This window comes from Streptomyces sp. NPDC048734 (assembly GCF_043198675.1).
GTDB lineage: Bacteria > Actinomycetota > Actinomycetes > Streptomycetales > Streptomycetaceae > Streptomyces.
Genome location: NZ_JBICUZ010000009.1, coordinates 1 through 56,501, shown reverse-complemented (window position 1 = coordinate 56,501; position 56,501 = coordinate 1). Strand labels below are relative to the sequence as shown.

At 71.5% G+C, this 56,501-nt stretch carries 50 protein-coding genes and 4 pseudogenes; 31 read left to right on the top strand and 23 right to left on the bottom strand.

Annotated features, from left to right (window positions below; all coding sequences use genetic code 11):
- Positions 1-64: 64 nt before the first annotated feature.
- Complete coding sequence (locus ACGFQC_RS23370) at positions 65-463, top strand: nuclear transport factor 2 family protein (RefSeq protein ID WP_363092660.1); 399 nt, start codon at positions 65-67, stop codon at positions 461-463.
- Between the two features lie 61 nt (positions 464-524).
- Here the strand turns inward: ACGFQC_RS23370 and ACGFQC_RS23365 are convergent, their stop codons facing one another.
- Positions 525-1,448, bottom strand: coding sequence for a hypothetical protein (locus ACGFQC_RS23365; protein WP_363092661.1), 924 nt, complete (start codon positions 1,446-1,448; stop codon positions 525-527).
- Positions 1,449-1,900: 452 nt separating this feature from the next.
- Here ACGFQC_RS23365 and rho point away from each other — a divergent pair, with 452 nt between their 5' ends.
- Both rho and ACGFQC_RS23355 read left to right on the top strand, forming a co-directional pair.
- The gene (gene rho, locus ACGFQC_RS23360) at positions 1,901-3,043 is read left to right on the top strand and encodes a transcription termination factor Rho (RefSeq protein ID WP_363092662.1); all 1,143 of its coding nucleotides are present in this window, start codon (positions 1,901-1,903) and stop codon (positions 3,041-3,043) included.
- 209 nt (positions 3,044-3,252) lie between these two features.
- Complete coding sequence (locus ACGFQC_RS23355) at positions 3,253-4,500, top strand: serine hydrolase (protein WP_363092663.1); 1,248 nt, start codon at positions 3,253-3,255, stop codon at positions 4,498-4,500.
- 10 nt (positions 4,501-4,510) lie between these two features.
- On the opposite strand, the gene ACGFQC_RS23350 is transcribed toward ACGFQC_RS23355, so the two are convergent.
- Positions 4,511-5,440 (bottom strand): glutaminase, encoded by a 930-nt coding sequence (locus ACGFQC_RS23350; RefSeq protein ID WP_363092664.1) that lies wholly within the window; start codon positions 5,438-5,440, stop codon positions 4,511-4,513.
- 294 nt (positions 5,441-5,734) lie between these two features.
- Between ACGFQC_RS23350 and ACGFQC_RS23345 the strand changes: the two genes are divergently transcribed.
- Together ACGFQC_RS23345 and ACGFQC_RS23340 are read left to right on the top strand one after the other, a co-directional pair.
- Entirely contained in the window at positions 5,735-6,565 is an 831-nt protein-coding gene (locus ACGFQC_RS23345; RefSeq protein ID WP_363092665.1) for a hypothetical protein, read from the top strand.
- A 12-nt stretch (positions 6,566-6,577) separates the two neighbouring features.
- Positions 6,578-6,925 (top strand): hypothetical protein, encoded by a 348-nt coding sequence (locus tag ACGFQC_RS23340; protein WP_363092666.1) that lies wholly within the window; start codon positions 6,578-6,580, stop codon positions 6,923-6,925.
- A 178-nt stretch (positions 6,926-7,103) separates the two neighbouring features.
- On the opposite strand, the gene aspA is transcribed toward ACGFQC_RS23340, so the two are convergent.
- From aspA to ACGFQC_RS23290, 10 genes are all read right to left on the bottom strand, one after another.
- Positions 7,104-8,519 (bottom strand): aspartate ammonia-lyase, encoded by a 1,416-nt coding sequence (gene aspA, locus ACGFQC_RS23335; protein ID WP_363092667.1) that lies wholly within the window; start codon positions 8,517-8,519, stop codon positions 7,104-7,106.
- A gap of 134 nt (positions 8,520-8,653) precedes the next feature.
- Positions 8,654-9,670 carry an asparaginase gene (locus ACGFQC_RS23330; protein WP_363092668.1) on the bottom strand — a complete coding sequence of 339 codons (1,017 nt, stop codon included), beginning with the start codon at positions 9,668-9,670 and terminating at the stop codon, positions 8,654-8,656.
- 43 nt (positions 9,671-9,713) lie between these two features.
- Complete coding sequence (locus ACGFQC_RS23325) at positions 9,714-11,156, bottom strand: amino acid permease (RefSeq protein WP_363092669.1); 1,443 nt, start codon at positions 11,154-11,156, stop codon at positions 9,714-9,716.
- The gene (locus ACGFQC_RS23320; RefSeq protein ID WP_363092670.1) at positions 11,153-11,884 is read right to left on the bottom strand and encodes a FadR/GntR family transcriptional regulator; all 732 of its coding nucleotides are present in this window, start codon (positions 11,882-11,884) and stop codon (positions 11,153-11,155) included. Before ACGFQC_RS23320 ends, ACGFQC_RS23325 begins: the two co-directional genes overlap by 4 nt.
- 214 nt (positions 11,885-12,098) lie before the next feature.
- The gene (crcB, locus tag ACGFQC_RS23315) at positions 12,099-12,470 is read right to left on the bottom strand and encodes a fluoride efflux transporter CrcB (protein WP_363092671.1); all 372 of its coding nucleotides are present in this window, start codon (positions 12,468-12,470) and stop codon (positions 12,099-12,101) included.
- Entirely contained in the window at positions 12,467-12,847 is a 381-nt protein-coding gene (locus ACGFQC_RS23310) for a DUF190 domain-containing protein (protein ID WP_363092672.1), read from the bottom strand. Before ACGFQC_RS23310 ends, crcB begins: the two co-directional genes overlap by 4 nt.
- Positions 12,844-13,299: a CrcB family protein gene (locus tag ACGFQC_RS23305; protein WP_363092673.1), complete on the bottom strand. Its 456-nt coding sequence runs from the start codon at positions 13,297-13,299 to the stop codon at positions 12,844-12,846. The genes ACGFQC_RS23310 and ACGFQC_RS23305 overlap by 4 nt, the downstream gene beginning before the upstream one ends.
- Positions 13,300-13,430: 131 nt before the next feature.
- Entirely contained in the window at positions 13,431-13,709 is a 279-nt protein-coding gene (locus ACGFQC_RS23300) for an ArsR family transcriptional regulator (protein WP_363092674.1), read from the bottom strand.
- Positions 13,710-13,921: 212 nt separating this feature from the next.
- The gene (locus ACGFQC_RS23295; RefSeq protein WP_363092675.1) at positions 13,922-15,481 is read right to left on the bottom strand and encodes an arabinogalactan endo-1,4-beta-galactosidase; all 1,560 of its coding nucleotides are present in this window, start codon (positions 15,479-15,481) and stop codon (positions 13,922-13,924) included.
- A gap of 105 nt (positions 15,482-15,586) precedes the next feature.
- On the bottom strand, positions 15,587-17,608 hold the full coding sequence (locus ACGFQC_RS23290) for a beta-galactosidase (protein WP_363092676.1): 2,022 nt from the start codon (positions 17,606-17,608) through the stop codon (positions 15,587-15,589).
- Between the two features lie 227 nt (positions 17,609-17,835).
- On the opposite strand from ACGFQC_RS23290, the gene ACGFQC_RS23285 reads away from it, so the two are divergent.
- The 6 genes and pseudogenes from ACGFQC_RS23285 to ACGFQC_RS23260 all read left to right on the top strand — a co-directional run bounded on the left by ACGFQC_RS23285 (position 17,836) and on the right by ACGFQC_RS23260 (position 23,160).
- Entirely contained in the window at positions 17,836-19,161 is a 1,326-nt protein-coding gene (locus ACGFQC_RS23285) for an extracellular solute-binding protein (RefSeq protein ID WP_363092677.1), read from the top strand.
- Positions 19,158-20,132: a sugar ABC transporter permease gene (locus tag ACGFQC_RS23280; protein WP_363092678.1), complete on the top strand. Its 975-nt coding sequence runs from the start codon at positions 19,158-19,160 to the stop codon at positions 20,130-20,132. The genes ACGFQC_RS23285 and ACGFQC_RS23280 overlap by 4 nt, the downstream gene beginning before the upstream one ends.
- A complete protein-coding gene (locus tag ACGFQC_RS23275) occupies positions 20,129-21,034 on the top strand; it encodes a carbohydrate ABC transporter permease (RefSeq protein ID WP_363092679.1) in 906 nt (301 codons plus the stop codon). The genes ACGFQC_RS23280 and ACGFQC_RS23275 overlap by 4 nt, the downstream gene beginning before the upstream one ends.
- Positions 21,031-22,062 (top strand): LacI family DNA-binding transcriptional regulator, encoded by a 1,032-nt coding sequence (locus tag ACGFQC_RS23270; RefSeq protein ID WP_363092680.1) that lies wholly within the window; start codon positions 21,031-21,033, stop codon positions 22,060-22,062. Before ACGFQC_RS23275 ends, ACGFQC_RS23270 begins: the two co-directional genes overlap by 4 nt.
- A 271-nt stretch (positions 22,063-22,333) precedes the next feature.
- Positions 22,334-22,676, top strand: a pseudogene (locus ACGFQC_RS23265) (VOC family protein).
- 94 nt (positions 22,677-22,770) lie between these two features.
- Positions 22,771-23,160, top strand: coding sequence for a MarR family transcriptional regulator (locus tag ACGFQC_RS23260; RefSeq protein ID WP_363092681.1), 390 nt, complete (start codon positions 22,771-22,773; stop codon positions 23,158-23,160).
- Positions 23,161-23,218: 58 nt separating this feature from the next.
- Here the strand turns inward: ACGFQC_RS23260 and ACGFQC_RS23255 are convergent, their stop codons facing one another.
- Together ACGFQC_RS23255 and ACGFQC_RS23250 are read right to left on the bottom strand one after the other, a co-directional pair.
- On the bottom strand, positions 23,219-23,608 hold the full coding sequence (locus ACGFQC_RS23255; protein ID WP_363092682.1) for an SseB family protein: 390 nt from the start codon (positions 23,606-23,608) through the stop codon (positions 23,219-23,221).
- 212 nt (positions 23,609-23,820) lie between these two features.
- The gene (locus ACGFQC_RS23250; protein WP_363092683.1) at positions 23,821-24,438 is read right to left on the bottom strand and encodes a MerR family transcriptional regulator; all 618 of its coding nucleotides are present in this window, start codon (positions 24,436-24,438) and stop codon (positions 23,821-23,823) included.
- Between the two features lie 121 nt (positions 24,439-24,559).
- Here ACGFQC_RS23250 and ACGFQC_RS23245 point away from each other — a divergent pair, with 121 nt between their 5' ends.
- Positions 24,560-24,961: a DUF3291 domain-containing protein gene (locus ACGFQC_RS23245; protein WP_363092684.1), complete on the top strand. Its 402-nt coding sequence runs from the start codon at positions 24,560-24,562 to the stop codon at positions 24,959-24,961.
- 257 nt (positions 24,962-25,218) lie between these two features.
- Positions 25,219-26,664, top strand: a complete 1,446-nt coding sequence (locus tag ACGFQC_RS23240) for a glyceraldehyde-3-phosphate dehydrogenase (RefSeq protein ID WP_363092685.1) — start codon at positions 25,219-25,221, stop codon at positions 26,662-26,664.
- Between the two features lie 45 nt (positions 26,665-26,709).
- On the opposite strand, the gene gndA is transcribed toward ACGFQC_RS23240, so the two are convergent.
- A complete protein-coding gene (gene gndA, locus ACGFQC_RS23235) occupies positions 26,710-28,152 on the bottom strand; it encodes an NADP-dependent phosphogluconate dehydrogenase (protein ID WP_363092686.1) in 1,443 nt (480 codons plus the stop codon).
- Between the two features lie 331 nt (positions 28,153-28,483).
- Here gndA and ACGFQC_RS23230 point away from each other — a divergent pair, with 331 nt between their 5' ends.
- Positions 28,484-29,062 (top strand): hypothetical protein, encoded by a 579-nt coding sequence (locus ACGFQC_RS23230; RefSeq protein ID WP_363092687.1) that lies wholly within the window; start codon positions 28,484-28,486, stop codon positions 29,060-29,062.
- Between the two features lie 582 nt (positions 29,063-29,644).
- Here ACGFQC_RS23230 and ACGFQC_RS23225 read toward each other — a convergent pair.
- Both ACGFQC_RS23225 and ACGFQC_RS23220 read right to left on the bottom strand, forming a co-directional pair.
- Positions 29,645-30,235: a TetR/AcrR family transcriptional regulator gene (locus ACGFQC_RS23225; RefSeq protein ID WP_363092688.1), complete on the bottom strand. Its 591-nt coding sequence runs from the start codon at positions 30,233-30,235 to the stop codon at positions 29,645-29,647.
- 63 nt (positions 30,236-30,298) lie between these two features.
- The gene (locus ACGFQC_RS23220; RefSeq protein ID WP_363092689.1) at positions 30,299-32,359 is read right to left on the bottom strand and encodes a discoidin domain-containing protein; all 2,061 of its coding nucleotides are present in this window, start codon (positions 32,357-32,359) and stop codon (positions 30,299-30,301) included.
- A gap of 384 nt (positions 32,360-32,743) precedes the next feature.
- On the opposite strand from ACGFQC_RS23220, the gene ACGFQC_RS23215 reads away from it, so the two are divergent.
- From ACGFQC_RS23215 to ACGFQC_RS23200, 4 genes are all read left to right on the top strand, one after another.
- Entirely contained in the window at positions 32,744-33,559 is an 816-nt protein-coding gene (locus tag ACGFQC_RS23215) for an SAM-dependent methyltransferase (RefSeq protein WP_363092690.1), read from the top strand.
- 153 nt (positions 33,560-33,712) lie between these two features.
- Positions 33,713-33,967, top strand: a complete 255-nt coding sequence (locus tag ACGFQC_RS23210) for an EF-hand domain-containing protein (RefSeq protein ID WP_363092691.1) — start codon at positions 33,713-33,715, stop codon at positions 33,965-33,967.
- Between the two features lie 101 nt (positions 33,968-34,068).
- Positions 34,069-35,547, top strand: a complete 1,479-nt coding sequence (locus ACGFQC_RS23205; RefSeq protein WP_363092692.1) for a glutamate--cysteine ligase — start codon at positions 34,069-34,071, stop codon at positions 35,545-35,547.
- Positions 35,548-36,527: 980 nt separating this feature from the next.
- The gene (locus ACGFQC_RS23200) at positions 36,528-37,262 is read left to right on the top strand and encodes a hypothetical protein (RefSeq protein WP_363092693.1); all 735 of its coding nucleotides are present in this window, start codon (positions 36,528-36,530) and stop codon (positions 37,260-37,262) included.
- 147 nt (positions 37,263-37,409) lie between these two features.
- On the opposite strand, the gene ACGFQC_RS23195 is transcribed toward ACGFQC_RS23200, so the two are convergent.
- The 3 genes and pseudogenes from ACGFQC_RS23195 to ACGFQC_RS23185 all read right to left on the bottom strand — a co-directional run.
- Complete coding sequence (locus ACGFQC_RS23195) at positions 37,410-37,829, bottom strand: DUF2809 domain-containing protein (RefSeq protein ID WP_363092694.1); 420 nt, start codon at positions 37,827-37,829, stop codon at positions 37,410-37,412.
- Positions 37,830-38,093: 264 nt separating this feature from the next.
- A complete protein-coding gene (locus ACGFQC_RS23190; RefSeq protein WP_363092695.1) occupies positions 38,094-39,320 on the bottom strand; it encodes an MFS transporter in 1,227 nt (408 codons plus the stop codon).
- 237 nt (positions 39,321-39,557) lie between these two features.
- Positions 39,558-39,964: pseudogene (locus tag ACGFQC_RS23185) on the bottom strand (FAD-dependent oxidoreductase); the annotation flags it as partial.
- Positions 39,965-40,199: 235 nt separating this feature from the next.
- On the opposite strand from ACGFQC_RS23185, the gene ACGFQC_RS23180 reads away from it, so the two are divergent.
- Positions 40,200-41,123, top strand: a complete 924-nt coding sequence (locus tag ACGFQC_RS23180; RefSeq protein WP_363092696.1) for an SGNH/GDSL hydrolase family protein — start codon at positions 40,200-40,202, stop codon at positions 41,121-41,123.
- 438 nt (positions 41,124-41,561) lie between these two features.
- On the opposite strand, the gene ACGFQC_RS23175 is transcribed toward ACGFQC_RS23180, so the two are convergent.
- On the bottom strand, positions 41,562-41,846 hold the full coding sequence (locus ACGFQC_RS23175; RefSeq protein WP_393288588.1) for a hypothetical protein: 285 nt from the start codon (positions 41,844-41,846) through the stop codon (positions 41,562-41,564).
- 197 nt (positions 41,847-42,043) lie between these two features.
- On the bottom strand, positions 42,044-42,706 hold the full coding sequence (locus ACGFQC_RS23170) for a hypothetical protein (protein WP_363092709.1): 663 nt from the start codon (positions 42,704-42,706) through the stop codon (positions 42,044-42,046).
- Here ACGFQC_RS23170 and ACGFQC_RS23165 point away from each other — a divergent pair.
- On the top strand, positions 42,699-43,007 hold the full coding sequence (locus tag ACGFQC_RS23165) for a hypothetical protein (protein ID WP_363092697.1): 309 nt from the start codon (positions 42,699-42,701) through the stop codon (positions 43,005-43,007). The two genes, ACGFQC_RS23170 and ACGFQC_RS23165, sit on opposite strands and share 8 nt — an antisense overlap.
- 801 nt (positions 43,008-43,808) lie before the next feature.
- Here ACGFQC_RS23165 and ACGFQC_RS23160 read toward each other — a convergent pair.
- The gene (locus tag ACGFQC_RS23160) at positions 43,809-44,804 is read right to left on the bottom strand and encodes a LacI family DNA-binding transcriptional regulator (protein ID WP_363092706.1); all 996 of its coding nucleotides are present in this window, start codon (positions 44,802-44,804) and stop codon (positions 43,809-43,811) included.
- Between the two features lie 224 nt (positions 44,805-45,028).
- Between ACGFQC_RS23160 and iolC the strand changes: the two genes are divergently transcribed.
- The 11 genes and pseudogenes from iolC to ACGFQC_RS23105 form a co-directional block, all read left to right on the top strand.
- On the top strand, positions 45,029-46,051 hold the full coding sequence (gene iolC / locus ACGFQC_RS23155) for a 5-dehydro-2-deoxygluconokinase (protein ID WP_363092707.1): 1,023 nt from the start codon (positions 45,029-45,031) through the stop codon (positions 46,049-46,051).
- A 16-nt stretch (positions 46,052-46,067) separates the two neighbouring features.
- Positions 46,068-46,925, top strand: a complete 858-nt coding sequence (locus ACGFQC_RS23150) for an aldolase (RefSeq protein ID WP_363092708.1) — start codon at positions 46,068-46,070, stop codon at positions 46,923-46,925.
- Positions 46,922-47,800 carry a 5-deoxy-glucuronate isomerase gene (gene iolB / locus ACGFQC_RS23145; RefSeq protein WP_363092698.1) on the top strand — a complete coding sequence of 293 codons (879 nt, stop codon included), beginning with the start codon at positions 46,922-46,924 and terminating at the stop codon, positions 47,798-47,800. The genes ACGFQC_RS23150 and iolB overlap by 4 nt, the downstream gene beginning before the upstream one ends.
- Complete coding sequence (gene iolD, locus ACGFQC_RS23140; protein WP_363092699.1) at positions 47,800-49,683, top strand: 3D-(3,5/4)-trihydroxycyclohexane-1,2-dione acylhydrolase (decyclizing); 1,884 nt, start codon at positions 47,800-47,802, stop codon at positions 49,681-49,683. Before iolB ends, iolD begins: the two co-directional genes overlap by 1 nt.
- Positions 49,684-49,712: 29 nt before the next feature.
- A complete protein-coding gene (locus tag ACGFQC_RS23135; RefSeq protein ID WP_363092700.1) occupies positions 49,713-51,215 on the top strand; it encodes a CoA-acylating methylmalonate-semialdehyde dehydrogenase in 1,503 nt (500 codons plus the stop codon).
- A 48-nt stretch (positions 51,216-51,263) separates the two neighbouring features.
- Positions 51,264-52,271 (top strand): TIM barrel protein, encoded by a 1,008-nt coding sequence (locus ACGFQC_RS23130; RefSeq protein ID WP_363092701.1) that lies wholly within the window; start codon positions 51,264-51,266, stop codon positions 52,269-52,271.
- Between the two features lie 66 nt (positions 52,272-52,337).
- A pseudogene (locus tag ACGFQC_RS23125) lies at positions 52,338-52,661 on the top strand (MFS transporter); the annotation flags it as partial.
- The gene (locus ACGFQC_RS23120) at positions 52,658-53,677 is read left to right on the top strand and encodes a Gfo/Idh/MocA family oxidoreductase (RefSeq protein WP_363092702.1); all 1,020 of its coding nucleotides are present in this window, start codon (positions 52,658-52,660) and stop codon (positions 53,675-53,677) included. The pseudogene ACGFQC_RS23125 and the gene ACGFQC_RS23120, both read left to right, overlap by 4 nt.
- The gene (locus ACGFQC_RS23115) at positions 53,674-54,540 is read left to right on the top strand and encodes a sugar phosphate isomerase/epimerase (protein ID WP_363092703.1); all 867 of its coding nucleotides are present in this window, start codon (positions 53,674-53,676) and stop codon (positions 54,538-54,540) included. Before ACGFQC_RS23120 ends, ACGFQC_RS23115 begins: the two co-directional genes overlap by 4 nt.
- A gap of 720 nt (positions 54,541-55,260) precedes the next feature.
- Positions 55,261-56,265 (top strand): sugar ABC transporter substrate-binding protein, encoded by a 1,005-nt coding sequence (locus ACGFQC_RS23110; protein ID WP_363092704.1) that lies wholly within the window; start codon positions 55,261-55,263, stop codon positions 56,263-56,265.
- A pseudogene (locus ACGFQC_RS23105) lies at positions 56,265-56,501 on the top strand (ABC transporter permease); the annotation flags it as partial. The gene ACGFQC_RS23110 and the pseudogene ACGFQC_RS23105, both read left to right, overlap by 1 nt.

Here is a 56,501-nt window from a genome sequence, read left to right as displayed (position 1 = left end):
ACGGTAACAGCAGGTGATTATCCTCATCCGCACTTAGACAACTATTTGAATATGAGGTGATCGGATGCGCGCGTTCCGAGAGGCGGTCGAGGCCGGCGACCTCGACGCGGTGGAGGCCCTGCTCGCCGAGGACGTCGTGTTCACCAGCCCGGTCGTGTTCAAGCCCTACCCCGGCAAGGCGATCACCGCGGCGATCCTGCGCGCGGTGGCGCAGGTCTTCGAGGACTTCCGGTACGAGGGGGAACTCGCCGGGGCGGACGGCCGCGACCACGCGCTGGTGTTCACCGCGCGCGTCGGTGGGCGGGAGCTGAGCGGCTGCGACTTCATCCACGTGGACGAGGACGGGCTCATCGACCGGCTGACGGTGATGGTGCGGCCCCTGTCGGGCGCGCAGGCGCTGGCCGAGGCGATGGGGGCACGGTTCGAGCAGATCGTGAAGGAGGCCGAGGCGCGCGCCCGATGAACACACCGGTGGCCGGCACGCGGGGCGGTCCCCGCGCGCCGGCCACCACGCGTCGCGCGCGTCAGTCCTTGATCTGGTCCAGCGTGGTCTTCGAGTCCGCCTTCAGCCAGTCGGTCACCTGCTCGAGCGACGGCGGGTCCTTGTCCTCGTCGTAGGAGGACAGGTAGGAGCTGTAGCTCATCGTGTACGTCGTCCAGCCGTCCCGGACGGCGAGTGTGGCGTAGAGCGAGCCGCTGGTGGAGCCGCTGGTGGTGTCCTGGCTGACCAGGTAGGCCTCCTCCCCGATGTCCTCGACGGTCTCCACGTCGTAACCGGGGTACCTCTCCTGGTAGTTCTTCCACATGGCCGTGAACTCCGGCCCCGGGTCCGACTTCTTGTGCAGGTCCACCTGGGTGGAGAGATAGGCGTCGGCGTAGCTCGACCCGGTCTTCTTCAGGTTGATGCTGCAGTAACTCTCGTCGAGAACCGCGTCCTTGAGGGCGTTGTGCGTCGGCGAGCCGTCGCTGTCCGGGTACTCCGTCTCGAAGGAGGAGTAGTCCGTGCTGGAGCAGAGGTTCGCCGGCGCCGTGTAGCCGCGCAGGTCCGCTTCGGCGTCCTTCCCCCCGACCAGGAAGACGCCCGCCGCCCAGGCCGCCGAGGCGACGACCGCGCCCACGACCACCCACAGCACCGCCCGCCCCGCCCCGCCACCGCCGGACGGCGGCGGAACGGCCGGATACGGGCCCTGCTGACCGTACGGGTAGCCGACCGCCGGCTGCCCCGGCCCCCCGGGCGGGCCGGGGGGACCGAGCCGGCCCGGCTGACCGACCAGGGTCGGTGTGGCGTAGAAGTTCTGCTGGCCCGGCACGGGCGCGGCCGGCGGCGGGAAACTCCCCGCCGTTCCCGGGTTCGGCGACTGCGGATTCGGATACGGATACGCACTCGGAGGAGCCGGCGCCCCGGACGGCTGCTCGGGCTCCTGCGGAGGCGTGGGCGGCGTGGACATGATGTGAAGATAGTGCAGCGTGGGAGGCCAAGTCCCCTGTCGTCCAGGATCGTTATGGTCCGGGGACATCTGGTACCGACCGATGACATCGCGGTCCGGACCAGGAGGGGAATGCCCCGGGAACAACGGGGCCGGCCCCGTGTCGAGGCGGGTGGAAAGGCCCGGTTCTCCTCGCCACGACGGCAGGCGGCTGCTAAGCTTCCCGACAGCACCTGTCCACGCCCCCTCCTTTCCGGGGCGCCGGTGCGGTTCCTCTCCCAGATCGCTGTTGCGCCCGCCGGTCCCGGTCGGTGCGCCGGCTCTTCCGCAGAAACCTCGTGAGCCGCGGTTCCGCCGCGTCCGAGGTCCTGCTTCCCACCGCCGAAGGCGCGCGTAGACCGCCTTCCCCCTCGCGGATCCACCCCCTTCCTTCGCATGCCCCATGCCTTCCGTCCCCGAAAGGACAGACCACCATGACCACCACGCTCGAACACCCCCCTGTCCGGCAGCGGCCCACCGCCCAGCTCGTCAGCGGCGTCCTCGACGTCGACGGCGGCGGGAAGGGGTGGTTGCGCGCCCGGACCTGCCTGCCCGCCCCCGACGACGTCCAGGTCCCGGCCGCGCTGATCCGCCGACTGGGCCTGCGCAAGGGCGACTTCGTCGAAGGCACGCGCGACGGCCGGCGCACGCTCACCGAAGTGGCGCGCGTCGGCGGACGCGCGCCCGACGCCCTGCGCGGTCGCCGTCACTTCCATGACCTGACGCCCCTGTACCCGCACGAGCGGCTCCGCCTCGAACACCCGGCGGCCGGACTCGCCGGACGGGTCGTCGACCTGCTCGCGCCCGTCGGCAAGGGCCAGCGCGGGCTGATCGTGGCACCGCCCAAGACCGGCAAGACCGTCCTGATCCAGCAGTTCGCCGCCGCCGTCGCCGGGAACCACCCGGAGGCCCGGCTGATGGTGCTGCTGCTCGACGAACGCCCCGAGGAGGTCACCGACATGCGGCGCTCGGTGCGCGGCGAGGTCTACGCCTCCACGTTCGACCGGACGCCCGGGCAGCACATCGCCCTGGCCGACCTGGTCGTCGAACGGGCCAAAAGGCTCGTCGAGGCGGGCGAGGACGTCGTGATCCTGCTGGACTCCCTGACCCGGCTGTGCCGGGCCCACAACAACGCGGCCGCACCCGGTGGCCGCACCCTCAGCGGTGGCGTCGACGCCACCGCGCTCATCGGCCCCAAGCGGTTCTTCGGGGCCGCGCGGACCGCCGAGGAGGGCGGCTCGCTCACCATCGTCGCCAGCGCGCTGGTGGAAACCGGCTCCCGCGCCGACGACTTCTTCTTCGAGGAGCTCAAGAGCACCGGCAACATGGAGCTGCGCCTCGACCGCGAACCGGCCTCGCGCCGCGTCTTCCCGGCCGTCGACATCACCGCCTCCGGCACCCGCCACGAGGAACTCCTGCTTCCTCCGGTCGAGTTGGCCGCCGCCCGCGGCCTGCGCCGCGCCCTGCGGACCCGGGACGGCCAGGCGAACCTGGAAACCCTCCTGGAGCGGATGCGCGCCACCGCGGACAACGCGGCGTTCGTCCGCCGCGTCCAGCCGACCCTCCCGGCCGCCTGACCGCCTCGCTCCGTGGGGTCGGCGGGAGGTGCCGTGGCGCAGGGGCCGGTACGACGACCGACGACAGTGGCCGCGAGGACCCGGTGCGGCGCGCGGAGCGAGCCACTCGGTGGAACCGGGGTGCCGTCGCGTGCGGCATCCGGGTGCACGCGCCCGATGTGCGGCACGGGCAGCGCGGGGAAACCCCACTTCATTCTTACGTTGCTCGTATGACAATCGGATTCTCCTCTCGGGCTGCCGCCTCGGCCTGCGCACTCTGTGTGACGGGCGCCCTGGTCCTCGGGCCCGCGGCGTCCGCCGCTCCCGGCGCGGACCCCGGCCCGGCGGGCGGAGCGCGCGTGACTCCACCGCGGCCCGCCCTGCTGTACCGCTCCGGTACGCAGGTCCGGCCGCGCCCGGGAGCACCCGGCGTCCCGGACGTCTCCGCACGGTCGTGGCTGGTGGCCGACGCCGACACCGGCGACGTGCTCGCCGCGTCGAACGCGCACCGCAGGCTGCCTCCCGCGAGCACCCTGAAGACCCTGTTCGCCCTCACGGTGCTGCCGGTCCTGCCCGGCGGCATCCGGCACCGGGTCACCGAGGCCGAACTGGCCGGCATCGGAGCCGGCAGCAGCCTGGTGGGAGTCGCCGAAGGGCAGTCGTACCAGGTCTCCGACCTGTGGCGGGGGGTGTTCCTCAACTCCGGCAACGACGCCGTGCGCGTGCTGGCCGCGCTCAACGGCGGCTGGCGCACCACGGCCGCCCGGATGCAGGCCAAGGCCCGCTCGCTGGGCGCCCTGGACACGCGCGTGCTGTCCCCGGACGGGTACGACGCCCCCGGCCAGGTGTCCTCCGCGTACGACCTCGCGGTGTTCGGACGGGCGGGGCTGAGCAACCCGGACTTCGCCCGGTACTGCGCCACCGTCGAGGCCCGCTTCCCGGCGCGCGACGGGGGGACGTACGGCATCGTCAACACCAACCGTCTGCTCAGCGGAACGGACGGGGTCGAGCCGTACCCCGGACTGATCGGCATCAAGAACGGCTACACCAGCAACGCGGGCAACACCCTCGTGGCCGCGGCCCGGCGGGGTGACCGGACGCTCGTCGTGACCGTCCTCAACCCCCGCTCCGGCGGCGGACTCGCCGTCTACGAGGAGGCGCGCGCGCTGCTCGACTGGGGGTTCGGGGCCGCAGGCCGGGTCGATCCCGTGGGCTCGCTGGACGCACTGCGGGCGCGGCCGAGGCCGGGGCCGGGGCCGGGGCCGGGGCCACAGGCGACACCCGTGGCCGCGACGGCTCCCACGGCCCCCGCGGCCCCCGCGGTCGCCGTGGCCGACGACGGGTCCGGCTGGTCGAAGGCGGCGGTCATCGCGGGTGCCGCCGCGCTGGGCGGTACCGCCGTCGCCCTGGTACTGCGGTTCGAGGTCCGCCGCCGCGCGGGGCGCCGGCCGGCCGGCGGGGACGGCCGGGGCCGGTGAGCGCGGCCGCTCAGAACACCGACAGGCCCGTCAGCGTCGTGAAACGGTCCAGGGCGGCCACGCCCGCCACCGAGTTCCCGCGTTCGTCCAGGCCGGGGCTCCACACGCACAGCGTGCAGCGGCCGGGCACGACCGCGATGATGCCGCCGCCGACACCGCTCTTGCCGGGCAGACCCACGCGGTAGGCGAAGTCACCGGCCGCGTCGTAGGTGCCGCAGGTCAGCATGACGGCGTTGACCTGCTTGGCCTGGCTGCGGCTGAGCAGGCGGCTGCCGTCGGCGCGGACGCCGTGCCGGGCGAGGAAGCCGGTGGCCAGGGCGAGGTCGGCGCAGGAGGCGGTGAGGGAACACTGCCGGAAGTACTGGTCGAGGAGGACCGGCACCGGGTTGTCGATGTTGCCGTAGGACGCCATGAAATGGGCGAGGGCGGCGTTGCGGTCGCCGTGCGCGGACTCGGAGGCGGCCACCCCCAGGTCGAAGTCGAGCACCTCGCTGCCGCTCTCGGCCCGCAGGAAGTCCCGCAGTTCGCCCGCCGCGTCCCCGGTGCGGGTCTGGAGGCGGTCGGTGACGACGAGCGCGCCCGCGTTGATGAACGGGTTGCGGGGGATGCCGTTCTCGTACTCCAGCTGGACCAGCGAGTTGAAGGGGTTGCCGGAGGGTTCGCGGCCGACGTGCTCCCAGAGTTCGTCCCCCTCGCGGGCCAGGTCGAGGGCGAGGGTGAAGACCTTGGTGATCGACTGGGTCGAGAACGGCTCACGCCACTCCCCCACCCCGTACACCGTGCCGTCCAGCTCCGCCACGGCCATCCCGAAGCTGCGGGCGTCGCGGGCGGCGAGCGCCGGGATGTAGTCGGCGGGCCGCCCGCTGCCGGGCGTGCGGGCCATCTCCTCGGCGATGCGGTCGAGGACCGGCTGGAACTGCGAGCACATGATCGTCATCATGCCGCACGCCGGTCCGCAGGTGTCCCAGGGCGCCGCGCCACCCTCGCCGTGCCGTCCAATCAGGCATGTCTTGCCGCGGACTCCGCGTGCTGGCCGGTCCCACGCGGGACCGCACGCCAGGGTGAAGGCCCACGGTCTTCGTGTGTCGGGGACCGTTCGGTCATCGAGCAGACAGGAGCGACGTTGCGTCAGCGGAACGAACGCGCCGCGGCCACCGGGTCGGTGCGACGAGATGACCGGGACGACGGGGACAGGGCCGGGGCGGTGGCCGGTCCGGCGCGGAGAGGCGCAGCGGTGGGCGTGTGCGCCGCGGCGGTGCTGCTGGCCGGATGCAGTCTGCCCGCCCCGCACGTACCCGTCCGGGAGAACCCGCAGGGCGGACGGACGTTCCATCTCAGTCCCCGGGGCGACGACGGCCGGACCCCGCGGACCGCCTGGCGCACCCTTCGCCATGCCGACGCCCAGCGGTTCAAGCCGGGTGACCGGCTGCGGCTGAAGGCGGGCGCCCGGTTCCCGGGCACGCTGAGCATCGGGCAGGGGGACGCCGGCGACCCCCGTAAACCCGTCGTGATCGAGTCCTACGGGACGGGCCGCGCGATGATCGTGGCGCACGGCACGCGCGCCGTCGAGGTGCACAGCACGAGCGGGATCGTCATCCGCGACCTGACTGTCGTCGGCGACGCCGCGGCCTACCGGTCGCAGGACGGCATCGCCCTCGTCAACGACCTGCCCGGCGACCGGAAGCTGCCGTACCTGCGGGTGCCGGGTGTCGAGGCGAAGGGCTTCCGCAACGGCGTCCGGCTGCACGGCGGCCCCGGGGCATCCGGCTTCCGGGACGTGGTGATCAGCGACTGCGCGCTGCACGCCGACCAGGACGCGGGCCTGGTCGCGGACGGCCCCGCATTCACCGCCGGAGCACCCGCCTACGCGCACGAGGACCTGACCGTGCGGAAGGTGCGGGCCTACGACAACGTCGGGGACCCCCGGGCGTCCGGCCGCAACACCGGCAGCGGCATCATCCTGGGCAGTGTCCGGCGCGGTGTGGTGGAACGCTCCGTCTCCCACGACAACGGCGCGCTGTCCGCACCGAACGCGATCGAGGGCCCCGAGGGCATCTGGACGTAGGACTCGACGCGCATGACGTTCCAGAGGAACGTCTCCTACGGCAACCACACGGGTTCGCAGGTGGACGGCGGCGGGTTCGGCCTGGACAACAACGTCTCCCACTCGCTGGTGCAGTACAACCTGGCCTACGGAAACGACGGCGCGGGCTTCCTCGTGTACTCGGCCGTCCCGAACTCGGTGCACACGGGCAACACGCTCCGTTACAACATCAGCCACAACGACAGCCGCAAACTCCAGGACTACGGCGGCATCGTCGCGTTCGGCTCACACGTCACCGGCCTCGCGATCTACCAGAACACGGTGCTGATGTCGTGGGACCGCCGGCGCGGCGGTTTCCGTGGGCGTAGCCGTGGGGGTTGAGTTCCTGGAACCGCCAGGCGTCACGGCACATGGCGGCGAGGTCACGGGTGGTGGTCCAGTCCCAGGCCGCGGCCACCGCGCTCGCGGGACGGGCTTCATCCCTGGGTGTGACGACAGCCCGCGTGTCGGCCGGGTGCGGAGCGCCCTGCCCCGGCCGCACCACGCGGGGTGCCGTTCCTCAGAGCGCCTTCGTCGTGCCGCTGCCGGCGAGTATCTCCGGGCGCAGCAGGGCGGCGAGCCGCTCGGCGGGGAGCAGGCCCTTCTCCAGGACGAGTTCGGCGACGCCGCGGCCGGTGGCGAGGGCCTCCTTGGCGATGTCGGTGGCCGCGGTGTACCCGATGTGCGGGTTGAGGGCGGTGACCAGACCGATGGAGTTCTCGACGCTCGCGCGCAGCACCTCGGTGTTGGCGGTGATGCCGGACACGCAGCGCTCGGCCAGGGTCAGGCAGGCCGCGCGCAGGTGGGTGATCGACTCGGACAGGGAGTGCAGGATGATCGGCTCGAAGGCGTTGAGCTGGAGCTGTCCGGCCTCGGCGGCCATGGTGATGGTGACGTCGTTGCCGATCACCTCGAAGGCGACCTGGTTGACGACCTCGGGGATCACCGGGTTGACCTTGCCGGGCATGATGGACGAACCGGCCTGTACGGGCGGCAGGTTGATCTCGCCGAGGCCGGCGCGCGGCCCGGAGGACAGCAGGCGCAGGTCGTTGCAGCTCTTGGAGAGCTTGACCGCGATCCGCTTGAGCACGCCGGACATCTGGACGAACGCGCCGCAGTCCTGGGTCGCCTCGACGAGGTTGGCGGCGGTGACGAGCGGCAGGCCGGTGATCCCGGCGAGGTGGCGGCGGGCCGACTCGGCGTAGCCGGCCGGCGCGTTGAGCCCGGTGCCGATGGCGGTGGCGCCGAGGTTGATCTCGTGGATCAGCTCGACGGCCTCGGCGAGGCGGCTGCGGTCCTCGTCGAGCATGACGGCGAACGTGGAGAACTCCTGTCCGAGGGTCATCGGGACGGCGTCCTGGAGCTGGGTGCGGCCCATCTTCAGGACGTCGCGGAACTCGACGGCCTTGCGTGCGAAGGCGTCCTGGAGGACGGCCATGGCCTTGAGCAGCCCGCGCACCGCGAAGACGGTCGCGACCTTGACGGCGGTCGGGTAGACGTCGTTGGTCGACTGTCCGAGGTTGACGTCCTCGTTGGGGTGCAGGTGCCGGTACTCGCCCTTCGCGTGGCCCAGCAGTTCCAGGGCCCGGTTGGCGACGACCTCGTTGGCGTTCATGTTGGTCGAGGTGCCCGCGCCGCCCTGCACGACGTCCACCACGAACTGGTCGTGCAGCTTGCCGGCGCGGATCTCGCGGCAGGCGGCGACGATCGCGGCGGCCTTCTCCGGGGCCAGCAGTCCCAGTTCCTCGTTGGCGAGGGCGGCGGCCTCCTTGACGGCGGCGAGGGCGTCGATCAGGTGCGGGTAGGCGGAGATCGTGGTGCCGGTGATCGGGAAGTTCTCGATGGCGCGCAGGGTGTGGATGCCCCAGTACGCGTCGACGGGGACGTCCCGGTCTCCGAGCAGGTCGTGTTCGCGGCGGCTGACGACGACAGTCATGAGGGTGCGGTCTCTTTCTGGGGGAAGGTGGGTGACCGGGGGCGGGACGGGAAGCGACCGCCGGTGCGGACTCCCCCGGCCGGGCCTGCGCCCCCCTCCCGCGGCCGGGCCGGCGGCTCACGCACCGCCGGCGGTCACACGCGGGTCGGCTGAGTGACCGGGTCGAGGGCGCGAACCGTGCGGACACCGCCGACGGGTCGGCCGCCGCCGAGGAGCGGTTCGCCGGCGAAGGGCGTGAGCAGCACGGGGTCGACGCCCGCCCGGGCGAGGGCGGCCGCGGTGACCGGGACGCGGGCCCGGTCCGCGCCGTCGGAGATCTTCACGGCGACGGCCCGGCCGTCGGGGAGGGCGGCGACCTCGACGCCCTCGAAGCCGTCCTTGGCGAGCAGACCGGGGACGGCCCGCATCAGGGCGGCGACGTCCCGGCCGGAACCGGAGGCCATCTCGGGGTGCGCGCGCATCGCGTCCGCCACCCGTGCCTCGGGCGTGCCGGGCACGGCGGTGGTGACGCGGGCGACGGCGCGTGCCAGGCCGCTGAGGGAGACGGAGAAGAGCGGCGCGCCGCACCCGTCGACGGTCACCCGGGCGATCCGCTGACCGGTGAGGTCCTCGACGATCTCGGCGATCGCCTGCTGGAGCGGGTGCCCGGGGTCGAGGTGGCCGTCGAGGGACCAGCCGTTGAGCTTGCAGGTGTACAGCATGGCCGCGTGCTTGCCGGAGCAGTTCTGGGCGAGGCGCGAGGGCAGGCGGCCCTGCCGTGTCCAGGTGTCGCGGACGACCGGGTCGTACGGCAGGTCCGTGACGTTGCGCAGGTCGTCCTCGGTGACGCCGGCCAGCTCGAGGATGCGCCGGGTGCCGGCGAGGTGGCGTTCCTCGCCGGAGTGGCTGGCGGCGGCGAGCGAGAGCAGTTCGCCGTCGAGCGGGAGCCCGGCGCGCACCATGGCGACGGCCTGGACGGGCTTGAGCGCGGAGCGCGGGTAGAAGGCGACCTCGACGTCACCGAGCTGGAAGTCGACCTCGCCGTCCGTGCCGAGGACGACGACGGAGCCGTAGTGGACGCCCTCGGTCACCTCGCCGCGGACGAGGTGGGCGACGGGGGCGTGGAGGGGTTCGCGGATCGCGGGCGCGTCGGCGAGAGGGCTGCTGTACATCACTGCCTGGTCACTGGTGGGTGGGCGGGGGCCGGCGGCGGGTTCACGCGTCGGTCCCGGTGGACGGGGTGCGCGTGCGGCGGACGCGGGTGGCGTACCAGCCGGCGACGAGCGCGGCGGCGATCAGCGGCAGGCACAGCACGGTGGTGCGTCCGGCGCCGCCGTCGGCGTACATGAGGACCAGGACGGAGGCGAGGAAGGCCAGCGTCACGAGTTCGGTCCAGGGGGAACCCGGCAGCCGGTAATCGGGGCGGGTCAGGTGGCCGTTCTGGGTCCTCTGCCAGAACAGCAGGTGGCAGATCATGATCATGCCCCAGGTGGCGAGGATGCCGAGCGCGGCGAAGTTCAGGACGATCTCGAACGCGTCGGCGGGGACGACGAAGTTGAGGCCGACGCCGAGGACGCACACGCCGCTGGTGAGCAGGATGCCGCCGTAGGGGACCTGGGTGCGGCTCATCCTCCCGGTGAACCGGGGTGCCGAGCCGCTCACGGCCATGGAGCGCAGGATGCGGCCGGTGGAGTACAGGCCCGAGTTGAGGGAGGACATCGCCGCCGTGAGCACGACGAGGTTCATCACGCCGCCCGCGGCCGGGACGCCGATGTTGGAGAGCACCGTGACGAAGGGGCTCTCGCCGGAGGTGTACTTGTTCCACGGCAGCAGCATCGACAGCAGCAGGACCGAGCCGACGTAGAACAGGCCCACGCGCCACATGATCGAGTTGATCGCCTTCGGCATGATCTGCTCGGGGTTCTCGGTCTCACCGGCGGCGACGCCGACCAGTTCGACGGAGGCGTAGGCGAAGACGACGCCCTGGACGACCAGCAGCATGGGCAGCAGGCCGTTGGGGAAGATGCCGCCGTTGTCGGTGATCAGGGACGGGCCGGGGGTGGTGCCGTCGACCTGGTGCTGGGTGACCAGCAGGAAGATGCCGATGCACATGAAGATCACGAGCGCGCCGACCTTGACGATCGCGAACCAGAACTCCAGTTCGCCGAAGATCTTCACCGAGATCAGGTTCACCGTGAGGACCACGGCCAGGGCGATCAGCGCGATCACCCACTGGGGTATGTCGGAGAACATGCCCCAGTAGTGGGTGTAGGTGGCCACCGCGGTGATGTCGGCGATGCCGGTGGTGGCCCAGTTCAGGAAGTACATCCAGCCCGCGGTGTAGGCGCCCTTCTCCCCCATGAACTCGCGGGCGTACGACACGAAGGCGCCGGAGGAGGGGCGGTACAGGACGAGTTCGCCGAGGGCGCGCACCACGAGGAAGGCGAAGACGCCGCAGACCGCGTAGGCGATGAAGAGGGAGGGGCCGGCGTCGGCGAGGCGGCCGCCGGCGCCGAGGAAGAGGCCGGTGCCGATGGCGCCGCCGATGGCGATCATGTTGACGTGCCGGTGTTTGAGGGACTTGCTGTAGCCCGCGTCCCCGGCGTCGACGTGACGGGTCGCGGTGCGCGTCCCGTCCTTGAGGTGCTGTTCGCTCAACGCTCGGATCCGCCTTCCAGGGGGGAGTCGGTGCGCGGGGGGCGCACGATGTCGGTGAGGGTCGTCTCGACGCGGTCGAGGTGGTGGCTCATGGCCTCCACGGCGTCGGACTCGGAACCGTCGGTCAGCGCCTCGACGATGGCCCGGTGTTCGCGGTTGGACTGCTCGCGCCGTCCGCCCAGTTCGTTGAGGAAGGCCGACTGACGTGCCAGCGCGTCGCGGATCTCCTCGATGACCCGGCGGAAGACCGGGTTCTGTGCGGCCTCGGCGACGGCGAGGTGGAAGAGGGTGTCCATCGCGACCCAGGCGGTGGTGTCGGTCTCCCGTTCCATCCGGTCCAGGAGGTGGGCCAGGTGGTCCAGGTTCTCCGGGGTGCGGCGGACGGCCGCGTACCCGGCGACCGGGATCTCGATGTGGCGGCGCACTTCGAGCAGGTCGCTGGCCGCGTAGTCGCCGAAGGTGGGGTCCTCGACGGTGCTGGCGACGACGAAGGTGCCCTTGCCGGTCCGGGAGACCGTCAGGCCCATGGTCTGGAGGGCGCGCAGGGCCTCCCGCAGGACGGGCCGGGAGACCTCGAGGGTGCGGCACAGTTCCGCCTCGGAGGGGAGCTTGTCCCCGATGGCGTAGTGGCCGCGCTCGATGGCGTCGCGCAGGTGGGCGAGCACCGCTTCCATCGCACTGACGCGACGGGGTACCGGACCACCTGTCTGGCTGTCTGACAGGTTCACGGGAGTGATACTCCGGGTGGCCGGAGGCCGCTGTCAAGGCAGCTGAAAGGAAAGATTCAACGAATGAACCGCGTGAAAGCGGATGTCGTGCCTCCGCTCGGGTCCGGTGGCGGCACCTCGGGCAGGGCGGCCGACGCCGGGCCCGTACCCGCCGCCCCGGACCCGCACCGGCCGCCCCGGCCGGGGGGATGGACCATCGAGGGCTCCCCGGTCGTCACCACACCGTCTGCGCGATCCACACCCCCGCGAAGGCGGCCCCGACGCCCGCCGCCACACTGGCGACGACGTTCGCGGCGGCGTGCAGTGCCGCTCCGGTCTCGGCCAGCCGCAGCGTCTCGTAGGAGAAGGTGGAGTAGGTGGTCAGGGCCCCGCAGAAGCCGGTGCCCAGGAGGAGCCGCAGGTGGGGGTCGGCCACCCCGGCGACACCGGCGCCGGTCACCAGGCCGAGGACGGCACAGCCGACGACGTTGACGACGAAGGTGCCCCAGGGGAACACCGAGTCGTGCCGGGCCTGCACCGCGCGGTCGGTCAGGTACCGCAGGGACGCCCCGGCCATGCCTCCGGCGACGACCAGCAGCCAGTTCACGACGACCTCTCACCCTTGCCGTCCGGTTCGCCCCGGTTCGGGCCGCGGCCGGCGTACCTGATGACCTCGCACGGGTCGAGGACGACGAGCCCTTCGGTGACCAGCTCGTCGAGCTGCGGCAGGAAGGCCCGCACGCGTTCCTCCGTGTCGACGACGACGACGGCGACCGGGAGGTCCTCGCTGAGGGAGAGCAGGCGCGAGGTGTGGATCAGCGAGGAGGCGCCGAAGCCCTCGATGCCGCGGAAGACGCTGGCACCCGCCAGGCCCGCCGCATGGGCCCGGTGCACGATCTCGGTGTAGAGGGGCTTGTGGTGCCAGGTGTCGTTCTCGCCGACGAAGACGGTCACGCGCAGGGCACTGCCGGTGAGCCTCGTCATCGCTGCCTCCGGATCAGCACGCGGCGCGTCGCGGTGGCCGCGAGCCACACCGCCGTGAGCGCCGTGAGGGGGGTCGCCGCCAGGTAGGCCAGCGCCGTACGGGGGTGCCCCGTGTCGAACAGGCGCTGGAGGTCGACGGCGTAGGTGGAGAAGGTGGTGAAACCGCCGAGCACGCCGGTGCCGAAGAAGGGACGTACGAGCCGGTGCACGGTCAGCGCCTCGGTGATCAGCACCAGGAACACGCCGATCACGGCGCAGCCGACGGCATTGACCCAGAAGGTCGTCCACGGGAACCCGCCGGCCGTCGAGGGCCACCACAGCGAGGCCGCGTAGCGGGCGGTGGCGCCCAGCCCGCCGCCGGCCGCGACCACGGCGACCGCCGGCAGCTGCCCCGCCCCGGCGGACCGGCGCGGGGCGCTGCTGCGGAGGCTCTCGGTCTCCGGGGCCGTCATGTCGTACGTCTCCCGCTTCGCTCCCCGGTCACCCCGGCTCGCGGGGTGATCACGGCTGGTCAACAGGGTAACGCCGAATCGTTCGGCGCCGACGGCGTCCGGTAGGCGGCCGAGGGGCCTGCGCGGGCCGCCTACCAGCCCTTGTCGAACATGCGGACCACTTCGGCGATGCGCATCTCGTCGCGCCGGTAGCAGGCGCGGCGCCCGATCCGCCTGGCGCGCAGCAGGCCCAGGTCGGCGAGGTGGCTGTCCGCCGGCCCGCGGTGCACGCCCAGTCTCGCCACCACGGAGTCCGCCGTGACGCCGTCCTCGACGAGGTCGGCGCGTCGTTGCGGCGGGAAGTGCCGTGCCGGTTCCTTCAGCCGTTCCAGGATGCGCAGACGCCGTTCGCTCGCGGGAGTCCTCGGCACCGTCCTCCCCTCCGTCCTACGGGCCGGGGCCCTCGTGGCGCGTCGTTCCACTGTTCCGCGGTCGGGGCCGCCGTGTCCCGCGCTCCACGGCCCTTGGCCGGGATCGAACACCCTGGCCGGGCGAGGGAGTCGCGCGACGGGACGGGAACGCGCGGGGCCCGGCCGCCGGGTCGCGGCCGGGCCCCGCCGTCACGGGGTGGGGTGATCGCGGGTCAGCGGTGGCCGAACCACGCCATCGAGGACAGCGCCCGGTCGTCGTAGCCGAACAGGGCCTGGTTCTCCCAGCCGTTGCCGGAAGCGGCGTCGGCCGGGTCCCAGCCGTTGCCGTCGACGGCGGTCCAGGTCGCCTCCCAGTAGAAGACGCCGAGCCCGCGGCCGTTCGGGACGGCCTCCACGATGTCGGCCACGGAGTTCATCCAGGCCAGCTGTCCGGCCGCGGTCGCCGGGTAGCCGGAGACCAGTTCGCCCGGCAGGTCGATGATGTTCTCGTGCGCGTCCTCGCTGTCGAGGCGGAACGGGTAGGCCGTCTCGGCGACGAAGACCGGCTTGCCGTAGCGGGAGGCCGCGTCGTCCAGCGTGGTCTGGAAGTCGACCAGGGTGCCGTGCCAGTAGCCGTAGTAGGACAGGCCGATGGCGTCGAACTTCACGCCGTGGGAGACCGCGCTGTCGAACCACCAGCGGGTGCCGGCCAGGTCACCGCCCTTGGCGAGGTGCAGGGCGACCGGGGTGGACGAGTTGACCGCCTTGACGGCGTCGTAGCCCGAGTTGAGCAGTCCGGCGAGCTGGCCCCAGTTGTCGGTGGAGCCCTCGCTCCACAGCATGCCGCCGTTGATCTCGTTGCCCACCTGGACCATGTCGGCGGTGGTGCCCTGGGCCTTCAGCGCGTTGAGGACGTCATAGGTGTGGTTGTACACGTCCGTCCTGAGCCGGCTGTACGAATGACCCGCCCAGGCGCTGGGCTTGGTCTGGGCTCCCGGGTCGGCCCAGGTGTCGGAGTAGTGGAAGTCGACCAGGAGCTTCTGGCCGGCCGCCTTGACCCGCTTGGCCGTGGCGAGCACGCGCGCCTTGTTGTTGTAGCCGTCGGCGGGGTTCACCCACACCTTCAGGCGCGCGTAGTTCATGCCGGCGTTCTTCAGGACGGTGACCGGGTCGGCGGTCGTGCCCGAAGCGGTCCTGTACACGCCGCCCTTGGCCTCGCTCTTGGCGAGGGACGATATGTCGGCGCCCTTGATCGCCAGTCCGGTGGTGCCGGACGTGAAGGTCAGGTCGTCGACATTGATCCAGTTGCCGGCGTTCGCGTCACTGTTGACGCTGATCGTGCACTGGTTGTTCGTCACCTTGACCGGGACGACGATGCGGATCCACCCGCTCGCCGAGACCGGCAGGTCGGTGCGCTGCTCGGCGCCGCCGCAGTTCTTCAGGGCTATGTGGGCCGACTTCTGGCCGCCGCCGGAGCGCACCCAGGCGGTGAGCTTGTAGGCGCCGTTGGCCAGCCCCGACAGGTACTGGTAGGTCTCCACCTTGTAGGCGGTGGACGCCCAGTGGCTGAGGCGGTGGCCGCCGCCGTGTCCGCCGGACTCGGTGAACGAGGCGCCGGTGTCGCCGTACTCGGACCAGCCGCCGGGGACGGCCGCCCCGGCGCCGTCGGCCTCGAAGCCGGCGTTGGTGAGCGTGGCGGCCGCCTGCGCGGTCTGCGCCGGCAGGGCGGTGAGCGCGAGCCCCGCGGTGAGCGGGAGCAGCAGGGCTCTGAGCGTGCGTCTGGGATGGAACATCTTCGTCCGTCGTCCCTTCGACGTGGTGGGGGTGGTTCTCCCTCGGGGTGAGGGACCCCCCCTCCGCCCGCGGCTCGCGGCTCCACGGGCGGAGGGGGAGTCGGTTCAGCCGTCGAGTCGCAGGACCCGTACGGCTCCCGCCGGTACCGCGAGGCGGCCGGCGGCGCGTTCGCCCGTGAGCAGCTCGGTGCCGGACGCCTCCAGCGGCACCTTGGCGTCGGTGGCGGTGTGGTTGATCGCGAAGAGGTAGCTGCCCCTCTCGCCGGAGCGGCGCACGACCTCGACGTCACGGGGCAGGTCGGCGCGCGGGGCGACGCGGGCGTCCTCGGCGGCCCGGCCCAGCAGGGCGTCCAGGCCCTCGGCGCCGAGCCGGGTGGAGACGTACCAGGCGGTGCCCTCGCCGAGGCGGTGCCGGGTGACGGCCGGACGGCCGGCGGTGAGGCCGTCGGCGTAGGTCCAGACGGTCTCGGCGCCGCGCGGCTCGACGAACTCGGTCCACACGTCGCCGCTCAGCTCCGCCCCGTCCGGGCCGGTGATCCGGACGCGCTCCCCCTGGAGCAGCGGGGAGAACTCCTCGACGGTGAGGCCGAGGACGTCGCGCAGCGCGCCCGGGTAGGAGCCCTCGTGCACGGCGTCGTGCTGGTCGACGATGCCGGAGAAGTACGACACGACGAGCGTGCCGCCGCCTTCGACGTACTCCCGGAGGTTGTTCCCGGCCGCTTCCGTCATCAGGTACAGGGCGGGCACCACGACCAGCGGGTATCGCGAGAGGTCGGCCTCGGGGTGGGCGAAGTCGACGGTGAGGTGCCGGTCGTAGAGGGCCTCGTAGAAGGCGTCGGCGCGCTCGCGCGCGTCGTGGTCCTCGCTGGGGCGCCAGTCGAGGTTCTGCGCCCACCACGAGTGCCAGTCCCACAGGACGGCGACGTCGGCCTCGGTGCGGGTGCCCCTGATCGGGTTCAGGGAGTCGAGAGCGGCTCCGAGTTCGACGACCTCGCGCCACACGCGGGTGTCGGTGCCGCCGTGCGGGACCATCGAGGAGTGGAACTTCTCGGCGCCGCGCCGGGACTGCCGCCACTGGAAGAACATGGCGCCCTCGGAGCCGCGGGCCACGTGGCCGAGGGAGTTGCGGGCCATCTGGCCGGGGGCCTTGGCCGGGTTGCGGGGCTGCCAGTTGACGCCCGAGGTGGAGTGCTCCAGGAGGATCCAGGGGGCGCCGCCGGCGACGGAGCGGGTGAGGTCGGCGGCCATCGCCAGGTTGACGTGGGTGCGGCGGCCGTCGGTGATGAGGTAGTGGTCGTTGGTGACGATGTCGACCTCGCGGCCCCAGGCCCAGTAGTCGATCGAGTCGCACTGGCTGAGCGCGGTCATGAAGTTGGTGGTGACGGGGACGCCGGGCGCGATGCGGTGCAGGATGTCGCGTTCCCTACAAAAGTTCTCGCGCAGGGTGGCGTCGGCGAAGCGCCGGTAGTCGAGCGCCTGGCCGGGGTTGCCGACGGTGGGGGTGGTGCGCGGCGGGTTGATGTCGCCGAAGGCCGCGTAGCGCTGGCCCCAGAAGGCGGTGCCCCAGGCCTCGTTGACCGCGTCGACGGTGCCGTACGTCGTCTCCAGCCAGCGGCGGAAGTGCGCGGCGCAGGACTCGCAGTAGCAGGCCGAGACGGGGACGCCGTACTCGTTGTGGACGTGCCACATCGCGAGCGCCGGGTGGTCGCCGTAGCGCTCGGCGAGCCGGGTGGCGATGTTCGCCGCGGCCGCGCGGTAGTCGGCGTTGCTGTGGCAGATCGCTCCGCGCGAGCCGAACTCGTGGCGGACGCCGTCGGCGGTGACGGGCAGGGCCTCGGGGTGCGCGCGGTAGAACCAGACGGGCGGGGCCACGGTGGGCGTGCCCAGGTCGACGCGGATGCCGTTGTCGTGCAGCAGGCCGATGATCCGGTCGAGCCAGCCGAAGTCGTACTCCCCCGGCGCGGGTTCCAGGAGCGCCCAGGAGAAGATCCCGACGCTCACCATGGTGACGCCGGCCTCGCGCATGAGCCGGACGTCCTCCTGCCAGACGCTTTCCGGCCACTGCTCGGGGTTGTAGTCCCCACCGAAGGCGAGCCTGGTGAGGCCCTTGGGGGTGGTCTCCGGCATGGATTTCTCCCGATTGATCGATCATTTGGGAACGTGCACACACGGTTTTGGTGGCGTGAGCCCAACATAACCGCACAGCAACAACCATTGACAAGTGTCCGGGATGTTTCTCTACTGTGAACGCTCACAGAAGCATGGCAGGGCCTCGCGACGGGCGAGGACACCGGTTCATGTGACGCATGGCAGGTTCCCGCAGCAGGCGGGAACCCCGGTCAGGGGAGAAACCCATGCCCAACACCCAGCGCCGGCGGCTCTTCAAGGTCGCAGCGTCCGCCGTCGCCGTCGCGCTCGGCGCCACCGCACTCGCCGCCTGCGGGTCGTCCGACGACGACGAGGCCCGGTCGGGGCCGGTCTCGCTCACGTACTGGACGTGGACGCCCGGCATGGACAAGGTCGTGGACCTGTGGAACAAGGGGCCGGGCAAGAAGGAGCAGATCACCGTCACGGTGAAGAAGCAGGCCTCCGGCGACACCCTGGTCACCAAGATCCTCACCGCACACAAGGCGGGCAAGGCCCCCGACCTGGTCCAGGCCGAGTACCAGGCGCTGCCGACGCTGGTCAGCAACGACGCGCTGGCGGACATAGCGAAGAACGTCGGCGACGCGAAGAGCAAGTTCGCCGACGGCGTCTGGCAGCAGACGACGCTGGGCACGGACGCGGTCTACGCGGTGCCGCAGGACATCGGCCCGATGATGTTCTACTACCGCGCGGACCTGTTCGAGAAGTACGGCCTGACCGTCCCCACCACCTGGGAGCAGTTCGCCGAGACCGCCCGCGCGCTGAAGAAGAAGGCCCCCGGCACGGACCTGACCACCTTCTCGGCCAACGACTCCGGACTCTTCGCGGGCCTCGCCCAGCAGGCCGGCGCCAAGTGGTGGACCACCGCCGGCGACAAGTGGCAGGTCGGCATCGACGACGCGGCCACCAAGAAGGTCGCCGACTTCTGGGGCGGCCTCGTCAAGGAGGGCGCCGTCGACAACCAGCCGATGTACACCCCGGCCTGGAACAAGGCGCTCAACACCGGCAAGCAGATCGCCTGGGTCAGCGCCGTGTGGGCGCCGGGCACCCTGGCCACCGCCGCCCCGGACACCAAGGGCAAGTGGGCCATGGCCCCGCTCCCCCAGTGGTCGCAGACCGACGACGTCACCGGCAGCTGGGGCGGTTCCTCCACCGCCGTCACCACGGACTCCGGGAACAAGGAGGCCGCCGCGAAGTTCGCCGCCTGGCTGAACACCGACGGTGACGCGCTCAACGCGCTGGCCAAGGAGAGCGGCATCTACCCGGCCTCCAGCTCCGCCCAGCTCAGCGGCGCCTTCATCAACCCGCCGGAGTACTTCTCGAACCAGGCGGACTTCTACACCACCGCCGCGAAGATCGCGAAGACCACGGCTCCCTCGGCCTGGGGCCCGAACGTGAACGTCGCCTACACGACCTTCAAGGACGCCTTCGGCGCCGCCGCGAAGAACAGGTCGGACTTCTCCGCCGCCCTGGACAAGATGCAGGCGGACACCGTCGCCGACATGAAGAAGCAGGGCTTCGAGGTCTCCGAGTGACCAGCGCACGCCGGACGTCGTACGGGGTCGAGGAGGCCCCGTACGTCCCCCCGTCTCACGCCACCACCCGCGATCGGACGCGTAGCGCCCCCTACCTCTTCCTCGTCCCCGCGACCGTCCTCTTCGCCCTGTTCTTCGCCCTGCCCATCGGCTACGCGCTCTGGCTCAGCTTCCACAAGGTGAAGGTGTCCGGCCTCGGCCTGGGCTCCGGCGCCCGCAAGGAGGTCTGGGCCGGCCTGGAGAACTACACCGACGCCTTCACCGACAGCGAGCTGCTGGACGGCACGCTGCGCGTCCTCGGCTACGGATGCATCGTCGTCCCGGTGATGCTGGGCCTCGCCCTGGTCTTCGCGCTGATGCTCGACTCCGACAGGGTGCGGCTGGCCCCGTTCACCCGCCTCGCGATCTTCCTGCCGTACGCCATCCCCGGCGTCGTGGCGGCGCTGCTGTGGGGCTTCCTGTACCTGCCGGACGTCAGCCCGTTCTACTTCGTGCTGGACCGGCTCGGCCTGCCGCAGCCGGACCTGCTGGACGGCGGCCCGCTGTACCTCGCCCTGTCGAACATCGCGGTGTGGGGCGGCACCGGCTTCAACATGATCGTCATCTACACCTCGCTCCAGGCCATCCCGGCCGAGGTGTACGAGGCGGCCAAGCTGGACGGCGCCACCCCGCTGCAGATCGCGCTCAGGATCAAGATCCCGATGGTGGCGCCCTCGCTGGTGCTGACCTTCTTCTTCTCGATCATCGCCACGCTCCAGGTGTTCAACGAGCCGACGACCCTCAAGCCGCTCACCAACTCCGTTTCCACGACGTGGAGTCCGCTGATGAAGGTGTACCGGGACGCGTTCGGCACCGGTGACATCCACGCGGCGGCCGCCCAGGCCGTGATCATCGCCGTCGCCACGCTGCTGCTGTCCTTCGGCTTCCTGCGGGCCGCGAACCGTCGCAACAAGCAGGGGGCAGCCCAGTGAGTTCTCTCGCCGTCCACAAGGCCCCGGCGGCGGCCGGCACCACGGGCACCGACCGCGGCCGCCCGCCGCTGCGCCGCCGTATCGCCCTGGTCCCCACGATCACGCTGCTGCTGGGCGCGCTGTACTGCCTGCTGCCGGTGGCGTGGGTGGTGATCGCGTCCACCAAGTCGGGCAGCGAACTCTTCTCCACCTTCACGTTCCTGCCGGGCAGTGGCTTCACCGACAACATCGAGGACCTGAACGCCTACCGCGACGGCGTCTACTGGAAGTGGATGGGCAACTCCGCCCTCTACGCCGGTCTCGGCGCCCTGCTGTCGACGTGCGTGTCCGCGTTCAGCGGCTACGCGCTGGCGACGTACCGCTTCCGCGGCCGCGAGACGATGTTCAACGTCCTGCTGGCAGGCGTGCTGATGCCGCCGATCATCCTGGCCGTCCCGCAGTACCTGCTGCTGGCCAAGGTCGACCTCACGGACTCCTACTGGTCCGTGCTGCTGCCGCAGATCCTCTCCCCCTACGGCGTCTACCTCTCGCGCATCTACGCGGCCGCGGCCGTGCCGGGCGACGTGGTGGAGGCCGGCCGGATGGACGGGGCGAGCGAGTGGCGGATCTTCACCCGGATCGCGCTGCCGATGATGATCCCCGGCATGGTGACGGTGTTCCTGTTCCAGTTCGTCGCCGTGTGGAACAACTTCCTGCTGCCGTACATCATGCTCAGCGACGACGAGAAGTTCCCGATCACGCTCGGGCTGTTCACGCTGCTGGAGCAGGGCGCCAGCAGCCCGGCCCTGTACACCCTGGTGATCACCGGCGCGTTCCTCGCGGTGCTTCCGCTGGTGGCGCTGTTCCTGGCCATCCAGCGGTTCTGGAGCCTGGACCTGCTGTCCGGGGCCGTAAAGTCATGACCATGAGCAGCACCGGGGGCAGGCGCAGGCCGCCGACCATCCACGACGTGGCGCGCGAGGCGGGGGTCTCACGAGGGACCGTCTCGCGCGTGCTCAACGGCGGCCACTACGTCAGTCCGACCGCCCAGGAGGCGGTCAACGCCGCCATCCGCAGGACGGGTTACGTCGTGAACCGGCACGCCCGCTCCCTGATCACGGGCCGCTCCGACTCCGTCGGCTTCCTGCTGACGGAGCCTCAGGAGCGGTTCTTCGAGGACCCCAACTTCAACGTGCTGCTGCGGGGTTGCACCCAGGCACTGGCCGCGCACGACGTCCCCCTGCTGCTGATGCTGGCCGGGACCGACGACGAGCGGCGGCGCATCACCCGGTACATCACCGCCGGGCACGTCGACGGGGTGCTGCTGGTGTCCAGCCACTCCGGGGACCCGATCGCCACCGAACTGCGGGAGGCGGGCGTGCCGCTCGTCGCCTGCGGCAAGCCGATCGGGATCGGGTCGAAGGTCAGCTACGTGGCCGCCGACGACCGCGACGGCGCCCGGGACATGGTGCGCCACCTGCTCGACCGGGGCCGGCGCCGGATCGGTGTGGTCACGGGCCCGCTGGACACCCCCGGCGGTGTGGAGCGGCTCGCCGGATACCGGGAGGTGCTCACCGAGGCGGGCATCGGGATCGACGAGCGGCTGGTCGTGTCCGGGGACTACAGCCGGGCGAGCGGTGAGGCGGGCGCCGAGCGGCTGCTGGCGCAGGCCCCCGACCTGGACGCGGTGTTCGTCGCGTCCGACCTGATGGCACAGGGGGTGCTGGCCGCGCTGCGGCAGGCGGGCCGCCGGGTGCCGGAGGACGTCGCGGTCGGCGGCTTCGACGACTCCCCCGCGGCCACCTCCTCCGTCCCCGCGCTCACCACGATCCGCCAGCCCTGGGACCGGATCAGCAGCGAGATGGTCCGCGTCCTCCTCGCGCAGATCGGCGGCGAGGACCCGGCCGCTGTCATCCTTCCGACGGAACTGGTCACACGCGAGTCGACGTGAGGGCGGACGGGGCCGGGGGACGGCGGGACCGGAGGGCGCACCTGGCGGGGGCCTCGCGGAGCCGGCCCACCCGGGTGCCGTAACGGTGGCGGGCGGCGGCTGGGGCGTGCGCGTGCCCCGGAGGACCGGCGGGGGAGCCGGGCACGGGTCCGTGCGTGCCGCGGCCGGCCGCCGACCGGCCGGGATCGCAGAAGCGCCCGGTACGGTCCTCGCCTGACGTGGGACCACCGACGGCGTCCGTCGGTCCCCACCTCGGCGAGGAGCGCGCACGGTGAAGACCGGCTTGCGGACCGTCATCCCCCCGTCAAGGACCTCGACCGGGCGAAGGCCCTGTTCCGGGCGCTGCTCGAGGTCGAACCCCACCCCGACGAGAGCTACCGCGTCGGTTTCGGGTCGGCGGGGCAGGCCGTCGGGCTCGACCCCAACGGCCGCGCCAAGGGCATGACCGGCCCCGTGCCGTACTGGCAGGTCGCCGACATCCGGACACGGAGGCGCCGGTGGAGGCGGAGGTGCTCCAGGACGTGCGGGACGTCGGCGGCGGCAGGCTGATCGCCTTCGTGAAGGACGCCGAGGGGAACCTCGTCGGGATGCCCCAGGACCCGGCGGCCTCCTGAGTCCTTCTCCCGCCTCCCGCGCGGTCCGCGATTCCCTTGCACCCGCACTAGTTGCACCGTAAATAAAATGGGTTCCCGGTGTTACCGTGCAGGTATGGCAGCGGAGACGGCCGGAACGGACCTCGAGGACCGGTGGCGGGACATTCTGTCGGTGCACGCGCGGACGACGTGCGAGATCGACCGCGTACTGCATCCCCACGGCCTCGGGGCGAGCGACTTCGAGGTGCTCGACATCCTGGCCGCCGAGGCGCCCCGGCCGGGCGACCACTGCCGGGTGCAGAACCTCGTCGGGCGCGTCCATCTGAGCCAGAGCGCGCTCTCGCGCCTCATAGGGCGGCTGGAGAAGGACGGCCTGGTGGAGCGTTCCGTCTGCACGGAGGACCGGCGCGGGGTGTGGGTCGCCCTCACCCCGAAGGGCCGGGCCCTGCACGACGAGGTGCTGCCGCTCCAGCGCGCGGTGCTGACCCGCATGCTGGCCGGCTGAGCCCGGCGCGGCGGGCGGGTGCGGCACCCCGGGGCCGACGGCCGTGTGACGACCGGGTTCAGCGGGCCAGCAGGGTGCGCACCCCTTCCGAGGTGAGGGTCAGCGGGTGGTCGCCCGCGGCGTCGATGGAGAGGGACAGCTCGCCCTCCGGCCACTGGTGGGCCAGTGCTCCGAGGGGCACCAGGCGGTAGCGGTCCACCCCCGGGAGCAGGTCGACCATCTCGGGTTCGGAGGTGAAGACCGGGACGACGGGCGTCGTGCCCGGCTGCTCCAGGACGGGCAGGGCCAGCATGCTGGGATTGGTCACGTCCTCGTCGGCGGCGTCCTCGGGCACCGGTACCAGGACCTCGCAGTGCGCGAGGGTGTCCAGCGCGGTCGTGTCGCCGGTGTCCCTGGCCAGCGCGTCCAGCGCCCGCGCGGCGGCGGTGTCGTGGGCGGGTGTCTCCATGGCAACTCCCCGGGTAGCGGTGGTTGGCGGGTCCGGCCACGCGTACCCCGTCCACCGGCGGGCAATCGGTTATTCGGCCACCTGCCTCACCCTGCCCGCCGTCCGCCTCGTCCCGCCCGCCGTCCGCCTCACGCCACGGGACGCCGCCTCCGCACCGCGCGACACTTCTCCCACGGCGCGCGGTGCCGCCCTCGCGGCGCGCTGTGCCGCCCCTACGGCGTGTGACGCCGGGCCGACTCGTTCTCCTGGGCCATGCGGCGCAGCGCCATCAGGGCGGGTTCCAGCAGGACGGTCAGCAGCAGGGCCCGTTCGGCGGTCTCCAACGGGTCGGTGAGGCCGTCGAGCTGGTCGAGGTCGAGGACGGCGATCCGTTCCGCGAGCCGGGCGTAGGCCAGCAGGGTGTGCCGGTCCACCGACACGCCGAGCGAGTGCAGCGAGGTCAGGGCCTCGGCGAGGGTGGCGCGGGCGGGCGCCGCCTCGTGCACGCGCCAGCCCAGCTCCTCGACGAGCGCCCCGACCTCACCGGCCGCCGGGTCCTGTGCGGGGGAATCGCCGGACAGTGACACGGAGCCCAGGGTGAGGCCGAGCAGGGCGTGGGTGTCGCCGGTGTGCGCCGTCAGCGCGTCCAGCACCTCGCGGGTGGTGGTGACGGACAGCCCCCGCACACCGGTCAGCGCCCGGATCAGGCACAGGCGGCGCAGATGCTGGTCGTCGTACTCGGCCTGGGTCGCGGAGGTCTGCCGGCCGGGCGGGAGGAGGCCCTCGCGGAGGTAGTACTTGATCGTCGTGACGGAGACGCCGCTGCGGCGGCTCAGCTCGGACATGCGCATCGGGACGGCTCCGCTCTGGAAATTGGATACCTCCACTGTCTAACATGGATAGTGAAGGTATCCAATGGCTTCGCCATGGATCCCTCCCCCTGTCCCGCCTGCCTCACGGAAGGGCACAGCCATGCCCACCCTGCCCTGGACCACGGTCGACGAGCCCGCCCCCGGCGCCGAGGCCTTCGTCATGGCCTCCCGCTTCGAGGTCCGCTCCCTCAAGGACGTCCCGCGCTTCTTCCTGAATTCCCTCGGCGCGTGGAGGCAGGTCACCCGCGCGCCGGGCGCGTACGGTGCCTCGCTCGTCGCCCAGCCCTTCAAACGCACCTTCTGGACCCTGTCGGCCTGGGAGAGCGAGGAGGCCCTGTACCGGTACGCGCGCACCGAGCCGCACCGGTCGGTCATGACCGGGCTTCGCTCCACGACGAAGGCTTCGGCGTTCACGTTCTGGCGGGTCCCGGCCGCCGGACTGCCCGTCGACTGGGCGGACGCCCGCCGCCGGCTCGCCGAGCAGGGACGCGCCGGCGCCTGAGACCCCGGCCGACCCCTCCCGGGAAGGGGGCCCGCCACGACCGCGCCCCGCCCGTCCTCGACGGGGCCCCTGCCGCCGCCCCGTCGAGGGCCGGCGACGCGTGCCGCTCGGACACCCGAAGGCGCGGCCCGGGCCCCCGGAAAGCGGGCGGCGGGACACCTCCGGCGACCTGCGCACACCTGAGCGGGGGGCCGCTTGAATGATCGAAGGAGGAGGTGGTTAGCATATGAGCGCCACCTAGCTCGAAAGAGAATCCTGTGACTGTCAACGACGACTCGTTCACCAACTGGAAGAACCGCGAGGAGATCGCGGAGTCGATGATCCCGATGATCGGGAAACTCCACCGGGAGCGGGACGTCACCGTCCTGCTGCACAGCCGCTCCCTGGTGAACAAGTCGGTGGTGAGCATCCTCAAGACCCACCGCTTCGCCCGGCAGATCGCCGGTGAGGAACTCTCGGTCACGGAGACCCTGCCGTTCCTGCAGGCCCTCACCGCGCTCGACCTCGGCCCGTCGCAGATCGACATCGGCCTGCTCGCCGAGCACTACCGGGCGGACGACCACGGTCTGTCGGTGCCGGAGTTCACCGCCGAGGCCGTCGCCGGTGCCACCGGCGCCCACAAGATCGAACGCCGGGAGCCGCGCGACGTCGTGCTGTACGGCTTCGGCCGCATCGGCCGCCTCGTCGCCCGCCTGCTCATCGAGAAGTCCGGGTCCGGCAACGGCCTGCGGCTGCGCGCCGTCGTGGTACGCGGGGGCGGCGAGCAGGACCTCGTCAAGCGGGCGTCGCTGCTGCGCCGCGACTCCGTGCACGGACAGTTCCAGGGCACGATCACCGTCGACGAGGACAACAGCACCATCGTCGCCAACGGCAACGAGATCAAGGTGATCTACGCCGACGACCCGAGCGAGGTCGACTACACGGCCTACGGCATCACCGACGCCATCCTCATCGACAACACGGGCAAGTGGCGCGACCGCGAGGGGCTGTCGAAGCACCTGCGTCCCGGCATCGACAAGGTCGTGCTGACCGCGCCCGGCAAGGGCGACGTCCCCAACATCGTGCACGGCGTCAACCACGACACGGTCAAGCCGGACGAGCGGATCCTGTCCTGCGCGTCCTGCACCACCAACGCGATCGTCCCGCCGCTGAAGGCGATGGCGGACGAGTACGGCGTGCTGCGCGGCCACGTGGAGACCGTCCACTCGTTCACCAACGACCAGAACCTGCTGGACAACTACCACAAGTCCGATCGCCGGGGCCGCTCCGCGCCGCTCAACATGGTCATCACCGAGACGGGTGCCGCCTCCGCCGTCGCCAAGGCCCTGCCCGACCTCGGCGCGCGGATCACCGGCAGCTCGATCCGGGTACCGGTGCCGGACGTGTCGATCGCGATCCTCAACCTCCAGCTGGCCCGCGAGGCCGGCCGCGAGGAGGTCCTCGACTACCTGCGGGACGTCTCGCTGACCTCGCCGCTGAAGCGCCAGATCGACTTCATCAGCGCCCCCGACGCGGTCTCCAGCGACTTCATCGGCTCGCGCCACGCCTCGATCGTCGACGCCGGCGCCCTGAAGGTGGAGGGCGACAACGCGATCCTCTACCTCTGGTACGACAACGAGTTCGGCTACTCCTGCCAGGTCGTCCGCGTCGTCCAGCACGTGTCGGGCGTCGAGTACCCGACGTTCCCGGCGCCGCGCGCCTGACCGGCGGTCCGGCCCGGTTCCGCCGGGCCGGACACGTCGTGCGTCTCAGCCCGAGACCGTCTCCGGGCGGCCGGGCTCGGCCCACCGCGTGTGGAAGGCGCCGGGGCGGTCGGTACGGCCGTAGGTGTGCGCGCCGAAGTAGTCGCGCTGGCCCTGGAGCAGGGCCGCGGGGAGCCGGCCGGCGCGCAGGGTGTCGTAGTGCGCGAGGGCGGCGGAGAACGCGGGGACCGGAATGCCCCGGCGGGCCGCGGAGGCCACCGTCTCGCGCCAGGGCACCTGGGCGTCGGTGATCTCCATCGCAAACTCCATCTCCCCGAGCAGACTGACCAGTTCGGGGTCGGCGGTGTACGCGGTGCGGATGCGGTCCAGGAACGAGGCGCGGATGATGCAGCCGCCGCGCCAGATCCGGGCGACCGCGCCCAGGTCGATCTTCCAGCCGTACTCGCCCGCCGCGTCCTGGATCATCTTCCAGCCCTGGTCGTAGGCGATGACCTTGGAGGCGTACAGGGCGTGCTCCACCTGCGAGGCGAAGCGCGCGGCCTCCGTGCGGCTGATCACGGGGGTGGTGCCGCCGGGCAGTCCGGAGTACGCGGCGCGCAGGTCGGCCTGGCCGGAGGCGGCACGGGCGAAGGTGGCCTGGGCGATGGCGGTGACCGGCGAGCCGAGGTCGAGGGCGGTCTGCACGGTCCAGCGGCCGGTGCCCTTCTGCCCGGCCGCGTCGGTCACGATGTCCACGAACGGCGCTCCGGTGGCCTCGTCGGTGTGGGCGAGGACCTCCGCGGTGATCTCGATGAGGTAGGAACCGAGCCGCCCCTGGTTCCAGCCGCGGAAGATGTCGGAGATCTCGGCCGGGGTGTACCCGGCGACCTGGCGCAGCAGGTCGTAGGCCTCCGCGATGAGCTGCATGTCGGCGTACTCGATGCCGTTGTGGACCATCTTGACGAAGTGCCCGGCGCCGTCTGTGCCGACGTGCGCGGCGCAGGGCTCGCCGCCGACCCGCGCGCTGACCGCCTCGAACATCGGCCCGAGCACGTCGTACGACTCGGCCGAGCCGCCGACCATGATCGACGGCCCGTCGAGGGCGCCCTCCTCGCCGCCGGAGACGCCGGTGCCGACGAAGTGCAGGCCACGCGCGCGCAGGGCCTCCTCGCGGCGGCGGGTGTCGGCGAAGTGGGCGTTGCCCCCGTCGATGATCATGTCGCCGGGCTCCAGGAGCGGGGCGAACTCGTCGATGACGGCGTCCGTGACGGCACCCGCCTGCACCATGATCATCAGTCGGCGGGGTCGTTCGAGCGCGGCGACGAACTCCCGCGCCGTCTCCGCCGCGACGAACGCGCCCTCGTGGCCGAACTGCTCGACGAGCGCACGGGTGCGGCCGGCGGTGCGGTTGTGGACGGCGACGGTGTACCCGTTGCGGGCGAAGTTCCGCGCGAGGTTGCGGCCCATCACACCGAGACCGGTGACACCGATGGCGGCGGTTGCGTTCATGAGGCGAATTCCCTTGGATCGACTGGCTCTACTGACTCGACTGGCTCGGCTGGCTCGACGGTGATGCCGGGGGCGCACGGCCCCTCGTGCCCCAGATACGGCTGGGAGGCCGGATCGTCTCGATGGCGGAACCGGGGAACGCGCCGGCCGGCGGCCGCCCTCGTCGAAGTCCTGCCTCGCGGGCGCGTCCTCCGGGTCGCCGACCGGCTGGTGAACGCCTGGGGCGGACGGTTCACCGGTGGCCTGCCCGGGGCATGTTCGTCTCCGGGGCGCCCCTCGCCGTGCGGTGGCGTCCCTCCCGGGGCAGGCGACGGACAAGGGGGAGGACGCGGTGGGTTGGACGACGGAGGAGTTCGGGGAGTCCCACGAGGGCATCGCGGGCGCGGTCCTGGCCGACGGCAGCGAGCCCAAGCCGGTGTACCTGGACTTCGGCAGCAGCGCCGCCAGTGTGCTGGAGACCAGTGAGTGGTGGGCGTACGACGGAAGGCTCCGCCGCCCGAGAGCGGCCGGCTTCCGCGCGGCCTGCGCGTGCGGCTGGCGCGGCGAGACCCATCCGATCGACGGAGTGTGGACGGCCGACGGCCGGCTCCACGACCTGGACGTCTCCGCCGCGCGCAGTGACTGGAGGGTGCACATCCGTGCCGTCGAGCGCCGGACCGTGCCGCTTCCGGACCAGCTCACGTACCTGATCCACCAGTTGGAGGAGCAGCTGACCGCTCTGACCGAGCGGGCCCCGGTGGCCGCGCTCAAGGCCGTGACCACGCTGGAACGGCTACTGCCCGACATCGGGCAGGAGGCGGCCCAGGCGGTGCGCGACGACGAGCTGTCCTGGGCGTCCGTCGGCACGGCGCTGGGTGTCAGCCCGGACCGGGCCCGTTCCCTGCTCACCCGCTACCTGCTGCGCCACTGAGCCCGACGGCCACGGCCGGCGTACGGCCGAAGCCACGTCTTTCGCGAGCCCTCGGCCACGCCCTCACGCGGGGAGGGCGGGCCACGGTCTCGCAGGTCCCCTCCCCCGTACGTGGCTCGGACGGCCATCAGCGCGCGCAGATCCCTCCCCTGTCGGCGGCGGCCACCCGGTGGCTGACGGCGGGCCTGCCCGTCCTGCGGCGGCGCGCCCGCGTCCGCCCTGTACCAGCTGCGGGACACGAGCTGCAGGCCCTCTCGCCGAGCCGCACGGTCCACAGCTGGGACTTGCTGGGCCCCGGGCGGGCACTGATCGCCTGGGGACGGGGACGGGAGCGGGGGCGCGGGCGCGGGCGCGGGCGCGGAGGCGGGTGCGGGTACTCGCGAGTGGAGCCGAGAGCGGGTTCCGCCGGGGGCTGGTCAAGCGGGGACCGGTGAGGCCGTGACACCGTGACGCCGTGACGCCGGGGTTGGTGAAGCCGGAAGTCCCTGCCCCCGAGACCGTCCGGGAATCCGTGGCGCCGGAAACGGCGAAGCCCGGAGGCGCCGCGTCGCCGTACCCGCCCCTCGGCCGGGTGACGGTCCGTCACGGGGGCCGCACCAGGCCGGCGATGTGGGCGGTGACGGTGTCGAGGACGCCGGCCCAGACGGCTTCGTCCCCGAGGACCAGGTAGTCGAGGGTCAGCCCGTCGGTCATGGCGGCCAGGTAGCGGGCCAGGACGGGCACGCGCAGCCCGAGGTCCGTGCTCGCGCGCAACTGCTCGATGAGTTCGGCGTAGGTGTCGGCGTACAGCTCGTACTGGCGTCGTGCGAGATGCTCGAACCCCGGTCGGCGCAGGGCGTACTGGGTCAGTTCGTAGGTGAGCATGTGCTCGTCGGGATGGGCTCGGACGTGGTCCCAGTACGCCTGGAAGCCGGCCCGGACGGTCTCCTCCAGCGTGGCCCGCGGCCGGATCGCCTCCCGGACGACCCTGACGTAGTGGTCGGTGATCGCCGTGATGACGGACTCGACGAGGGCCTGCTTGGAGTCGAAGCAGTAGTGGAAGACGCTCAGGGACACGCCCGCCTCGGCGGCGATGGACCGGGTCGTCGTCCCGGCGACGCCGTCGCGGGCCATCGCCCGGATCGCCGCCTCGGTGAGCTGTCGGCGCCGTTCGGCCGACGGCATCCGCGCCATGTGCGTGTCCTTCGTGCTCGTGGCGGCCCGCCCGCGGGCAGGCGGGCGGGCCGGGGTGGGAGGTCAGCCGCTGTGCACGCCGACCTCGTGCAGCGAGTACCCCCACTGCGTGCCGCGTGCCAGGCCCTGCACCCGGACGTGGCGGGCGGGGGTGCCGGTGAAACGAGCCGTGTCCAGGCCGCCGTCACCGGAGGCCGTGGACCAGGCCGTCCGCCAGTTCTGGCCGTCGGTGGAGAGCTGGATCCGGTACGACTTGCCGTACGCGCGTTCCCAGTCGAGGGTCACGCGTCCGACCAGGTGCGTGGCGCCGAGGTCGATCTGCAGCCACTGGTCGTCGCTCCAGTAGCCGGCCCAGCGGGTGCCGGGGTCGCCGTCGACGGCGCGGCCCGCCGCGTAGCTGGTGAAGGGGCTCCACTCCTGCGAACTGGCCTTCGCGGCGGCGCCCTCGGCGAGGTTCACGTCCGCCCGGTGCGTCTCGGTGCCGCCCCAGGTGTCGAGGTAGGACTCGGCGCCGCGGAACAGGTCGTCGACCACGTCCTGGCCGCCGACCAGTCTGATGTCCTCGATCCAGTCGGGGACCATGCCGTAGTGGGCGGCTCCGTCGGTGTTGAGGTCCCAGGTGCGGTCGCCGGTGGTCTGCCGGTCGATGACGGACCCTCCGTCGACGCTGCGGAAGGGGTACGTCACCGGGTTGGAGGTGTTCGCGCCACGGGGGGCCGGCCAGCCGCCGACGCCGTTCATGTCGGTGCCGAAGCCGTAGCCGACGCCGTACTTGTCGCGCAGGGCGTCCGTGCGCTTCGCCTCCGCGCTGAACGCCTCGGAGCCGTGCATGTACTGGGCGACGAAGCCGCCGATGCCGTAGACCCGCTCGGTCCAGTCGAGGTCCATCCAGCTGTGCGAGGAGAGCACGCCGGGGTAGGAGGCGGACTCGAAGATGTCGAGGACGCGGCCGGTGGCCTTGACGCTCATGTGGTCGACCTCGAGCATCATTTTGCGTTTCATCATGCCGCGCACGGCGTACTCGCCGAGGGCGCTGAGCCCGCGGACGTTGCACCGGGCGTTCTCGTCGTAGGCGGGGACCTCGACGCCGGCCGGCAGGTCCTTCTCCGCCCCGGAGGCCGCGGCGCCGATGGGGTTGTCGTGCTGCGGGCCGGTGCACTTCTCCGTCTTCCAGAAGGTGCCCGTGGACAGGAACTGCCCGACGTTGATGGCGGTTCCGAGGCCGCCCTCGTCGAAGCGGACGCCGCACAGCGCGTTGTCGAACTTGTGGCACAGGAACATGCTGCGCACGCCGAGCGCGTACAGCTCGTCCAGGCCCTTGTCGATGTCCTCCTCGTCGCACTGCGCGATGTCGAGGACCTGCTTGCAGCCGAACGGCTCCGAGGTCTCGACGCCGAGGACCACCGCGAGTTTGCCCTGCGCGATCACCTGGCGGGCCTGGGCGCTGTCGGTGACGATCCGGAACCAGCCCTTGCCGGCGCCGCCGTACATCGTGTCGACGTAGGCCTGGAGGTCGTACGTCAGCTTCGCCTGGAGGCGGATCGACGTCATCTCGTCGCAACTGCGGTCCTTGAAGAAGTACACCGAGCAGATCACGCCGTTGGTGACGAGGTCGTTGACGAGCACCCGCTGGCCGCCGCGCCAGGCCCGCTCCACCCAGGCGTAGTAGTTCTGCTGGTGGGTCAGCGAGTCGTGCGCCGGCCAGTCCTCGAAGGTGGGCCAGCCGACCGGGTCGTGCTTGCCGTCGCCGCCCCTGGTGATGTAGTCGAAGATCGCGAGGGAGCCGTCGGGGTAGTGCTCGGGACAGTCCTTGAGCGCGTCGGCGACACCCGCCTCGGAGAAGACCTTGCCGCAGATGAGGCGTCCACCGAAGGCCTCGTTGGCGAACAGGTGGTCGTGCGCGTCGACGAAGCCGCGCACCTCCCCCTGCGCGTTCGTCCCGGTGAACGGTTCCCCGGTGACGTCGATCCCGGAGTCGGGGGCGGACCGGGCGGCCGGGTTCCACCAGTCGGCCCCGGCCGCCGAACTCGGCGTCGGGCCGAAGGTCGTGGAGAGCACGAGCAGGAGCAACGACACGACGGTGATCCGCCGGTGTCTGCGGTACGGGCGGCCGGTACTGGTCACTGCCCACGTCCCTCGGTCGGCGGGAGCGCGCGGTGACGAGCCGGGGGACGCCGGGGGTCCGGGGACGCCCGGAACGCTCACGGAATTGTCATGACCGCGCAAGAGATGCGATGAGGATCGCCACCGGCGGGTCATGAGTCAAGGGTCCGGGACGACCGACCTGACGGGGCGGGCGGAGCGGAGCCGGCGCGCCGCACGCGGAGCGGGCGTCACGGAACGGCCGCGCCGCACGCGGAGCGCGGCGTCGTGAAACGCGGCGTCGTGAAACGCGGCGTCGTGAAGCCGAGTCGTTCGAAGAGGTGAACTGGTGTGCATGCCGTGGCCGTTGGGACGTACGTTGTGCGGTGAAACCTGCACGCCTCGGCTGAAAGACGGACGCCACCCATGAGCGACTCAGCGACGACGCCCGGATCGTCTGTGCACCAGAAGATCGACACCTCGGTGCCGCACTCGGCCCGGATCTGGAACTACTGGCTCGGCGGGAAGGACAACTACCCCGTGGACGAGGAGGCCGGCGACGCCTACACCGCCGTCTTCCCCGGCATCGTCACCATCGCCCGCAGCAGTCGGGCCTTCCTGCGCCGCAACATCACGTACCTGGTGTCCGAGGCGGGGATCCGGCAGTTCCTGGACATCGGCACCGGCCTGCCGACCGCCGAGAACACCCACGAGGTCGCCCAGCGGATCGCCCCCGAGGCCCGGATCGTCTACGTCGACAACGACCCGATGGTCCTGGCGCACGCCCGCGCCCTGCTCTACTCCACCCCCGAGGGCGCGACCGCCTACATCGACGCCGACGTCCTCGACCCGGACCGCATCCTGGCGGCGGCGGCCGAGACGCTGGACCTCAGCCGGCCCACCGCCCTCATCCTGAGCAACATCCTCGGTCACGTGGCCGACTACGACCGGGGGCGCGAGCTGGTGACCCGGCTCATGGGGGCCCTGCCGTCGGGCAGTTACCTCTCGATCAACGACGGCTCCCGAGGCGTCGACCCGGTCTTCGAGGCGGCCCAGGACGCCTACAACGCCAGCGGCGCCGTCCCGTACAACCTGCGGACCGTCGAGGAGATCACCTCGTTCTTCGACGGGCTGGAGCTGATCGAGCCCGGCGTGGTCTCCGTGCCCCTGTGGCGTCCGGCCCCCTCCGCGACCGCCCCGGAGATCATCGCCGAGCACGGAGGCCTCGCCCGCAAGCCGTGACCCGCCACGGTACCGGCGGCAGGGAGCCCGGGCGGGAGCACGAGCGCTGCCGTCCGGGAGCGGGCCGGGGCCTTCCCGCCCGCCGGCGACCGGGGATCAGGGATCAGGGATCAGGGATCAGGGATCAGCAGACATCGTGAACGGGGAAGCATCATGAGCGACAAGGCACGCAAGCTGTTCGAGGCACTCGACCTCGACGCCGACGGGACGCTGACCCGCGCGGAGGTGATCACCGCGCTGCGCACGAAAGGGCCCACCCTGGCCGCCGCCGGGGATCTGCCGCCCTGGGCGCTGGGGGACGCCGACGCCTCCTCCGCCCTGTTCGACGCGGCCGACCAGAACGGGGACGCGGTGCTCAGCCTGGAGGAGTTCACGGCGGTCGTGGACCGCCGCTTCGGCTGGAGCTGACACCGGAGCCGGCGCCCGGCTCACGTGGTCGGGGGCGCCCGGTGGTGCGACGCTGGACGGGAGAGAGCTGCCCGAGACAGACCCGGACCCCGGGAGGCCCCATGGGACGGGACGTCCCGGCGATGGTCTTCACGCGCGAGGACCGGCGCCGGTACCGGATCAAGATGCAGGAGTGCCTCGACGCGTTCGCCCAGATGCTGCGCGAGACCCGGTTCGCGTCCGGGCGGCCCCGGGTCGGGCTGGAGATCGAGCTGAACCTCGTCGACGACGCGGCCGAGCCGGCGATGCGCAACGGCGACGTGCTGGAGGCGATCGCGGACCCGGCCTGGGACACCGAGCTGGGCCGGTTCAACCTCGAGATCAACGTGCCGCCGCGCCGTCTGACGGAGGGCGGCCCCGACGCGTGGGAGTCCGAGATCCGTGCCGCGCTGAACCACGCCGACGAGCGGGCCAGGTCGGTCGGCGCACGGCTGATCATGATCGGTATCCTGCCGACGCTGCGCCAGGAGCACATCGGCGAGGCGGCGCTGTCGGAGAACCCCCGCTACCGGCTGCTCAACGACCAGGTGTTCGCGGCGCGGGGCGAGGACCTGCGCATCGAGGTGGACGGCGTCGACCGGCTGCGCACGTACGCGGACACGATCACCCCGGAGGCCGCGTGCACCAGCACCCAGTTCCACCTCCAGGTCCCCCCGGAGGAGTTCCCCGCGTACTGGAACGCGGCGCAGGCCATCGCCGGCGTGCAGATCGGGCTGGCCGCCAACGCGCCGTTCCTGTTCGGCAGGGAACTGTGGCACGAGACCCGGATCCCCCTGTTCGAGCAGGCCACCGACACCCGTCCGCAGGAGATCAAGGTGCAGGGGGTACGGCCCCGGGTGTGGTTCGGGGAGCGGTGGATCACCAGCGTCTTCGACCTGTTCGAGGAGAACCTGCGCTACTTCCCCGCGCTCCTGCCGCTGTGCGACGAGCAGGACCCGACGGAGACGCTGGAGCGCGGCGACGTCCCCGAGCTGGCCGAGCTGACCCTGCACAACGGCACCATCTACCGCTGGAACCGCCCGGTGTACGCGGTCGCCGACGGCACCCCGCACGTCAGGGTGGAGAACCGGGTACTGCCCGCCGGCCCGACCGTCGCCGACACCCTGGCCAACGGCGCCTTCTACTACGGTCTGACCCGCGCCCTGGTGGAGGAGGAACGGCCGGTGTGGTCCCGGATGTCCTTCGCGGCCGCCGAGGAGAACCTGCACACGGCGGCCCGGCACGGCATCGAGGCGGCCCTGTACTGGCCGGGGATGGGCGAGGTGCCGGTGCCCGAGCTGGTCCTGCGCCGGCTGCTGCCGCTGGCGCACCGGGGGCTGGAGCTGACCGGGATGAACGCGGCCTGGCGGGAGCCCCTGCTCGGCGTCATCGAGCAGCGGTGCGTCACGGCCCGTAACGGCGCGGTCTGGCAGAAGGAGATGTTCCATCACCTGGCCGCCTCCCCCGGTGTCGGACGCGACGAGGCATTGCGGCGCATGACACGGCAGTACATCGACTACATGCATCTCAACGCCCCGGCGCACACCTGGCCGGTGGACTGACGGGAGAGCCGGTCGGCAGGCAGGCGCGCGGTGACGGCCCGGGGTCTCCCGCGACCACCGGAACGACACCCACACCGTGGAACCGACGGCGGTGCACGGCCTCGCGGTGGCCGAGACGGCCGACCTCACGGGTACGAGGGCGGAGCGGAGGACGGTTCTGGGGCACCCGGCCGTCGTCCACTCGGACCGTGCTCTCAGCCGGAAGGCCGATCGGGGCCCCCGGCCTGCACGTCCGGCATGTCGAACAGGTGTACGCCGACGCCGGCCAGGACCAGTCCCGCGGCGATGAGCAGGCCCTCGGCCAAGGCAACACCGGTGACCAGGGCGGTGACCCCGGACGCCAGCGTCCACCGGGCCCCGGTACGGCGGCGCCGGCGAGACCGCGCGGGTCGAGGATCGCCGGGCGGAAACCGTCCCTGAAGGACGGCCTGGCACTCGTCGTCGGACTGCGGCACGACGCTCCTCCCCTCCCAGGGCGATCCGGAGCGCGGCCCTTCCGGGTCCGGTCGTCCGCGGAGCGTCGGTCCGGCCCGCCGACGCCTTCCAGCGGCTCCCGTTCCGATGCCCAACTGGCTTATTTCCTCAGGAAGTAGGGGCAAACTCCACCACCGACAGGTATCGGCCGCCCGGCCCGGCCGGAACTACGGCGGCGGCGTGGCCGGCATCAGGGTCGACCCGACCGGTGTTCCGCCACGACCGGACCGACCACCGCGGCGGTGCGCCGCTCACCACGTGGCCCGGACCCTCGAGGCCTCGCCTCCCCAAGCATTGGCAGAACCCCGGAGGAAGCGGAAGTTTTGACTCCACTTTGAGCAACCGGTGATCAATCTGTGGCCTACACCCTTCTATGGTCACTCCGGGCTCGGTGATCTTCCGTCCCCGTCGGCCCGGCCCCGGGGACCACTCGTGCTTTTGTGGCACGCCCGTCCCCAACCCCCACCCGGACCCGGCGCCCATGCACTTCGGTTTCGAGGAATTCCATGCGTCTCCCGTCCCCTGCCGCCAAACTGCTCGCCGTCGCGGCACTTCCCCTGGCCCTGGTCGCGTGCTCCGCCGAGTCCGCGGGCTCCACCGGCGCGTCTCCCGCGGCCGGGTCACCGTCACAGGCCAAGGACCCCGACGCCGGTCTCCTGACGGGGGCACAGCTGAAGGAGGCACTGGCGCCCGCCTCGTACTTCCCCTCCGGCTTCGTCGCCGACCCGAGCCTCGCCCGCGACACCGGGGACACCTACCAGGCACCGGCCACCCACGACTCCGCCGAGCCGCACTGCGCCGACCTGGGGGCCACGAGCTGGATCAGCCTCACCGGGGTGGAAGGTGTCTCGTTCGCCCAGAACTCCTACATCAACCAGAGCACGTCCGCCGAACTCGACCAGGAGATCGACGTCTACCGCGGCACCACCGCCTCGGACGTGCTGAAGGGCCTGGCGGACGTGGTCGCCGCCTGCCCGACCTACCCGGACTCCGACACCCACAGCACGGTGACGGTGACCGGTGCCGCCACGCCCGGGCTCGGGGACGGGGCGTACACCATCACCCTCACCAACGACGCGTGGGAGAGCGGCACCACGCTGATCGCCGCCCGCGCGGGCACGGCCGTCGTCAGCGTGCTGTCCACCGACGGTGCCGACAACGGGGCCGCGAGCGCGAAGAAGCTGACGGCACAGGTCCTGTCCTCGCTGAAGAGCGGGAGCGGCACGGCCGGCCAGGGCTGACGCCGATCCCTCTCGGGGCGTCGCAGAAGGGCTCCACGGTCCGGGAGGTCCGGGCGGGGGTGACGTGACGGCCCCGGCGTGCCGGTCCCGCCGTTTCGGGGGGCCGGCGCGATCGCACCGCCTCCCGGCCCGGACGGCACCGGCCGCTCAGGACCGGCGCGCAAGCCGCGGTACGGCGGCCGGCACGAGCCATCCGGCCAGCGCGCCGACCGCGTACCAGAACAGGTCCGGTGCGTTGAAGGTCGAACCGAGGACCAGGCGGGCGGCGGTGCTGTGCCGGGAGAGCTCCGCCGGAAGCCCGCTGAGCTGAAGGAACTCGATCCCCCAGCTGACGGCCAGCGCGACGCCCCCGGCTCTCCGTGCCGTCACCCGCGGCGCCACCAGGACGACGAGGGCGACCAGCAGGAGCGTGTACAGGGCGTCCCCGCCGTACTTGGCCACGTCTCCCCCCGCCACGGCTCTGAGCCCCAGTCCCGCGCCGACGACCACCGCCGCGGACACGGCCGCCGCGAGACGCACGCGGTTCGTCTCGCTGTCGGTGCCCACGCAGGTTCTGGAAGCGTCCATACGGCCATCCTGCCGGATGTCCGACACCCGTCCGACGGCACCCACCGGGCGGACGGGTCGGGCCGTACGTCGAACACCCCGGACGTGTGCCCCCGGACATGCGCCTCCTGGGCCTGACGTCATCCCAGCTCGGCGCCCCGGCGGTGACCGATGGCGGCCTGACGGTCGGTGCATGAGCCGCCGGCGTCCGGGCCGCGGCAGACCATGGGTCCGGGTGATTGCGTCTGCCGTTGCACGCTCACGGGTTCGAAGAGGTCGTGCGGCTCAGGTGTGGTCCGGCCATGTCAGGCGCCGGGCGTAGTGAGCCCACACGACCACGATCATGAGTGCGGCTGTCATGCCGCCCAGGATCATGACCCTCGAGGGCGAGCTGCCGTCGACGACGAGTCCGCCGGCCAGGGCTCCGAGGGAGATCGTGGCCTGGAAGGAGGCGGTGAACATGACGGAAGCGGCTTCAGGGGTGGCGGGGGCCGCCTTGGTGAACCAGGTCTGGGAGGAGACGGGGACCGCCCCGTATCCCACGCCCCAGACGACGAGGAGGGCGATGGCTCCGGCTTTCCACTGGCCCAGCACGGGCAGGAGCAGCGTGGCGGCCGCGATCATGCCGGCGGCGGTGCCGAAGGTGGCCCGCGGGTGACGGCCCACCAGGGAGCCGCCCAGGAAATTACCGAGGATGCCTGCCGCGCCGTAGACGAGCAGGAAGACGGTGATGAGCCCGGAGCTGACCTCCGTGACCTGTTCGAGGAACGGGGTGACGTAGGTGTAGGTGCCGAAGTGCGCCAGGACGACCAGCACGGTCAGGAGCAGCGCGAAGCGGGTGGCGACGCTGTCGAGCATGCCGCGCAGTACGGTCGGGCGGGGCGTCCGGCGGGGCGGCAGCGGTGGCATGACGAGCAGCAGCATGATCAACCCGGCGACGGTGAGGCCCCCCACGGCGATGAACGCGGTGCGCCATCCGGCCAGGTCGCCGATCAACGTGCCGGCGGGCACGCCGAGTACGGAACCCAGTGGCACGGCGGAGAAGATCACCGCTGTTGCGCGCCCGACGGATTCGGCGGGTACCAAGCGTTCGGCCAGCGAGGCCCCGATGGACCAGAAGCCGCCGATCACGATCCCGACGATGACGCGGGAGACCAGGACGAGCCGGTAATCGGGCGCCGCTGCCGCCAGGAAGTTGGCTCCGGCGAGCAGGACCATGAAGACGCACAGCATCAGGCGGCGGTCGAGCCGCGCGGTCGCCACGGTGACGACCGGTGCGGCGATCGCCGCGAGGAAGCCGGGCATGGTCATCATCAGTCCGGCCATGCCGTCGGAGACGGTGAAGTCGGCGCCGATCTTGGTGAGAAGTCCGATCGGGAGGATTTCCGTGGTGACGATCGAGAAGATGCCCAGCATCACCGCGACGACGGCCGGCCATCCGATCACCGGGGACCGGTGCGGTGAAGCGGCCCCGCCGGAGTCGTATGTCGTGGCGGTGGTGGATGAGGCCATGGATTCCGTCCTGTGACGAGTGTGCTGTTGCGTGATCAGTCCAACAGGCGGATCGGAGCGAAGGCTGGCAGGTCTGCGACATCACCGCTGCGCGTGAGGGTGACGTCGCGAATCCGCTCGTGGGCGAAGGTGCGGTCATCGCAGGACACGGGGTTCGAGTGGGGGTGTTTCGGCGGTGCCGTACTGTCCCGTGAAGCCGTGGCGAGCTGTCGGTCCTCGTGCCCTCGCGCTTGGCCCTCAGGACGGCTGGACCTGGTCGAAGAGGGCGAGGGCTTCGGCGGGGTCCGGACTCACGAGGCGTTCCAGACCGGCCGTCGTGATCTTCGCCCATCTGCCCGCCCGTGCCCACATCCGTTCCTCGAAGGCGCGGACGGCCTCGTCCAGGTCTCCGGGACCGGTGGCGACGGACTCGGCGAGTTCGGCGCCTTCCAGCATCGCGAGGTTCGCGCCCGCCCCCAATGGGGGCATCAGATGGGTGGCGTCGCCCAGTAGCGTCACTCCGGGGACGTGGGTCCAGTGTGGGACACGGGCAGGACGTAGAGGGGGCGGTGGACGAAAGCTGTGCCATGGCGGAGCAGGCCGAGGACGGGAGCGGACCAGCCGTCGAACAGAGCCGGCAGGTTCGATCGCACGGCCTCGACGTCGGGCGATGACGCTCGTGGACGGTCCGTCAGGGAACGTACCGTTCCGGCAGGTCGACGAAAGACGAACAAGCCGGCGTTGATCAGACTCTGTTCCGCGGGCCTACCGGCCGGTATACAAGCGATGTTGGGCCTGTGGGACAGGAGCGTGTCCGGTCGCCGCGGTGTCGCGGGCTTCCGTATGCTCCGACGGCCGGTCCGGTGCCGCGGGCTGGCCGGGTTTCGAGGAAGGGGCACGATGAACCATCACACACGTCCGGGCGGCGTCCGCCCGCGACGGCGCCGCACCACGGCACTGGGCGCGGCGCTGAGCGGCTGCGCGCTCGTCGCCGGTGTCGGCACCTCGGCTCCCGCTTCGGCCGGAGAACGGCATTCCCCCCGCCCCGTGGACTACGTGGCGCTCGGCGACTCGTACACGTCCGGTCCGCTGGTTCCGCGCCAGGTCGACGCCAACTGCGCGCGCTCGGACCACAATTACCCCTCACTGGTGGCAGCCCGGTACAAGGTCGCCTCGTTCACGGACGTCAGCTGCAGCGGGGCCAAGACCGACGAGATGTGGAAGGCCCAGGGGACCAATGGGCCCCAACTGGGCGCCCTGAACCGGAACACCGACCTGGTGACGCTGCAGATCGGCGGCAACGACATGGGGTTCGGCCCCATCATCGGCACCTGCGCCGCACTCAGCTCCAGGGACCTGTCCGGCGACCCGTGCCGGCAGCACTACGCGTCTTCCGGCGTCGACCGGCTCGCGCTGAACATCCTCGAGACCGCGCCGAAGGTCGCCCGTGTGCTGCGTGCGGTGCACGAGCGGGCACCGCACGCACGCGTGGTGGTCGTCGGCTATCCCGCGCTCCTGCCCGACGACGGGAGCGGCTGCTACCCCTCGGTTCCCTTCGCCGCGAAAGACTTCCCCTACCTCCGGGACACGGGCAAGCGCCTGAACCAGATGCTGCGCCTGGTGGCGTGGCTGAACCGGGCCGAGTTCGTCGACACCTACGGTCCGTCCGTCGGGCACGACATGTGCAAGGCGCCGGCCGACCGCTGGGTCGAACCACTCCAGCCCACCGCGCCCGCCGCCCCCGCGCACCCCAACGCCAAGGGCATGGAGACCATGGCGAGCGCGGTCCTGGAGCGCCTGGGCAAGAGGGCCGGACACCGCTGACCGACCGGTTCCCGCCCTGTCCCGGCAAGGGACCCGGCGGGCGGGGAACACGGGTCGAGGCAGGTGCGTTGCGGCCCTTTTCTCCGCCGACCGGATCCGCCGGCCGGGACGGAGAGCGACTCCCCGGCCACCACCGGGCTGGACATCACCCGGTGGCCTGGTGGTCACCCGGCGTTCGGGCACGGCGGCCGCTGCTGCGCCGACTCGCCGCTCGCCCGGCCGGAGGCGGAGACCGCGTTCGGCCTCCTCTCCAGGCGGTTCCCGAGCATCCGGCTGAACGTCATGGCCGGACGGTCTCGCCGGACGCCCGGCATGTGCTCCGGAGCGTGCGGACCCTCCCTGTACGGCTCGTCGACGGCGACAGTGCGCCTGCCCTCCGTGCAGAGCGGACGACACTGGGCGTTCGTCCGCCGAGAGGGCGGTCCCACCGGCGCGTTGTCACTGGACGGCATCGGACAGCCCCTTGAGGCAGAAGGCCTTGCGGCCGTCGTCCTCACAGGGTGCGGCGTCGGTCTGCTTCTGGCCGGCCGGGAACCGGCCGGTGCCGGTGACGTAGGTGAGGAGCCTGCCCGGGCTGCCGTCGGTGCCGAGCCGACCGGCGGAGGCCACCTGCTCCGGGGTGAGGAGCACGCCCTGCTTCAGCTGCGCCCTGGCGTCCTCGGCGCCGATGCCGAGTTCGGCCGCGACGGCCTTGACGGTGCCGTCGGGGTCGGACTCGTTCACGAGACTGTGCGCATTCCATGAGACGGACGTGCTGGACCTGTGAGACCGGCGTGCTGGACGGTGCGCCGGAGCACCAGGACTCCACTCCCGACGAGGACGAGCGGGCCTCGGGCAGCACCATGCCGATCTGCGTCTCGCGTGCCTGCGGCCCCCGGCTGGTGCTCGGCCTCCGACGGGGAGGGCAACCGTATGAGGACTCAGTCGTCGTTTCTGGTGTTCTCGCCCGGCAGGAACCTCTGGCGAGCCCAGAGGCTCAGCAGTGCGGTTCCGCCGGCCACCAGCGGTACCGGGTCTCGGGCAAGCGGGGCCAGCACGTATCCCAGCGCTGTGGCCGTGCAAATCGTCAGGGGAACGAACGCCGCCGCACCCTCCATCCCCCATCGCAGCGCGGGCTGAGCGGCGCTCAGGGAGCTCGCCCCGCCAGGTACCCAAGGGCCGACAGCGACCACCAGCAGTCCCGCGGTGGCGCAGGCGTCGACCAGGTGACAGGACATCAGATCCGGGCAGTGCGGGCCGACCGCCCACAGCCGCAGGGTGTCGCCGACCAGCATCAGGGACAACCCCGCGATCCCGACCCACAAGGTGGCTCTCTGGTCGCTCCGTACGAGACGGCGCAGGGCGAACAGAAAACTGAGGAACACGACTTCGGCGGCCCACAGGACACCGACCATCCCCGTCCCCGGCCGCCAGCCGTCACCGGCCCCCCGCAGCAGTACCCACCCCGTCGTGAACACGGCCCCGGCGGTGACGACCCCGTCGAGCACGCGTCGCAGCAACACGTGCCGGTCTGTACCGGCGTCGGCCGCGACCACCAAACCGGCCATCCCCAGGCCGACCATCAGCGTCACTCCGGTGATCACCACCGGATCCAGCAACGATCGCGCACCCCGCCCCGAAGCCGGAGGCCTGGCCGACAACACGGTGACCGCTCCCCGGTACATGCCTGCGGCCACCGCGGAACCCCCCAACAGCAGCAGACGCGTCCGCACCCGTCCGCTCGTTCCCCTCGCGCGGAGCATCAGGGAGGCCGCCAACCCCAAGCAACCGGCGGACGGCCCGAAGACCGCCGTCCACACGGTCCCGCCACCGGCGGCCCACGAGCCGCCGAACGTCAGCACCGCTCCCACGAGACAAGCCACGCCGACCGCGCCCCAGGTCTGACGGCAGCGGCCCGCCCCGGACCTGAGCACACTCGGCGCCTTCCCCAACCCCGACATCAGGCGTGCCTTTCCACCGGTCTCCCGCCCGCAGGGCCTCCCCCGCGGCCCTCGGTTCCTTTCAGCAACCGTAAGGACCTGGCACCGGCCCCGAACGGAAGCGTCGGTTCATTCACTCGTACTGCGTAAGGGTGAGCGGTCGACAGCCCCTTCGCACGGTCGACGTCTGCGCGGAGCGTCCGGGGTGCGCTCCCGGCCCGCCGCCCCGGACCACGCGCCTGCTCTGCACCGACGGACCGGTCGAGTCCCCGCGCCGCTCCGTCCGATCGTGGACCGAGCCGGCCGCGCCGACACACGGCTTCCCTCACCCACCGGCCCCTGGACTCCTTCTGCGGCTCCCTGCCGGCCAGGTCCGCCCCGGCGACAACGACGACGTCATGATCGCGCTGCCCACCCTTCCCGCGCAGGAGCAATGCCCCCGAAGGCCGCGCGCCGGTGCCACGGACGAAGGGCGAACCGCCGCAGGCGGGCGCGCCGGTCGAAGACCCGCCTGATCCGCAGCAACTCGTGGGCGAGATCCCACCCGCCGGGCCACGCTCCGGGGTCTGCTGCGGGTGGGCTGCGGGATGCCGGCGCCGCCGCCGAAAAGGAGCCGGCCGGTGAGGAGCACCTCTGCGACGACCGCCGGGGTGAGCAGAGGAATCATGATCCGTTCGCCGCAGGGAGAAGACGCCGACCGCAGCGACCGACGTCACTTGGCGCAACCGGCCGGTATCGCCTCCGCAGCGCAGGTCCCACCGTGGGCTCAGCCCACCGGCGGCGGCCCACTGGTCCCCCGCACCACCAGTTTCGGCTCCAACACCGCCTCTCGCAGCTCCAGTTCGGGATCCTCCAGCCGCTCCACGGCGAACCGCACCGCGTGCTCGGCCATGAGCACCGCGTCCTGGCGCACGGTGGTCAGGCCGATCGGCATCAGGTGGGAGAGGTGGCTGTCGTCGTACCCGACGACGGACAGGTCGCGCGGCACCTCGACACCGGCTCGGGTCAGGGACATCAACAGCCCCATCGCGCTGCGGTCGTTGCCCGCGAGGACCGCCGTCGGCAGCGGCCACCCCTGCTCCCGTTCCGCCACCAGGAGAACGCCGGCCTCGACGCCCGACTCCTCGGTGTGCTCACCGGGGATGACCCGCGCCTCGGACTCCAGTCCGTGGCGCCGCATCGCCGCCCGGTAGGCGCGCCGCCGCTCGGCCGAGCCGGGGCCGCGGCCGCCGTCGATGTGCACGATCCTGCGGTGCCCCAGCTCGACGAGGTGGTCCGTCGCCTGACGTATGCCCTTGCCCTCGGCGGAGTGCACGAAGTCCACGTGGGCGTGCGCGACCCGACGGCTGACGGAGACGGCGACCGTGCGGTGGCCCACCTGGTCGAGGAAGGCGGGTTCCGCGAAGGAGCCGAGCAGGATCACCGCCTCGCAGCGGTGGCTGAGCAGCGCCTCGACGGCCTTCTCCTCGCTGCGACCGGGGGTGGCGCCGGACAGCAGGACCTCGTAACCGAGGTGCTCGGCCGCGGGATAGATGGCCTCGATGAGGTTGGTGTGGAAGGTCTGCTGCACGGTGAACATCACGCCGAGCGTGCGGCTGCGGCCGCGTGCCAGCAGCCTGGCCGCGCTGTCGGGCCGGTAACCGATCTCGTCGGCCACCCGCAACACCCGTTCCCGGCTCTCCTCGCTCGCGCCCGGCTGGTTGCGGAACACGATCGAGACGAGTGCCCGCGAGACACCGGCCCTCGCGGCGACGTCCGCCATGGTGGGCCGCTGCTTGCCCGATCCGTCCACCTGTGAACCCACTCTCCGACGCCGCCCACCCTAGGGCCTGCCTGGCGGCGATCTGAAATCTCCCGGCAACAGGGTATTGACATGACATTTGGACAGGGGTGATCGTACTGCACTAGAGCGCGCTAGTAGAGCGCGGCAACAAGTCTTCCGTGACAGTCGCCCGGAGTCTCCGGAGTGAAGGGAAACCAAGCGTGATGCGGTTCGAAGTGCTGACCATGGGCCGCGTGGGGGTAGATGTGTATCCGCTCCAGACGGGTGTGGGACTGGCCGAGGTCACCTCGTTCGGCAAGTACCTGGGCGGCAGCCCGACCAATGTCGCCGTCGCGGCCGCCCGTTACGGCCGCTCCTCGGCCGTGATCACCAAGACCGGCCGGGACCCGTTCGGCGACTTCGTCCGCGCGGCCCTGGAGGGGTACGGCGTCGACAGCCGCTTCGTGGGCACGTCGGCCGTCGCGCCGACCCCCGTGACGTTCTGCGAGATCTTCCCGCCGGACGACTTCCCGCTCTACTTCTACCGGCTGCCCAAGGCCCCCGACCTCGACATCAGCGCGGGTGAGCTGGACCTGGACGCCGTGCACGACGCACGGATCTTCTGGATGACCGGGACCGGGCTGAGCGAGGAGCCGAGCCGCTCGGCCACGCTCGCGGCGCTGGCGCACCGGGCGAAGGCCGGGCCGACGGTCTTCGACCTGGACTGGCGGCCGATGTTCTGGGCCGACCCGGACCAGGCCCGTACGTATTACGCGCAGGCCTTGCGGCACACCACGGTCGCGGTCGGCAACCTCGACGAGTGCGAGGTCGCCACCGGTGAACGGGAGCCCTACGCCGCCGCGAAGGCGCTGCTCGCCGCCGGCGTCGAACTGGCGGTGGTGAAGCGGGGCCCGAAGGGTGTGCTGGCGATGGACCGGGACGGTACGGCCGCCGAGATCCCGCCGGTCCCGGTGGACGTGGCCAACGGCCTCGGCGCCGGGGACGCCTTCGGCGGTGCGCTGTGCCACGGGCTGCTGTCCGGCTGGGACACCCGCCGCACCGTCGCCTTCGCCAACGCCGCCGGCGCGATCGTCGCGGGCCGGCTGTCCTGCTCCGACGCGATGCCGACCGAGGCCGAGGTCTGCACCAAGCTGCGCGAGGCCACCCTCGCCTCCACCTCACGTCCCGCCTCCACCTCCACCTCACCTTCCACCTCCACCTCCACCTCCGCTGAACGAAAGGCGTGACGCCGTGGCCGACAACATGAGCCGGATCGTGGCCGCCCGGGTGACCGACCCCGACGCCGTCACGGCCGCCGCCGCACGCCGGGTCAAGGCCGCCTCGCCCATCGGTGAGCACGGCAGAGCAATGGTCATCGCCGCCGACCATCCCGCGCGTGGCGCCAACGGCGTGGGCGGCGACCCGAGCGCCATGGCCGACCGCGCCCGGCTCCTGGACCGCCTCTGCATCGCCCTGGAACGGCCCGGCGTGACCGGTGTCCTGGCCACCGCCGACATTCTCGAGGACCTGCTGCTGCTCGGCGTCCTGGACGGCAAGAGCGTCTTCGGCTCCATGAACCGCGCCGGGCTCGCGGGTTCGGTGTTCGAGATCGACGACCGGTTCACCGGCTACGACGCCGAGACGATCGCCGCGATGGGATTCGACGGCGGCAAGATGCTCACCCGCATCGCCCTCGACGACCCGGCCACCCCCTCCGCCCTGGAGAACACCGCCCGCGCGGTCAACGAACTGAACGACCGGCAGCTCATCGCCATGGTCGAGCCGTTCCTCTCCGCCTGGCAGGACGGCCGGGTCCGCAACGACCTCTCCCCCGACGCCGTCATCAAGTCGATCACCATCGCGTCCGGCCTGGGCCGCCGCACGACCTACACCTGGCTGAAGCTGCCGGTCGTGGACGACATGGAACGCGTCCTCGCCGCCTCCACCCTGCCGGCGCTCCTGCTGGGCGGCGAGGTCACCGACCCCGACGCGGCCTTCGCCTCCTGGGGCAGGGCCCTCAAGCAGCCGACCGCGCAGGGCCTGGTCGTCGGCCGCTCCCTGCTCTACCCCTCCAACGGCGACGTCGCCGGTGCGGTGGACAAGGCGGTGAGCCTGCTGTGAACGACGCGAGCACCTACCACCTGCCCAAGGGGACTTCGGCCGACGGCCCCTACGACGTCCAGGTCACACCCGAGTCGGCGGGCTGGGGTTACTGCGGCCTCAGGATCCTGACGCTGAGGCCGGGCGGGGCACACGCCCTGTCCACCGGCGACTCCGAGTACCTGGTCCTGCCCCTGAGGGGTTCCTGCACCGTCACCACGGACGGCAAGGCCTTCGCACTCACCGGGCGGACGGACGTGTTCGCCTCCACCACCGACTTCGCCTACCTCCCCCGCGCGTCGGAGGCCCTCGTCGGCAGCACGTCCGGCGGGACGTTCGCGCTGCCCTTTGCCCGTGCCGAGCGGAACGACTTCCCCGCCCGGTACGGGCGGGCGGAGGACGTGCCCGTGGAACTGCGCGGCGCCGGAGCCTGCTCGCGGCAGGTCAACAACTACTGCCTGCCCGGCACGTTCGAAGCCGAGCAGTTGCTGGTGTGCGAGGTCCTCACACCCGGCGGCAACTGGTCCTCGTATCCACCGCACAAGCACGACGAGGCCCGTCCCGGCCAGGAGTCGGAACTGGAGGAGATCTACTACTTCCAGGTCTCGGGTGAGAACGGCTTCGGCTACCAGCGCGTCTACGGCACCCCCGAGCGGCCGATCGACGTGCTCGCCGAGGTCCGCTCCGGCGACACCGTGCTGATCCCGCACGGCTGGCACGGCCCCTCCGTCGCCGCCCCCGGCTACGACCTCCACTACCTCAATGTCATGGCCGGCCCCGGCCAGGACCGCGCCTGGCTGATCTGCGACGACCCCGACCACGGCTGGGTGCGCGGCACGTGGGACACACAAGACATCGACGACCGGCTGCCGTTCGGCGCCGAGGAGACCGACTGATGGACACGATCAGGCTCACCACCGCCCAGGCCCTGGTGCGGTTCCTCGCCGCCCAGTACAGCGAGCGCGACGGCCAGGAACAGCGGCTGCTCCCCGGCGTGTGGGGCATCTTCGGTCACGGCAACGTCGCCGGGATCGGGCAGGCCCTGCTGCAGGCCGCCGTCACCCGCGAGGCCGACCTGCCCTACTACCTCGCCCGCAACGAGCAGGGCATGGTCCACGCCTCCGTCGCCTACGCCAAGATGCGCGACCGCCTGGCCACCTTCGCCTGCACCGCCTCCACCGGCCCCGGTTCCACCAACATGATCACCGGCGCGGCCCTTGCCACCACCAACCGGCTTCCGGTGCTGCTGCTGCCCAGCGACATGTTCGCCACCCGCGCCGCCGACCCCGTCCTGCAGCAGCTGGAGGACACCCGCGGCGGCGACGTCACCGTCAACGACGCCTTCCGCGCCGTCTCCAAGTACTTCGACCGCGTCTCCCGCCCCGAGCAGCTCGTCCCCGCCGCGCTGGCCGCGATGCGGGTGCTCACCGACCCCGTCGAAACCGGCGCCGTCACCCTCGCCCTGCCCCAGGACGTGCAGGCCGAGGCCTACGACTGGCCGCTCTCCTTCTTCCGGCGCCGGGTGTGGCACGTGGGCCGCCCGGTGCCGGAACCGGACGCCGTCGAGCGGGCCGCGCGGCTGCTGCGCAACGCGAGGAAGCCGCTGATCGTGGCCGGCGGAGGTGCCGTCTACTCCGGCGCCGAGACCGCCCTGCGGGCCTTCGCCGAGGCCACCGGCATCCCCGTCGCCGACACCCACGCCGGCAAGGGCGCGGTCCCCTGGGACCATCCGTGCGCGGCCGGAGGCATCGGCTCCACCGGCTCGTACGCCGCCAACGAGCTCGCGCGCGAGGCCGACGTCGTGCTCGGCATCGGCACCCGCTACAGCGACTTCACCACCGCCAGCCACACCGTGTTCGGCAACCCGGACGTCGCCTTCGTCAACCTCAACGTGGCCCGCCTGGACGCCGTCAAACACTCCGCCCATCCGCTGGTCGCCGATGCCCGCCTCGGCGTCCAGGCCCTCGCGGGGGAACTCACGGACTGGGAGGTCGACCCCGCCTACCGTGCTCGCACCCGCGAACTGATCGCCCGGACACGGGAGATCGAGGAGGAGTGCTTCGCGCCCACCCGCAGCACCGGCGATCTGCCCGCCCAGACCCAGATCCTCGGCACGCTCAACGACGTCCTCGACGACCGGGCCGTGGTCATCAACGCGGCCGGCTCCATGCCCGGAGACCTGCAGCAACTGTGGCGGGCCCGGGATCCGAAGGCCTACCACGTCGAGTACGCCTACTCCTGCATGGGCTACGAGGTGGCCGCCGGTGTCGGCGTCAAGATGGCCGACCCCTCCCGCGAGGTCGTCGTCCTCGTCGGCGACGGCTCCTACCTGATGATGGCCCAGGAGATCGTCACCATGGTCTCCGAGGGCCTGAAGGTCATCGTCGTCCTCGTCCAGAACCACGGCTTCGCCTCCATCGGCGCCCTGTCCGAGTCGCTCGGCTCGCAGCGCTTCGGCACCAGGTACCGCTACCGGGACGACGATTCCGGCCTTCTCGACGGCGACACGCTGCCCGTGGATCTGGCTGCGAACGCGTCCAGCCTGGGCGCGGACGTCCTGCACGCCACCAGCGTCGAGGAGTTCCGTTCGGCGATGGAGAAGGCCAAGGCCGCGAGCCGCACCACCGTCGTCCACGTCGAGACCGACCTCTACGGTCCCAACCCGCCCGGCCACGGCTGGTGGGACGTTCCGGTCAGCCAGACCTCCGCCCTGGAGTCCACCCGCACCGCCTACGACGCCTACGCCGCCCACAAGCAGGCCCAGCGGCACTACCTGTAAGTCCCTTCCCCGTAAAGGAAACCCGCATCGTGAAGACCATCGAGCACTGGATCAACGGCTCGCCCACCGCCGGCGCGATCCCGCAGACGGCCCCCGTTTTCAACCCCGCCACCGGCCAGGAGCAGGCCCGGGTCGCCCTGGGCTCGGCCGCCGACGTGGACGCCGCCGTCACCGCGGCCTCGACCGCCTTCGAGACCTGGTCGGAGTCCTCCCTGACGCAGCGCACCCAGGTCATGTTCGCCTTCCGCCGGCTCCTCGTCGACCACGAGGAGGAACTCGCACGGATCATCTCCGCAGAACACGGCAAGACCGTCGACGACGCGCGCGGTGAGATCACCCGCGGCCGCGAGGTCGTCGAATTCGCCTGCGGTCTCGGTGACGTCCTGAAGGGATCCTTCTCCGACCAGGTCTCCCGCGGCATCGACGTCCACGACTTCCGCCAGCCCCTCGGCGTCGTCGCCGGCATCACCCCCTTCAACTTCCCCGCCATGGTCCCGCTGTGGATGCACCCCATGGCCATCGCCACCGGCAACACCTTCGTCCTCAAGCCCAGCGAACGCGACCCGTCCGCGGCCAACTTCGTCGCCGAGCTGTACCAGAAGGCCGGCCTGCCCGACGGCGTGTTCAACGTCGTGCACGGCGGCAAGCCCGCCGTCGACGCCGTCCTGGCCCACCCCGGCGTCGAAGCCGTCTCCTTCGTCGGCTCCACCCCCATCGCCAAGTACGTCCACGAGCAGGCCACCGCGCGCGGCAAGCGCGTCCAAGCCCTCGGTGGTGCCAAGAACCACGCCGTCGTCCTGCCCGACGCCGACCTCGAGTTCGCCGCCGACCACATCACCGCCGGTGCCTACGGCTCCGCCGGCGAACGCTGCATGGCCCTCTCCGTCGCCGTCGCCGTCGGCGAGGCCGCCGACGCACTCGTCGAGGTGCTGGAACGCAAGGCCCGCGAAGTCAGGGTCGGCCCCGGCGACGCCCCCGGTACCGAGATGGGCCCGCTGGTGACCAGGGCCGCACGGGAGCGTGTCGAGCATGCGGTCACAACGGCCGCCGCGCAGGGCGCCACTGTCGTCGTCGACGGCCGCGGACTGAAGGTCGGCGGCCATGAAGAGGGCTTCTTCACCGGCCCCTCCCTCCTCGACCACGTCACCACCCGGATGGACGCCTACCAGGAGGAGCTCTTCGGCCCTGTTCTCGCCGTCGTCCGCGCCGAGTCCCTCGACGAGGCCATCGACCTGATCAACGCCAATCCCTACGGCAACGGCACCGCCCTGTTCACCGCCTCCGGGGAGGCCGCCCGCCGCTTCCAGCGCAACGTCAAGGTCGGCATGATCGGCATCAACGTGCCGGTGCCCGTCCCGATGTCGTACTACTCCTTCGGCGGCTGGAAGGACTCCCTCATCGGCGACTCCCCCATCCACGGTCCCGAAGGCATCCGCTTCTACACGCGCCCCAAGGTCGTCACCACCCGCTGGCCCCAGCCCCAGCCCACGCACCGCACGACCGCCGGTTTCGACTTCCCCACCTCCAGCTGAAGGCCCCCCCTCGCCTTCTCCCTCGCCCTCTCCCCCGAAGGACACACCATGGCAACGGCGCCATCATCCCTGCGCACCACCGCGGGCAACCTGTGCCTGGGCTCCGCCCCCGACTCCTGGGGCGTCTGGTTCCCCGAGGACGAACACCAGGTGTCGTACACCCGCTTCCTCGACGAGCTGGCCGAGGCGGGTTACCGGTGGCTCGAACTGGGCCCGTACGGCTACCTCCCCACCGACCCGCAGCGGCTGGGGGACGAGCTGGCCTCCCGTGGGCTCCAGGTATCCGGCGGCACCGCCTTCGGCGCGCTGCACCGGCCGGAGGCCTGGGACGAGATGCTCGCCCACGTCAGGCAGGTGGCCGCGCTCACGGCCGCCGCGGGCGCCCATCACCTGGTCCTCATCCCGCCCATGTACCGGGACGAGAGGACCGGCGCCTTCACCGAGTCCCCCGAGCTGACCGCCGAACAGTGGGCCGGATTCGGCCGCAACGCCGACCGGCTGGGCCGGCTGCTCCTGGACGAGTACGACGTGCGGCTCGTCATCCATCCGCACGCCGACAGCCACATCCAGACCCAGCCGGAGATCGAGCGGCTGCTCAACGAGTCCGACGGCCGCCACACCAACCTGTGCCTGGACACCGGCCACGTGGCCTACGGCGGCGGCGACAACCTCGACCTCATCCGCCGCTTCGGCGAGCGGGTCGGCTACGTCCACATCAAGCAGATGGACCCCGAGATCCTCGCCCAGGTGGCCGCGGAGGACCTGTCGTTCGGCGAGGCCGTCAAGCGCGGGGTGTGTGTCTCGCCTCCCGCGGGCGTGCCGAACCCGGCCGACGTGGTAGCCGAACTCGGCAGGCTCGACGCCGAGTTGTTCGTGATCGTCGAACAGGACCTGTACCCGTGTGCTCCCGAGGTGCCGCTGCCCATCGCGGTCAGCACCCGTGAGCATCTGCTCGGCTGCGGGCTGGCGGGTACCCGACGCTCGGCCGTTCCTGACGCCCATGGACGTCAGGAACGACGACACGGCACAGGCCCGCGGTACTCCGGCAGCCGGTGACAACCCTCCTGCCGCCTCCCGGCGGCTGCGGCTCATCACCGTCATCGCCACCTTCGGCGGGCTCCTCTCCGCTTCCAGCAGGACGCGATCTCGCCGGTGACCCGGCTGACGCTCTCGGAGATCTTCCTGATGCGGATGCGCGGCTTCGGCACGGGCGTCGCGGCCGTGGTGCTGTGGCTGACCGACTTCGCGATCGGACTGGTCTTCCCGTCCCCGGTCGACGGCATCGGGATCTCCCACATTTTCTTCCTCTTCGCGGTGGCGGGCGTCCTCTCCCTCACCTTCGTCAAGCTCCACGTGCCCGAGACCAAGGGCCGCACCCTCGAAACCCTTGAAGCGGAACTTCGCGCCCGCTTCTCCCGACCTTCCGCAGTAAGGACTCGACCATGACCGTACGTGTAGGCGTCATCGGCGCCGGAATGATCGGCCAGGACCACATCCGGCGACTCACCGAGGTCGTCACGGGGGCCGCCGTGACGGCGGTGACCGACATCGACGCGGCCCGTGCCGCCGAGGTCGCCGCCCGCGTCGGCGCGACCGCGCTGCCCACGGGCGCCGATCTGATCGCCTCCTCCGGCGTGGACGCCGTCCTCGTCACCTCCTGGGGACCCACCCACGCCGAGCACGTGCTCGCCGCCGTCGCCGCCGGGAAGCCGGTGTTCTGCGAGAAGCCCCTCGCCACCACCGCCGAGGACTGTCTGCGCATCGTCGACGCCGAACGCGCCCGCGGCAGCCGCCTCGTCCAGGTCGGCTTCATGCGCCGCTTCGACCCCGGCTACCGCCAGATGAAGGAGGTCATCGCCTCCGGCTCCGTCGGCACCCCGCTGATCGTCCACTGCGCCCACCGCAATCCCACCGTGCCGGACTCCTACACCTCCGCGATGGCCGCGCAGGACACGGCCGTGCACGAGATCGACGTGCTGCGCTGGCTGCTCGACGACGAGATCGTCGCCGCCCAGGTGATCACCCCGCGCGCCACCGGCAAGCGGTTCGGCCACCTCAAGGACCCGCAGCTCATGTACTTCGAGACCGCGAACGGCGTCCGCATCGACCTCGAGGTCTTCGTCAACTGCCAGTACGGCTACGACATCCAGTGCGAGACAGTCGGAGAGGAGGGCCTGGTCCGCCTGCCCGATCCCGCCGCCGTCGTCGTCCGCGCCGCCGGCCGGCACGGCACCACCGTCCCGCAGGACTGGAAGGCCCGCTTCGCCGACGCCTTCGACACCGAGTTCCGCGAATGGATCGCCTCCGTCGCGGCCGGTGGCGAGCCCACCGGACCCTCCGCCTGGGACGGCTACGCCGCCACCGTCATCACCGACGCCGCCGTGCGCTCCCTGGAGTCCGACGGCACGGTCGTCACCGTCGACATCAAGCCCCGACCCGCCCTCTACGGAGGCACCGCATGAAGATCGCCCTCGACCCGTACATGTTCCGCACCCTGCCGATCGACGACATGGTGCGCACGGTCGCCGAACTCGGTTACGAGTACATCGAGTTGTCGCCCCGCGACGACTTCATGCCGTTCTTCCTGCACCCGCGCGCCGACGGCGGGCGGATCGCCGAACTGAAGAGCTCCCTGCGTACGCACGGCGTGCAACTGTCCTCCGTACTGCCGCTGTACAAGTGGTCCTCACCGGACGAGACCGAACGGCAGGCCGCGGTGCGCTACTGGAAGCGGATGATCGAGATCACCGCCGACCTCGGATGCCCGCTGATGAACTCGGAGTTCAACGGCCGCCCCGAGCGCGCCGCCGAGAGCGAGGCCGCCTTCTGGCGCTCCCTGGAGGAACTGCTCCCCCTCTTCGAACGGGAGGGCATCGCCCTCAACCTGGAGGCGCATCCGGACGACTTCTGCGAGGAGAACAACCCCGCCGTCGATCTCGTCCGTGCGATCGACAAACCCTGGGTCAACTATCTGTACTGCGCTCCGCACTCCTTCCACCTCTCCGGAACGGATCCGACGGCGGACGTCACGGCGATGATGCGCTACGCCGGCGACAGGCTGAAGCACGTGCACATCGCTGATTCCTTCAACCACAAGGGCTCCTCCGGACTGCGCTACATCCTCAACCCACCCGGCACCACCGCCCGCATCCACCAGCACCTGGACATCGGCCAGGGCGAGGTCGACTGGGACGCGTTCTTCGGCACACTGCGCGAGCTGGACTTCGACGGTGTCGCCACCGCCTGCGTATTCGCCTGGGAGGAACGGGCCCGGGAGTCCTCCGCGTTCATGCTCGACCGCATCACCAGGGAACTGGTGGCCTGAACCAGCCCTGCGTCTCTCCGGGACCGCGGTGACGGCGAGCCGCCCTCAGGGTTCGCAGGAGAACAACATGCGGGTGGGTGTCGCGCCGGCCCGGGACGTCAAGTCCCCGATCCCGCCAGCGATTCCCCGCGCGCCTCAGGACCCCTGCACTCCGGGTGCGCTCCGGGCGCCCGGGCCGCGCGGTCCGGCACCTCGGCGCGTTGCCGGAGGGCCCTGACAGCGCCTGCCCGGGCTCTCGCCCGCGCTCGGACAGGGGATGTGCCCACCGAGGGCTCTCCGGCTCCTTCCTGCTCCTCACGGCTCCCTGTGGTGCGCGACGCCAGGGCCGCCGTGCGCCCGCGCACGAATCACCAATCATGTCGATACGTCCTGACAAGGTTATTGACATCACCGGTGACTCAATCCATAGTACGAGCCACTAGCGCGCGCTAATAAAGCGCTCCAGCGACGTGATCAGGTGGTCCGCACCAAGACCGCCGAGCACCGTGTTCCGTCACCGGACAAGGCACCCTCGCTTGCGCTCGCCGGCCCCGGAGACCGAGGGCACGTCCCTCGGTCACGGTCGCGGACCCACCAGCCCAGGATCCCGCCGCAGGGCCTCCCCGCCATCAGCCCGCGTCCCCACACATACGGCCACAGCGACCGGCCCGCCCACACCCGAAGCCGCTCCACCCCATCCAGCACAACCCACCCTGACCAGCACAGTGAGGTGCGAGGGACATGCACAGACACCACCGAGCCGCCACCCTGGCCGCCGCCGTTCTCACCGGCGCACTGCTCGCCACCGGATGCTCCAGCAGCTCCGGCGGGAAGAAGTCCGAGGAAGGCGACGCCGCCGCCTCCGCGGGCAAGGCCACCACTCCCCGCATGACCGTGGCCGTGATCACCCACGCCGCCCCCGGCGACACCTTCTGGGACATCGTCCGCAAGGGTGCCCAGGCCGCCGCCGCCAAGGACAACGTCAAGCTCGTCTACTCCAGCGACCCCAACGCCGGGAACCAGGCCAACCTGGTGCAGAACGCGATCGACCAGAAGGTCGACGGCATCGCGCTCACCGCCGCCAAGCCCGACGCCATGAAGGACGTCGTCGCCAAGGCCGAGGCGGCCGGCATCCCGGTCGTCGGCTTCAACTCCGGCGTGGGCAACTGGAAGGAGCTCGGCATGCTCGAGTACTTCGGCCAGGACGAGAACATCGCCGGCCAGGCATTCGGCGAACGCCTCAACCAGCTCGGCGCCAAGCACACCCTCTGCGTCATCCAGGAGCAGGGGCAGGTCGCCCTCGAAGCCCGCTGCGCCGGTCTGAAGAAGGGCTTCAGCGGCAAGACCGACATCCTCTACGTCAACGGCGCCGACATGCCCTCGGTGAAGTCGACGATCACCGCCAAGCTCAAGCAGGACTCCTCCATCGACCAGGTGGTCACCCTCGGCGCCCCCATCGCGCTGACCGCAGTGCAGTCGCTCTCCGACGCGGGCGCCAAGGCCAAGATCGCGACCTTCGACCTGAACAAGGAGCTGGTCAAGGCCGTCCAGGACGGCACGATCGAATTCGCCGTCGACCAGCAGCCCTACCTCCAGGGCTACCTCGCCGTCGACTCCCTCTGGCTCTACAAGACCAACGGCAACTTCAGCGGCGGCGGCACCGCGCCCGTCCTCACCGGCCCGGCCTTCATCACCAAGGACAACGCCGACGCGGTCGCCGCGTTCGCCGCGAAGGGCACCCGGTGATGAGCATGACCCAGCAGGCTGCGCCGGCGGTGACCCCACCGCCGGTCCCCGGCCCGGAGGAGACCGACGGCCGGACCTCCCGACGCCCCCTGGCCCTGCGGCTGCTGGCCAGGCCCGAGGTGGGGGTCTTCCTCGGCGCCGTCGCGGTGTACGTCTTCTTCCTGGTCACGGCCCCGCCGGTGCGCGACGGCAGCTCGATGGCGAACGTCCTGTACCAGTCCTCCACGATCGGGATC

Bases quoted from the DNA above. Each gene is read 5' to 3' on its own strand.
- ACGFQC_RS23370 (WP_363092660.1), top strand. From the start codon at position 65: ATGCGCGCGTTCCGAGAGGCGGTCGAGGCCGGCGACCTCGACGCGGTG.
- ACGFQC_RS23365 (WP_363092661.1), bottom strand. From the start codon at position 1,448: ATGTCCACGCCGCCCACGCCTCCGCAGGAGCCCGAGCAGCCGTCCGGG.
- rho (WP_363092662.1), top strand. From the start codon at position 1,901: ATGACCACCACGCTCGAACACCCCCCTGTCCGGCAGCGGCCCACCGCC.
- ACGFQC_RS23355 (WP_363092663.1), top strand. From the start codon at position 3,253: ATGACAATCGGATTCTCCTCTCGGGCTGCCGCCTCGGCCTGCGCACTC.
- ACGFQC_RS23350 (WP_363092664.1), bottom strand. From the start codon at position 5,440: ATGATGACGATCATGTGCTCGCAGTTCCAGCCGGTCCTCGACCGCATC.
- ACGFQC_RS23340 (WP_363092666.1), top strand. From the start codon at position 6,578: ATGACGTTCCAGAGGAACGTCTCCTACGGCAACCACACGGGTTCGCAG.
- aspA (WP_363092667.1), bottom strand. From the start codon at position 8,519: ATGACTGTCGTCGTCAGCCGCCGCGAACACGACCTGCTCGGAGACCGG.
- ACGFQC_RS23330 (WP_363092668.1), bottom strand. From the start codon at position 9,670: ATGTACAGCAGCCCTCTCGCCGACGCGCCCGCGATCCGCGAACCCCTC.
- ACGFQC_RS23310 (WP_363092672.1), bottom strand. From the start codon at position 12,847: ATGACGAGGCTCACCGGCAGTGCCCTGCGCGTGACCGTCTTCGTCGGC.
- ACGFQC_RS23305 (WP_363092673.1), bottom strand. From the start codon at position 13,299: ATGACGGCCCCGGAGACCGAGAGCCTCCGCAGCAGCGCCCCGCGCCGG.
- ACGFQC_RS23295 (WP_363092675.1), bottom strand. From the start codon at position 15,481: ATGTTCCATCCCAGACGCACGCTCAGAGCCCTGCTGCTCCCGCTCACC.
- ACGFQC_RS23290 (WP_363092676.1), bottom strand. From the start codon at position 17,608: ATGCCGGAGACCACCCCCAAGGGCCTCACCAGGCTCGCCTTCGGTGGG.
- ACGFQC_RS23285 (WP_363092677.1), top strand. From the start codon at position 17,836: ATGCCCAACACCCAGCGCCGGCGGCTCTTCAAGGTCGCAGCGTCCGCC.
- ACGFQC_RS23270 (WP_363092680.1), top strand. From the start codon at position 21,031: ATGACCATGAGCAGCACCGGGGGCAGGCGCAGGCCGCCGACCATCCAC.
- ACGFQC_RS23260 (WP_363092681.1), top strand. From the start codon at position 22,771: ATGGCAGCGGAGACGGCCGGAACGGACCTCGAGGACCGGTGGCGGGAC.
- ACGFQC_RS23255 (WP_363092682.1), bottom strand. From the start codon at position 23,608: ATGGAGACACCCGCCCACGACACCGCCGCCGCGCGGGCGCTGGACGCG.
- ACGFQC_RS23250 (WP_363092683.1), bottom strand. From the start codon at position 24,438: ATGCGCATGTCCGAGCTGAGCCGCCGCAGCGGCGTCTCCGTCACGACG.
- ACGFQC_RS23245 (WP_363092684.1), top strand. From the start codon at position 24,560: ATGCCCACCCTGCCCTGGACCACGGTCGACGAGCCCGCCCCCGGCGCC.
- gndA (WP_363092686.1), bottom strand. From the start codon at position 28,152: ATGAACGCAACCGCCGCCATCGGTGTCACCGGTCTCGGTGTGATGGGC.
- ACGFQC_RS23225 (WP_363092688.1), bottom strand. From the start codon at position 30,235: ATGGCGCGGATGCCGTCGGCCGAACGGCGCCGACAGCTCACCGAGGCG.
- ACGFQC_RS23215 (WP_363092690.1), top strand. From the start codon at position 32,744: ATGAGCGACTCAGCGACGACGCCCGGATCGTCTGTGCACCAGAAGATC.
- ACGFQC_RS23210 (WP_363092691.1), top strand. From the start codon at position 33,713: ATGAGCGACAAGGCACGCAAGCTGTTCGAGGCACTCGACCTCGACGCC.
- ACGFQC_RS23205 (WP_363092692.1), top strand. From the start codon at position 34,069: ATGGGACGGGACGTCCCGGCGATGGTCTTCACGCGCGAGGACCGGCGC.
- ACGFQC_RS23200 (WP_363092693.1), top strand. From the start codon at position 36,528: ATGCGTCTCCCGTCCCCTGCCGCCAAACTGCTCGCCGTCGCGGCACTT.
- ACGFQC_RS23195 (WP_363092694.1), bottom strand. From the start codon at position 37,829: ATGGACGCTTCCAGAACCTGCGTGGGCACCGACAGCGAGACGAACCGC.
- ACGFQC_RS23190 (WP_363092695.1), bottom strand. From the start codon at position 39,320: ATGGCCTCATCCACCACCGCCACGACATACGACTCCGGCGGGGCCGCT.
- ACGFQC_RS23180 (WP_363092696.1), top strand. From the start codon at position 40,200: ATGAACCATCACACACGTCCGGGCGGCGTCCGCCCGCGACGGCGCCGC.
- ACGFQC_RS23160 (WP_363092706.1), bottom strand. From the start codon at position 44,804: ATGGCGGACGTCGCCGCGAGGGCCGGTGTCTCGCGGGCACTCGTCTCG.
- iolC (WP_363092707.1), top strand. From the start codon at position 45,029: ATGCGGTTCGAAGTGCTGACCATGGGCCGCGTGGGGGTAGATGTGTAT.
- ACGFQC_RS23150 (WP_363092708.1), top strand. From the start codon at position 46,068: ATGAGCCGGATCGTGGCCGCCCGGGTGACCGACCCCGACGCCGTCACG.
- iolD (WP_363092699.1), top strand. From the start codon at position 47,800: ATGGACACGATCAGGCTCACCACCGCCCAGGCCCTGGTGCGGTTCCTC.
- ACGFQC_RS23130 (WP_363092701.1), top strand. From the start codon at position 51,264: ATGGCAACGGCGCCATCATCCCTGCGCACCACCGCGGGCAACCTGTGC.
- ACGFQC_RS23120 (WP_363092702.1), top strand. From the start codon at position 52,658: ATGACCGTACGTGTAGGCGTCATCGGCGCCGGAATGATCGGCCAGGAC.
- ACGFQC_RS23115 (WP_363092703.1), top strand. From the start codon at position 53,674: ATGAAGATCGCCCTCGACCCGTACATGTTCCGCACCCTGCCGATCGAC.
- ACGFQC_RS23110 (WP_363092704.1), top strand. From the start codon at position 55,261: ATGCACAGACACCACCGAGCCGCCACCCTGGCCGCCGCCGTTCTCACC.